The following is a 54558-nucleotide window of genomic DNA, read 5'->3' as shown; positions in this document are numbered from 1 at the left end:
TGGTGATGGTCTGCCGGCCGAACGCCCGGTCGCTTGCGGTGTCGCAGGGCAAGGGCTGCGACCTGGCCGCCGCCACTGCCTCGGGCCTGATGGAGGCGGCCGAGCTTTACCACGCCGAACACATCGACCGCCCGCTGCGGCTGGGATCGCTGGCCGAACTGTCGGGCGCGCTGCCCTTTGCCGACATCGCCCGGCTGCCGCGCATCTCGGACGCCTTCCACCCGCATCTCGTCACCCTGTGGATCGAGGGGCGGGACCTGGTCTCGGGCCAGCCGCGCTGGCTGCCCTTCGAATCGGTGCGCGCGAACTTCACCCTGCCGCCGCCGCCCGGCAGCGGCTGTTTCGATTGCAGCAGCAACGGCCTCGCCTCGGGCAACAGCATGGCCGAGGCGCTCTGCCACGCCATCTGCGAGGTGATCGAGCGCGACGCCATCGCGCTGTGGAACGCGGGGGGCGAGCGGGGCGCGACGGGGCTGGACCTGGCGGGCGTGGACGACCCGGCCTGCCGCGACCTTCTGGCCCGGCTGGAGGGCGCCGATTTCGACGTGGCCGTCTGGGACATCGCCAGCGACATCGGCGTGCCCGCCTTTTGCTGCCTCATCACCGACCGGCGCGACCCGATGCAGCACATGGGCCTGGGCGCGGGCGCCCATCCCGCGCGCGCCATCGCCCTGTCCCGCGCCCTGACCGAGGCGATCCAGGTCCGCACCACCTATATCTCGGGCGCGAGGGACGACCTGACGCATCGCGATTACGGCGCGGCGGAACGGGCGCGCAAGGCGGCCTGGGCCGCGCGGATGCGGGCCGAGCACCGCCCGGCGCGCGATTTCGGCGGAATCGCGCAGCATGTCTCGGACCGTTTCGGACAGGATCTCGGCTGGCTGCTGGACCGGCTCTCCGGCGTCGGCGCGACCGAGGTCGTCGCGGTCGACCTGAGCAAGCCCGACCTGGGCCTCGATGTCGTGCGGGTGGTGATCCCGGGGCTCGAGGGGCCGGACGACCACCCGCGCTATCGCCCCGGCGCAAGGGCCCGGCGGCGCATGGAGCGCGCCCGATGACCGCGGTGATCTTCGCCGGCCCCTCGCTTCGGGCCGAAGACCGGGCGCGGTTTCCCGGCCTGACCTTCCTGCCGCCCGTGGCCCAGGGCGCGCTTTACGCCGCCGCGCGGCGCGGGCCGCGGGCGATCGGCATGATCGACGGCTTCTTCGACGGCCAGCCCGCCGTCTGGCACAAGGAAATCCTGTGGGCCCTGTCGCAGGGCATCGCGGTCTTTGGCGCGGCCAGCATGGGCGCGCTGCGCGCGGCCGAGCTTGCCCCCTTCGGCATGATCGGGGTCGGCGGGATCTTTCGGGACTTCCGCGACGGCACCCTGCGCGACGATGACGAGGTCGCGCTGCTGCACGGCCCGGCCGAAACCGGCTATCTGGGCCTCAGCGAGCCGATGGTGAACATCCGCGCCACCGTCGGACGCGCCCTGGCCGAAGGCATGCTGGACGCGCCGGGGGCGGGGGCGATCCTGGCGGCGGCCAAGGGCCGTTTCTATCCCGACCGCCTCTGGGAAAACCTGCTGCCGGCCCTGCCCGACCCGGCGGCCCGCAGCGCCCTGGCCGCCTGGCTGGCGCAGGGCCGCGTGGACCGCAAGCGCCAGGACGCGCTGGCGCTGCTGGACGCCGTGCAGGACCATCTGGACCGGGACGGCCCGGCCCCCGCGCCCGGTTTCTTCTTCGAGCCGACCGAGGCCTGGGCCAGCGCCCCCTGGCTCGACGCCGACCCCGACCCGGTGGCCGAGGCGATCCTGGACGAGCTGCGGCTGGACCCCGACGCCTATGGCCGGGTTCGCGACGCGGCCCTGCTGCAGGTCCTGGCCGAAGGCGCGCCCGGAACCGACCCTGGGGCGGACCCGGGCGACAAGGACGAAGCCCTGGCCCAGGTCGTCCACGAATTCCGCATGGCGCAAGGCTTGCTGCGGCAGGCCGATCTGCAGGCCTGGATGGCGCGAAACGACCTGGACACGGCCGGCTTCCGGCGCCTGATGCAGGGCCAGGCCGCGCTGCGGGCGGCGGGGCGGCGCCGCGATCCCGCGCTGGGCGCCGCGATCCTGGACCGGCTGCGGCTGCAGGGCGATTACGCCGCACTGCGCGACCGGGCCCGGGCCAAGCGGCAGGCGGCCGCTGCGGAGCCCGGGCTGCCGCTGCCGCTGCTGGTGGCCTGGTATTTCGAAACGCGGCTGAACCGGCCGCTGCCCGACAGCATCCCCGACCATGCGGCGGCGCTTGGTCTGCCCGATGCCGACCGCTTTCACCGCATCCTGGCCGCCGAATACGCCTTCCTGCGGGCGCAGGCCTCGTGACATCCTTGTCAAGGCTGGAAAACCTCGCCATGCTGCGCGGCAGGGCCTGCGGCGGGACGCGCCGCAAGGGCCCCGATCTTGGCCCAGGCGCATGCGGGAAGGCTGTCCCATGACCGAAACATTGCTGAACACCTCGGCCATCCTGCTGTTCGGGCGCGTGGTCGAGGACCTGCGGATCGACCCCAAGGCCTCGGACCCGGCCCACAGCGGCGCGCCGGGCCATCTGGCCCAGCAGCTTGCGGCCAAGGATCCAAGGCTGGCCCGGGTCTATGGCTTCGGCCTGGCCGGGGTGTATCACCTGCTGCCCACGCCCGCGCTGTTCCTGGTTCACGGGCCGGGCGCGCCCGCCGCGACGCTGCTGGCCGGGCTGAACCCCTCCTCCCTGCCCGAGGCCGGGGACAAGGACCGCGCGCCGGTTCCCGCCGGCGCCCTGCTGCCCGAGGATCTGGTCGCCTGGTCCTATGACAAGGCCGATTACACCATCCGCCTGGATGTCCAGACCGGCTCGTTCGAACAGCTCCTGCTGGGCGGCGGCCCCGACGGCCCCCAGACCCGCGGGATGAGCGTGCAGGGCATGAGCGTCCGGGGCATGAGCTTTCGCGGCATGAGCCTGCGCGGTGGCGACAAGGACTGACGACGATGCCGGCCCCCTTCGGCGCCGACCGGCCAGCGGGCCCGAAGGCGCAAGGCAAAGCGAACGATCCTGACGGGCTGGCTGTCCCGGTCGCGCAAGCGGTCCCGCCCGCCCGCGACGGGCCCCGGCCGAATGCGGCGTCGTCTGCGCGGCGAAAGGAAATCCCGCCGCCGCGCAGCGCCTTTCCCGTGCACCGCCCGCGCGGACGCGATGGTCCGTCCCAACGCTTCGCCGGGCGAAGGCCCATGGCGCCGGATCGTGCCGGCAACCCGGCGGCCGGGCCGCAGGACTGGCCCACACGACGCCGGCGGTTTCGGCAAGGGGCGGCCCTGCATGTCAGCCATGCCGCCGCCCCTTTACCAGCAGGCGCGGCACCGTCGTGCCTGCCTGGCCAGGATCCCCAATCCCCGAGAAAGAGATCGTTCGCGCTGGAAATGGTGAACCGAAAACCTGCTACTTGTAATGATGCGCTGACATGATTGGTAAGATCCTGCTCTCTGTCTATGCGCTTTGCCCCGGCGATTCTGTGCGCAAACGCACAAACCGGGGCCGCTTCGCAAAAAAATATCACCTGCGGGCCGGGGGACGGCCATGCTGATCCAGCTTTGTGATCTGGACTGGTTCCAGGGCCTGCCCGCGCCCGAGCTTGACCGCATCCAGGCGGCCTGCCTGCGCCGCAGTTTCGAACAGGGTCAGCGCATCATCGAACGCGGCGAACCGGGCCAGACGGTCCTGTTCGTGCTGTCCGGCCATGTCCTTGCCGTGCAATGGACCGAGGGCGGGCGCGAAATCGTCTACAAGGACATCGGCCCCGGCGCCCCCTTTGGCGAGCTGTCGGTGATCTCGGGTGCGCCCCGGTCGCTGTCGCTTTACGCCCGCACCGACTGCACGGTGCTGGAAATGCCGGGGCCGTTGCTGCTGGAACTGATCGACACCCGGCCCGAGGTTCGCCAGGCGGTCATGCGCGGCCTGGTGCGCTGCGTCTACGACCTGACCGAGCGGGTGCAGGAGCTGACCGTGCTGGGGGTCGAGGATCGGCTCCGCGCCTATCTTCTGCGCACGGCGCTGGAGCAGGGCGAACTGAAGCCGGGGCTGACGCTGGGCAACCTGCCGACCCATGCCGTGATCGCCAATATCGTCGGCGCCAACCGCGAGGCGATCAGCCGCAGCCTGGCCGCGCTGAACCGGCGCGGCGTCATCCAGTCCGGCCGCCGCTTCCTGCGCATCCTGAAACCCGACGCGCTGATGCGGCTGGACGAAGGCTGACGGGCGCTGCGCCGCCGGGCCCGGCGACGCCGCCGGGGGGCGGCAGCACCGCCCATGTCGTCAATCGGCGGTTCGTCACGGCGGCCAAACCCGCTTCCGGGCCAGCCTGCCGCGCCGTTCACGCCCCCCTCGCCAGAGACCGCCGACCGCCGGGACGCTGGACCGGAAAGCAGCTCTGCCGGTCCGGGCGGGCGCGCCTTGCGCCGGTCACGCCGTCACGGGCCGCTCACCTTCGCGACGAAGGCGTTGAGCTGGGCCAGGGTCTCGTCGAAACGGCCCTCGGCTTCGGCAAAGCGCAGGAACCGGACCTGGTCGACCAGGATTTCGCTCGGCGTCGGCTGCTGCCGGAACAGCGCCATCACCTCGTCGGCGAAGGTTTCCAGCGGCAGATAGCCCTGGCGGCTTTCCTGCCCCGGCGTCAGGCCGGTCTGGACCGCCGGCGGGGCCAGTTCGATGACCTCGACCTTTCCCTTCAATGCCTCCCGCATGGCGACGGTATAGGAATGGATCGCCGCCTTGGTGGCGTTGTAGGTCGGCGTCGTGGTCAGCGGCACGAAGGCCAGCCCCGAGGTCACGTTGACGATGGCCGCATCGGGCTGGGCGACAAGGTGGTCGATCAGCGCGTTGGTCAGCCGGATCGGCCCCAGCAGGTTGGTGGCGATGGTTTCCTCGGCATCCGACAGGTCGCGGGCGCCGTCGAGCCTTTCGAACCGCATGATGCCCGCATTGTTGACAAGAACGTTCAGCGCCGGATGGGCGGCCAGCAGGCGGCGCGCGAAATCGGCGACGCCCTCGGCGCTGTCCACGTCCAGGGTCAGCGCATGCATGTCGGCCCGTCCCGCGCAGGCGCGGTCAAGCGCCTCCTGCCGGCGCCCGGCGATGACGACGGTGTTGCCAAGGTCATGAAAGCGGTGCGCCAGCGCCGCGCCGATGCCCGAGCCACCGCCGGTGACAAGAATGGTGTTGCCTGATTGTTTCATGGGGGTCGGCCTTTCAAAAGGGATAGGTGGTCCAAAGCATTCGAAACCGCGCGCCGGCCGCCTGCAAGGGCCGGCGCGCCGGGATCACTTGGTGGTGTAGCCGCCGTTGACCAGGATGGTCTGGCCCGTCATCCACCAGTCGTCCGACACCAGCAGGCGCACCCACGGCACGATATCCTCGATATCGGTCAGGCCGGCCCTGGAAAACTTCGACAGCGCCGCCGCGGTCTTGTGATAGGCGACCGCGTCCGCGTCCTCGGCCGGATAGAAGAAGGGCGTGTCCATCGGCCCCGGTCCGATGGCGTTGACCGAGATGCCGCGCGTGCCGAACTCCTTCGAGGCGGCGCGGGTGAAATGCTCGACCGGCGCCTTCATGCCGGCATAGCTGGCATAATAGGGCGTGTAGGCCCCCAGCAGCGAGGTCACGATGGTCAGCACCTTGCCGTTGTTGTTGACGTTGAGCCCGGCCTCCTTGAGAAAGAAGAAGGCGGCCTTGGCGTTGATCGCGTCCATTTCGTCGTATTCGGCCTCGGAGGTCTCGATCATCGGCTTCTTGAGCACCTTGCCGACGGTGTTGATGGCGATGTCCGGCCGGCCGATCGCCGCGACCGTGTCGGCGAACAGCTTCTCCATCGCGGCGGCCGTGGTCAGGTCGGCCTGAAAGGCGACCCCCTCGGCCCCGGCGGCCTTCAGCGCCGCGACGGTCGCGTCGGCATCGGCCCTGGTGCCTTCGCTGTTGTAGTGGATCGCGATGGCCTTCGCGCCCTGCGCGGCCAGGTCGCGGGCGATCAGCCCGCCCAGGTTCTTGGCGCCGCCGGCGATCAGCGCCGTCTTGCCCTTGATTCTGTGGTCGGTCATGGCGTTCTCCTGTGCGATGAAGGATTGCAAGGCAGCCGTTGATCGGCCCTGCCGTGCCGGCTTGCGGCATCCCGAGGCGCAAGGTATCGTCTGGATTGTTCCAATAAAGACCGGCATTCTGACATGACATGTCAGGAATACCGAACAATCGGCAGGATCGACGCTGGACCGGATCGACCTTTTCCGCATCTTCACCCGCGTCGTCGACGCCGCGAGCTTCACCCGCGCGGCCGATACGCTCGGCCTGCCGCGCTCCTCGGTCTCGGCGGCCGTCGCCGAGCTTGAAGGCCGGGTCGGCGCGCGGCTGCTGAACCGCACCACGCGCAGGGTCGCGCCCACCCAGGACGGGGCCGCCTTCTACGAACGCTGCCTTCGCGTCATCGCCGATGTCGAGGAAACCGAGGGGCTGTTCCGCCAGACTGCCCAGCCCTCCGGCCGGCTGCGGGTCGATGTGCCGGGCCGGATCGGGCGGCTGATCCTGGCGCCCGCGCTGCCCTCGTTCCTGGAGGCCTACCCCGAGATCGACATCGAGCTTGGCGTGACCGACCGCGCCGTCGACCTGGTCGGCGAAGGCGTCGATTGCGTCCTGCGCGTCGGCCCCCTGGGCGATTCCGGCTTGATCGCTCGCACCATCGGCACCCTGCCGCTTATCAATGTCGCGAGCCCGGACTATCTGGCGCGGCACGGATCCCCCGAAACGCCGGCCGATCTTGGCCGCCACTGGGCGGTGAACTACGCCTCGCCCTCGACGGGCCGGGTCGAGCCGTGGGAGTGGGTCGACCAGGGCGCGCTGCGCGCGACGCCCATGCGCGGCCGCGTGACGGTCAACAGCGCCGAAGCCTATATCGCCTGCTGCCTGGCGGGGCTCGGGCTCATCCAGATCCCGGCCTATGACGTGCGCCCGCATCTTGAGGCGGGGGAGCTTGTCGAGGTTTTGCGCGATCACCGGGCCGAGCCGTTGCCCGCGACCCTGCTTTATCCGCACCGCCAGCATCTGTCGCGGCGGGTCCAGGTCTTTGCCGAATGGCTCGAGGCGCTGCTGCGGGACGCGCTGCACGGGACGCCGGGCGCATGACGCCTTCCGCCCAGGCGGCGCAAAAAAGAAAAGCCGCCTCGCGGCGGCCTTCTTTCAGCGTCTGATTTCCCTTCGGAAATCTGGAGCGGGCGATGAGATTCGAACTCACGACCCTAACCTTGGCAAGGTTATGCTCTACCCCTGAGCTACGCCCGCGCTCCGCAACCGTCGGCGCCTTGGCCTTCGGTGAGGGGTCATTTATGGGACCGGGCGGGGGGGTGCAAGAGGAAAAATGCACCCCCGGCGAAAAATCTTGGACCCGCCCCGCACCACCCCCCGGCCGGGCTTGACCCGGCCCGCCGATCGCGAAACCCTGCCCCGATGCAGCAGGGGACAGGCGCGTGAAACCATCCGATCAGCTTGCCGAATTCGTGCGCGCGGCCATGGCGCGGGGCGGCACGCCCGACGCGATCCGGGACGCGCTGCAGGACGCCGGCTGGTCCGCCCCCGAGATCGCCGAGGCGCTGTCGGGCTGGCAGGCGGCGCCCGGCCTGCCGCCGGTGCCGCGCCCGCGCCCCTATGTCTCGGCGCAAGAGGCGCTGATGTACGGCCTGCTGTTCCTGTCGCTGGGGGTGATCGCCTGGCACCTGTGCCAACTGGGGATCGAACTGGTCGACTACCTGATCCCCGATGCCGCCGGCCGCACCCAGCGCCCCGGCGGGGCCGAGCGCTGGTCCATCGCCTCGCTCATCGCCTTCACGCCGCTCTTCTGGGTGCTGAACCGCCGGGTCGCGCGGCTCAGCCAGGGGGACGGCGGGCGCAGGCGGTCGCTGGTGCGCAAGTGGTTCGCCTCGATGACGCTGATGGTCGCCTCGCTCGTGTTCCTGGCGGATGCGATCTATGTGATCTATGCGCTGCTGAACGGCGACCTGACGCTGCGCTTCGCGATCAAGGCCGCGCTGGTCGCGGCGGTGGCGGGGCTCGTCTTCGCCTATTACCGGGACGAACTCGATGCCTAGGGCCCCGATGCGCAAGGGCTGGGCGGCGGCGGCCATCGCGATCCTGTCGGCCCTGACCATCGTGGCAGGCCTCGCGCTGACCGGCGGGCCCGGCACGGCGCGCAAGCAGAACCGCGACCGCGACCGGGAACAGGACCTGATGGCGCTGGCCTCCTTCGTCGATTGCCTGGCGACCGAGGCCAACGCCCTGCCGACATCGCTGGACCCGACGCGGCAATGCGACCGCCGGCTGCGCGTCAGCGATCCGCACAGCGGCACCCCCTATCGCTATCAGGTGCTGGACCCGCGCCGCTATCGGCTGTGCGCCGACTTCGAACTGCCGCCCGACCGGCCGGACGATCCCTGGGGGCGCGACGCGCAGGGCTGCATCATCCGCGATTTCCACCCCGCCCCGGCGCGCAACGCCACCATCCCCTGGCGGCGCTAGGCGGGCTCGGCCGCCAGGGCGCACAGCGCCCCGATGGGCCGGCTGCCCGCGCCGGGCTCCAGCGCGCGGGCCAGAAACGCCGGCAGGCCCCGGGCATGGCGGGCAAAGGCCGCGGCGGGGGTCAGGGCCGGGTCGGCCTCGATGTCCAGGTGCAGGCCGCGCGCCTCGGGATCGGCGCGCAGGGTGATGTTGAACCCGTCGCCCGGACCGTTCGACAGGACGTGCCGCCGCGTGTCGCAGCCCGCGAACCGCGCCTGCTCGAACGGCAGCACGTTGATCAGCGGCGAAAAGAAAAAGCGCTGCTGCGCCCCCAGCCCGTGGTCCGCGCCGATCTGCTCGATCCGGTAGCGGCCGTGCCGGCGCAGCCGCCGCAGCTGCCCCGCCAGCCGCACCAGCGCCGGGCCCAGGGGCTCGGACGGCGCCAGGGTGACGTCGAAGGGCAGGATGTTGACCACCAGCGCCGGCACCCGGATCGCCACGCTGCCCATCCGGCTGAGGTAGGGCAGCCAGACCGGGACCGAGACGCGGCCCGCCCCGTCCCGCCGCCGCGCCGCCGACCCGTCCTCCAGCGTCAGGGCGCACCAGGCCCCGCACAGCACGGTCAGCAGGTCGGGCCAGCCGATCCCGGCCGCCTCGGCCTTGGCCAGCAGCGGGCCGCGCAACGGCGACAGGTCGGTTTCCTGCGCCAGCGGGGCCTCGGCGTAATCCTCCGAGCCCTTGGCCAGGACCCGGGGCGCGGGCAGGGCGGCCAGCATCCCCTGCCAATGGCGCCCGTCCGCCCGGTGGCGCGGGCTGGCCCGATACTCGGCCTCTTCCTGCAGATAGGCGGCCAGCGGCGCCAGCGGCGCGCCCGCGTCCGCCAGTCCCAGCGCGGCCGCGTACAGCCGGGCCGCCCGCGCCTCGATCAGCCCCATCGCATAGCCGTCCAGCGCGATGTGATGGCCCCGGTTGTACCAGACCCAGCGATCTGCCCCCAGCCGCAGCAGCCATTGCGCCGAAATCGGCTGGTCCAGCAGGTCCAGCGGCGCTGTCAGGTCCTGCCGCATCATCGCCATGGCCCGGCCCATCGGATCGGGCTCGTCCGCCAGGTCGATCCGGCGCAGCACCGGGCGGCGGGCCGGGTCCACGGTCTGGCGCGGCGCGCCGTCCGGCCCCACCGACAGGCGCAGCGACAGGACATCGGCCTCGGCCAGCAGGGTCCTTATGGCGCGGGCCAGCGCGTCCCCGTCGACCGGGCCGCAAAGCTCCAGCGCATGGGCCACGGTCGAGACGGCCTCGCCGGGGTGCAGGCGAAACTCCTCCCAGAAATCAAGCTGCGCCAGCGTCAGCGGTTGGGCGGTATTCAGGCTGTGATGATGGGTCATGATCCGTCCTCGGGTGCGAGGCGTGTGAAAGGGGGTGTCTGTGGGAAATGCTGGCCTGGGCGGGTTCGGGGGTGCCCTGCTTGCCTCGGGAAAGAAAGCTGGATAAAAATACTAAACTATTGCAACCCGTCAAGCGCCGCTCGCCCCATGGGCGAAACCCGGCCGGTCCGAAGGATGAAAAGGTGGCCCCATGATCGAGTTCACGCCCTGGCCCGATGACCTGGCGCAGCGCTACCGCGCGCGCGGCTACTGGATCGACCGGCCGCTGACCCGGATCCTGGACGAGGCGGTCGCCGCCCGCCCGGGGGCCACGGCCATCGTCTGCGGCGACCGCCGGCTGAGCTATGCCGATCTCGACCGGCAGTCGCGCAACCTGGCCGGGCGGCTGGCGGCCCGGGGCCTGGGCCACGGCGACACCGCGCTGGTGCAGCTGCCGAACGTCGCCGAATTCTACGTCGCCTTCTTTGCGCTGCTGCGCATCGGCGTGGTGCCGGTCAACGCGCTTTACAGCCATCGGCGGCTGGAACTGTCCGAATACGCCCGCCAGATCGCCCCCGCCGTGGTCATTGCCGCGCGCGGCCACGAGCTGTTCCGGGACGACGCCTTTGTGCACGACCTGTGTACGGGCGGTGTACGCCTTGTGCTGGCTCTGGACGACCCCGATCCGGGCCGGGATCTCGCCCATTGGCTGACCCCGGGCGAACCCCTGCCGCCCGGCGCCGGCCCGACGCCGGCGTCCGAGGTCGCCTTCTTCCAGCTCTCCGGCGGCTCGACCGGAACCCCGAAACTGATCCCGCGCACGCATAACGATTACGACTACAGCATCCGCGCCAGCGCCGAGATCTGCGGCTGTTCCCAGGCCACGCGCTTCCTCTGCGCGATCCCCGCCGCGCATAACTATCCGATGAGCTCGCCGGGCGCGCTGGGCGTCTTTCACGCCGGCGGCACCGTCGTCCTGGCCCCCAGCCCCGAGCCCTTGACCTGCTTCCAGATCATCGCCCGCGAAGGCGTGACCATGGTGCCGCTGGTGCCGCCCGCCGTCGCCCTGTGGCTGCGCGCGGTCGAGGAAGACCCCGCCCGCCGCGCCCTTCTGGATACGGTCGAACTGATGCTGGTCGGCGGCGCAAGCTTTGCCGAGGCGACGGCCCGGCGCGTCCCCGAGGTGCTGGGCTGCGGGCTGATGCAGGTCTTCGGCATGGCCGAGGGGCTGGTGAACTACACCCGCCTCGACGATCCGCCCGAGATCGTGTTCGCGACGCAAGGCCGCCCGATCAGCCCCGACGACGAGATCCGGGTCCTGGACGAGGACACCGGCGAGCCCGTCCCCGACGGCGTGCCGGGCGCGCTCGCAACCCGCGGACCCTATACATTTCAAGGCTATTACCGCAGCCCCGAGCATAATGCGAAGGCCTTCGACGCCGACGGCTTCTATCACTCGGGCGATGTGGTGGTGCGTCAGGACGGCTATCTGCGCGTAGTCGGCCGGATCAAGGACCAGATCAACCGGGGCGGCGAAAAGATCGCCGCCGAGGAAATCGAGAACCTGCTCTTGCGCCACACCGACATCACCCATGCCGCGCTGGTGGCGATGCAGGACGAGGCCCTGGGCGAGAAAAGCTGCGCCTTCCTGGTGCTGCGGGCGGGCGCGGGCAAGCTCAGCCCGCCGGCGCTGCGCCGCCACCTGCTGGACCTCGGCGTGGCCGAATACAAGCTGCCCGACCGCTTCCGTTTCGTCGATGCGCTGCCGCTGACGCCGGTGGGCAAGATCGACAAGCGCCGGCTGCGCGACAGCCTGGCCGCCCCCGCCTGACGACGCCTGAAAGGACCAAGACCCATGACCGTCAAGACCGACCTCAGCCCCGCCTGGCTGGCCGCCCGCGTGCAGAAGATGATCGAGGACGATTGCGACATCGACCCGGCCGAGAACCTGGTGCTCTACGGCCTCGATTCCATCGCGGTGATGACCTTCTCCAGCGAGCTGAAGCAGATGGGCGTCGAGGCCAGCTTCGAGGAACTGGCCCGCGAGCCGACGCTGGACGCCTGGTGGGCGCTGATCCAGCCCCGGCTGTGACGCCTCAGGCGCGCATCGTCGCGCCACCGTCCACATAAAGATCCGCCATGGTCACATGGCCCGCCTGGTCGGACAGCAGGAACATCACGGCGCCCGCGATATCCTCGGGCGTCGCCAGCTTTTTCAAGGGGATGCCGGTGCGATATGCCTCTAGGCTGCCCTCGATCACCGCGCGTTCGCCAGCTCCGCCATCCTCGGCCCACATGCCCGTCTGCATCGGCGTCAGCGTCGATCCCGGCGCGACGATGTTGCAGCGCACCCCCTGCGCGGCCAGTTCCAGGCCCAGGCAGCGCACCAACATCGTGGCCGCCGCCTTCGACGCCGCATAGGCGCCCATGTTCAGCCGCGGGATGCCGGCCGCGTTCGAACTGACCGCGACGATCGCACCGCGCCCCTGGCGCGCCATGGCCCGGCCAAAGGCGCGGGTGACGTTGAAGGTGCCGGTGGCGTTCACGCCCATCACCCGGTCCCATTCCTGCGGCACCATGTCGAGAATCGGGGCGATCCCCAGAACCCCCGCCGCATGGACGCCCAAGGCCAGGGGCCCGTGCGCGGCCTCGACCCCGGCCACCAGCGCCTCGGTGGCCTCGGCGTCGCGGACGTCCAGCGCGCGGTTCTCGGCCCCCGGCACCGGGGCGGCCTGCAGGGCGGCCTCGGTATCGGTGGCGATGACGCGGGCGCCGGCCTCGACCAGCGCTGCGACCACGCTGCGGCCGATGCCGCCGGCGGCACCGGTGACGATGGCGGTGCGGTCCTGAAATCCGGTCAGGCGCATTGCGCGACCTTTCCCGACAGCGCGGCCAGCGCCTGTTCGGTCAGCATCGGCACGCCGCAGGTCGCGGCGATCCAGGACATGGCCATGGCGTGCTTCTCGGCCGAGAAATCGGCCTGGGCATCGGCGACGGCAAAGGCCTCGATGTCGCGCTGGAACGCCTCGGCCATGGTCGCAAGGCAGCCGATATGGGCATAGATGCCGCAGACCATCAGCTGGTCGCGGCCCCGCGCCCGCATCAGATGGTCCAGGTTCGAACGCTGGAACGCGCTGTAGCGGTGCTTGACCAGCACGATGTCGCCCGCCGCCGGAGCAAGCTCGGGCAGGATCTCCTCATGCTCGGGGATGGCCTGCATGCCGGGGCCCCACAGATCCGCCTGAAGCCCGCGGTCGGGGCGGAACTGGTCGCCCTTCTGCGCGGTGTAGAAGACCGGCACGCCCGCCGCCCGCGCGGCCTGGATCAGCCGGGCGATGTTGGCGACGGCCGGCTCCAGCGGCGCGCCCGCGGGGAAGGGGCGGCAGAAATAGCGTTGCATGTCATGGACCAGCAGCGCCAGCCGGTCGCGTTCGGCCCGCCAGGGGCCGCGCGGCTGGGGCAGGTCGGTCGGCAGCGTATAGCCGGGGATACCGGGCAGTCCCATCATTCCACCTCGTTCGGGGCCAGCCCGGCCAGCCCCGCATCCGGGGGCAGGCCAAGCGCGGCCAGGAAGGCGCCGAACTTGGCGCCGGTTTCGGCCGCCTCGGCCATCGGGTCCGAGCCGGGGACGATGCCCGCGCCGGCGTAAAGCCGGGCGGTCGCGCCCGCGATCTCGGCGCAGCGGATCGCCACGTACCAGGCGCCGTCGCCGCGCGCGTCGCACCAGCCCACCGCCCCGGCATAGAAGTCGCGCGGCACGGGTTCAAGGTCGTGGATCAGCGCATTGGCCCGCGCCATCGGCACGCCGCAGACGGCGGGCGTCGGGTGCAGCAGCGCCGCCAGCACCACCGAGGGCATCTCGGGGTCCTTCAGCATGCCCTCGATCCGGGTGCCCAGGTGCCACATGCTGCGCGTCGTGGTCAGCTGCGTGCCCTCGGGGGCGCTCAGGCTGCGGCACCAGGGCGACAGGACGTCCAGGATGCTTTCGACGACCAGCGCATGTTCGCGCTGGTCCTTGTCGGAACGTGCCAGGACCTGGGCCGCGGCGCGGTCGGCCTCGGGGTCGGCCAGGCGGCGGGCCGATCCCGCCAGCGGATGCGAGGCGATCAGGGCCCCGGCCTTGGACAGCAGCAGCTCGGGCGTTGCCCCGCACAACTGGCGGGTCTGGCGCCCGCGCGGTGGCAGCGCCACGCGAAAGGCGGTGACCGAGGCATCCTGCGCCAGCCGCTCCATCAGCGCCTCGACGGCGATCGGGGCCCCGGATTCGGCCCGCAGGCTGCGCGCAAGCACGATCTTTTCCAGCGCGCCGGCACGACCCGCCTCGTCCTGCATGATGGCCAGCGCGCGGGCCACGGCGCGGGCATAGGCGGCGGGCTCGGGTTCGGCGGTCAGCCGCCAGTCGGGGCGCTGGTCGGCGCCGGGCACCGCCGCCGGCCGGGCTGCGGCGGCCGGCTGCGGCGCGGCGCGGTTGCACAGCCACAGGCAATCCGCCTGCGTGCGGTCAAAGGGCAGGGCGCCCCCGATCATCGCCCCCGGCAGCGCCCCGGACAGGGCTTGCCCGACGCGCGCGGCCACCGTATCGGCACCGCCGCGCGGCACCTGCACCGGCGCGCCCCGGCCCTGCACGCGCCCATGCGGGCCCTGAAAGGCGAACAGGACCGGGTCGTCGTCCAGCGGAGCCAGGATTTCGGGTGCCTCTGACATGCGAATATTCATGCGTCTCTCATCGAATGGCTTTGCGCCCCGGCGGCCTGGAAACCAGGCCAGGGTCGACAAACAGCGTGTCACGAAACGGCAAGGATGCGTTTCTGTCGTGAGCGGCAGACATCTCCTGCTGTGACGGCTCATGGGTGGCGCGCCCGTCCGCCAAGGATGCGGAACAAGCGGGAGGGGGTGGTCAATCCGCCGGCTGCCCGCGCGCAACCTGCCAGAGCCCGCCAGCCGGAGCAAGTAAAAAACTCAGGATTGCCGCGCTGCGGAACCGGGCGGGCCTGCGCGGGTTTGCACAGGGGCCAGTGAAACGATTTCCCGGGGGATTCATGGACGATGCCGGCAAGCCTTACGACCTGTCGCAGGCGCGCTGCTGCGTGATCGCGAACACCGGCTCGGGGCGCAAGGCGGGGGCCAGCATCGCCGACCTGCTGCAGGACCGGCTGCGGGACCGCGTCGCCAGCCTCGAGGTGCGGCGCATCGACAAGGGTGCGGACCTGCCCGGAACGGCGCGACAGGCCGTGGCCGAGGGGTTCGATCTGATCGTGGCGGCGGGGGGAGACGGCACCCAGGCGGCGGTCGCCAGCGCCGTCGCGGGCAGCGACAGCACGATGGTGGTGATCCCGGGCGGCACCTTCAACTATTTCGCCCGCGACCTCGGTTCGGGCGAGACGGTCGAGGAGGCGATGAAGATCTTCGACACCCCCGTCCTGCGCCGCATCCATGTCGGCGAAATGAACGGCATGATCTTTCTGAACAACGTCAGCTTCGGCGCCTATCCCGAAATCCTCAAGCGGCGCGAAAGCATCTATCGCCGCTGGGGCCGGTCGCGCGTGGCGGCCTACTGGTCGGCGGCGGCGGCGCTCTGGACCCTGCGCCGGCCGCTGACGCTGACCGTGCGCGCGAACGGAGAGGAACGCCAGTTCACCACCGCCCTGGCCTTCGTCGCCAAAAGCGCCTACCAGCTCGACAGCTTCGGGCTGGAAGGCGCCGACTGCATCCGCGACGGCAAGCTGGCGCTGCTGGTCGCCCGCGCCCGTCATCCCGGCCCCCTGATCCGCTCGGCCCTGCGGCTGGCGATGGGGAAATCGGCGCGTTATCACGATTTCGACCTGATCAGCGCCTCCGAGATGGAGCTCGAAACCGTGCCGCGCCACGAATACGTCGCCCATGACGGCGAGAAGGACTGGATGGATTCGCCCTTTAGGGTCCGTGTGCGGGCCCATGACCTCAAGGTTCTGGTGCCGCAGGGCAGCGAGGGTCGCGACAGGGCATGACGCGACTGGTGCATCTTTCGGACCTGCATTTCGGCTTTGACCGCACGGCGCTGATCGAACCGCTGCTGGACCGGGTGAACCGCGCCGGCGCCGATCTGGTGGTGGTGACGGGCGATCTGACCCACCGCGCGCGTTCGGCGCAGTTCGCGCAGGCCGCGGCCTTCCTGCGCCGGATCGAGGTGCCGCTGATCGCCGTCCCCGGCAACCACGACATCCCGCTCTACAAGCTGGCGGACCGGATGATGAAGCCCTATCGCCGGTATCGCCGCATCATCGCGCAGAACATGGAGCCCGTGGGCCATGTCGGCCAGGTGCGGGTGCAGGGCATCAACAGCGTCGATCCGATGGCCTGGCAGCGCGGCGTCATCAGCGCCGCCCAGATGCGCCGCGTGGTCGAAGGCATCGACCCCGATTGCGTGAACATCGTGGCCCTGCACCATCCGATGCAGCAGCGTCCCGAGGTTGACAAGCAGCTGATGCGCGGCGCGCGCGAGGCGATGGCGCTGTTCGAGCTTCAGGGCGTGCAGGTCGTGCTCAGCGGGCATCTGCACATCTGGTCGGCCGGCGCCTTCCTGCCCCCCGAGGGTCGCAGCGTGCTGCAGATCCAGGGCGGAACGGCGCTCTGCGCGCGGCTGGACGACCGCCAGAACGAATTCGCCGTGCTGGATTTTCAGGGCCCCGACCTGCTGATCGAACGCCATGTCGCGCCGATGGATGAGCCGGGCTTCCGCCCGCCCGAACACCTGCGCTTCACCCGCCGCGACCGCCGCTGGCACCGGACCTGATCGGGCCTTCACCGTTTTCCAAATACCCCGGGGGAGTCCCGCAGGGACGGGGGCAGAGCCCCCATCTTCCTCAATGCTCCAGCCGCAGCCGGGTGCCCCAGGGATCGACGGCCTCGGTCGCGCCCAGGGGCAGGGCAGCCCCGGGATCGGCGGTCAGCACGATCTCGGCCAGTCCTGTCGCGTCGGGGCTGCGCGGGCCCGCGCCGCGGCTGTTCCAGATATTGCCCGCCAGATGGTGGTGATAGCCGCCCCAGGAAAAGAAGCTCGCCCCAGGGTATTGCAGGGTGCGGTCAAGCCCCAGCGCGCCGGTCATGAAATCCCCGGCCGACGCCAGATCGCCCACCTGCAGGTGGACGTGGCCCACGACCGTGTCCTCGGGCGCGCCCTGCCACGGCCGCGCCTGGGCCAGCAGGTCGGGGACGTCCAGCCGCGTGGTATCCATCAGCACCTCGCTATCCCGCCAGGCCCAGGCGCTGCGGGGGCGGTCGGCATAGATCTCGATCCCGTTGCCTTCGGGGTCGCGCAGATAGACGGCCTCGCTGACCCGGTGGTCCGAGGCGCCGTCCAGCGCCAGCCCCCGCGCCGCCGCCATACCCAGCCAGTCCGCCAGGTCGATGCGGCCCGGCAGCAGGAAGGCGGTGTGAAACAGCCCCGCCTCGGCCGGGCGGTGCCGCGCCGCGCGGTCCTCGCGCAATTCCAGCAGCGGGCGGTCGCCCGCCCCCAGCACCATCGTCCCGCCGTCCTGCGACAGCCTGCGCAGGCCGACGACCCTCTGGTAGAAATCCCCGACGGTGGCCAGGTCGTTCACCGTCAGCGCCACCCGGCCGATGCGGATGGGGGCATCGCTGGTCGCCATGATATCCTCCTGTGTTCCAGTTCCCCGCCAATCTAGGCGCGCCACGCCTTCGTTGAAGCGGCGATGAAAACGGAAGATCGTCTCCGATACGTGGACAATTCCGCCGGTTGCCTTTGGGCGCGCCACGCCGCATGATGCGCTGCCCTTTTCGACGGACCCGCGAGATGAAACCCAGACCCAAGCCCGCCGGTCCCCGGCCGCAGCCCGCGACCGATCCGGGCGCGCGTCCCGAAGCCGCGCCCCTGGCCGCCGATCCGCGCCGGATGGAGGTCTTTCTGGTCGCCACCCCCGGCCTCGAGCAGCCCCTGGCCGACGAGGCGCGGGCGCTGGGCTTCGACGCCTTGGTCCAGCCGGGCGGGGTCGTCTTTCACGGCGGCTGGCCCGAGGTCTGGCGCGCCAATCTGATGCTGCGTGGCGCGACGCGGGTGCTGGCCCGGATCGGCGCCTTTCGCGCCATGCACCCGGCGCAACTGGACAAGCGGGCGCGGCGCTTTCCCTGGGCGGACTGGCTGCGCGCCGACGTGCCCTTGCGGATCGAGGCCACCAGCCGCAAGTCGCGCATCTATCACGCCGGCGCCATCATCCAGCGGATCGAGGCGGCGATCCGCGACACCCTGGGCGCCCCCATCGCCGAGGATGCGCCGGTCACGCTGAAGGTGCGGATCGAGGACGATCTGTGCACGCTCAGCCTGGATACCTCGGGCGAAAGCCTGCACAAGCGCGGCCACAAACAGGCGGTCGGCAAGGCGCCGATGCGCGAGACCATGGCCGCGATGTTTCTACGCCAATGCGGGTTCGACGGGAGCGAGCCGGTCCTGGACCCGATGTGCGGATCGGGCACCTTCGTGATCGAGGCGGCCGAGATCGCGGCCGGCCTCGCCCCGGGGCGGCTGCGCGGCTTTGCCTTCCAGCACCTGCCCGGCTTCGACGCTGCCGCCTTCGACGCCTTGCGCCCCGCCGCGGCCCCGGCGCCCGCGCTGCTGTTTCACGGCAGCGACCGCGACCCCGGCGCCATCCGCATGAGCCGCGAGAACGCCGAGCGCGCCGGCGTCGCCGCCTGGACCGATTTCCAAAACCTTGCCTTCGCCGACCTGTCCCGCCCCGAGGGGCCGCCGGGCCTGGTCATCATCAACCCGCCCTACGGGGCGCGGATCGGGAACAAGGGCCCCCTGTTCGGCCTGCATGCCGCGATGGGCGAGGTGCTGCGCGCCCGCTTCCAGGGCTGGCGCGTGGGGCTGGTCACCACCGATGCCGCCCTGGCGCGTGCCACCGGCCTGCCGTTCCGCGAACCCGGCCCCCACATCGCGCATGGCGGGCTGAAGATCCGGCTGTGGCAGACCGGGCCGCTTTGAACGCCAAGGCGGGCGCCCTCGGGGGGACGCCCGCCTTTCGCTTGGCGCATCTCGAACACGCTGGAGGCTGACTTTTGCACCGAGGCTTTGAACGAGGCCATCCACCGCTTTGGCGCGCGCGGGACCATGAACCCCGACAGTCATACGGTTGACACCAGTTCTCGGGTGGCTTCCTGGCCAGCATTCGGCCAAGCCAGCTGCCGTCCGGCACTCTCTTACGGCTTGCATGTTGCACAACGGCCATCGCTCCTGTGATGAGCAGTCGACGTATGTCGCGCTGGCCCATCTTCGATGTCGCTCCCACCTTTACCGGCCATTTCCATCTCTCACGGCGGGCGCGATGCTTCTGGCGACGTGGGGCTTACCGCGAGCCGGGCCCTCAATCCCCCGATGCATAAAGCAGGGCGATGTCCCGGTGGTGGAGCTCGCAGGCCCCCGTCTCAGACCTCACGACCGCGCGCTGCGGCTCCAGGACAACGACGCAGCCACTCTTGAAGCTGTAATGCCTGTCGCCGTTTGGCAGGGTCTTCTGCACAGGAACCTCGTCCATGGGTCGCTCAGGCTCTGCAGGGACAGGCGCCGTCGCAACCGGGGTTTCACATGCGGCAAGAAACATGGCGGCAGCGAGCGGGGCAATCGTCGTTTTCATGGTCGACCTCTGGAATATCCTGAACCTGTCCCATAACGCTTCCCGGTGTGGAAGGGATGCGAGGCGGTTTCGGTGCGTGGACCGGCAGAATGGGCCGCCACTATTCCCGCTACATCTCCGGTCTGTAGCGGCAGTAGCGGGTGCCGTCGATGTTTAGCACCAGGTCGGGCATTAATGCGTTCAAGGCGCGCTTCTGTCTTTCTTCGACCGGCCCTTATCGCAGTTGCGGCAATTTGAGGATGGGCGAAGCGGCTGCACGTCAATGCCGCAAGGGCCTTGGCTCTGTCCGCGATGGGTGAACGCCGCATCGGGCAGGGCAGAATCGCGGAATTGCGTGAATCGCAGCGGTTCGGCTCTCATTTGAGGCCTGCTCTGCGTCGATTGTTAGAAGGGATAAAAGTTGTGAACGGGCAACAATCGAAAGCAGCCGGCACGGCGCCAGCGTCCCGGCGCTCAGGGTCCAGCGACAGATCGCGCGTGTGAGACGGGGTTAGCTCTATCCATCCCGTCGCGTGGCAAATGCGCACCGTTGACAACCGCATATTTGAAGGCGGCATGATCGTGGGTGCCAAGCCATCGTCACGATTTTTCTATAAATATCAATTCTATATGGCGGAGACGAAGGGATTCGAACCCTCGAGACGGTTTCCCGTCTGCACCCTTAGCAGGGGTGTGCCTTCGACCACTCGGCCACGTCTCCGCCGCCCCGTATAGGGGGCGGGGAACGGGGAAACAAGGGGATTTTCGTGGGATCGGCCAAGGTGGGCGCGGGGGGTGAACCGCAATTCCGCGCCAGGAAACAGGGCGTCCCTGCCTGGTCCGAACAGAACGGAACGCTCCCTCGGAACGGGTGCGCGCAAGAGGTTCCTGTCTTTGTCCAGGCAGCCGGTGTCCGAAGGTCCGGGTCTGCCAGGCGGGGGGTCCAGGCCTCTGCTTGGCCTCACCGTCAAAGGGCCTTCCCCCATCTGCCACGACCGGCGGCCGAACGCCCCACGCAATCAGGACACGCGCGCGCCCTCATCCCAAAGTGTGACGCCCGACCGGCTGGATCGGCCGCGAAAATCCTGCCAAGCTGGCGGCGGTTCCGCGCGCCGGGACCGCCGCTCGGGGAGGAGCGAGGTGGAGGACATTCAGACCATCGAGCCGGCCGACGCCCTCGGCCCGGTCGCAGCGCTTGCCGATCAGGTCGCAACCGGGCTGATCGGGCATGAACATCTGGTCGAGCGGCTGGCGATCGCGCTGCTCGCTGGCGGCCATGTGCTGATCGAGGGGCCGCCGGGACTGGCCAAGACGCGGGCTGTCAAGCGGCTGGCCGCGGGGCTGGCGGGCAGCTTCGCCCGCATCCAGTGCACGCCCGACCTGATGCCCTCGGACATGACCGGCACCCAGGTCTTTCGCCCCGACAGCGGGCGGTTCGACTTTCTGCCCGGGCCGCTGTTTCACGAACTGGTGCTGGTCGACGAAATCAACCGCGCCCCGCCCAAGGTCCAGTCCGCGCTGCTCGAGGCGATGGCCGAGGCGCAGGTGACGGCCGGCGGGGTGACGCGGAAGCTGCCCGATCCGTTCATGGTCGTCGCCACCCAGAACTCGATCGAACACGAGGGCACCTTTCCCCTGCCCGAGGCGCAGCTCGACCGCTTTCTGCTGCACCTGAACCTGTCCCTGCCGGGGGCCGAGGCGGAGCGCGCGATCCTGGATCTGGTCGAGCAGGAGGACCGCGCCCCCCCTGTCCCGCCCGCGCACAGGCTGGAGGCAGGGGCGATCCATGCCGCGCGCGCGGCGGTCGCGCGGGTGACGCTGGCCCCGGCGCTGAAGGACTTCATCGTCCGGCTGGTCGTTGCAACGCGCGAAGCGCAGGGGACGCCGCTGGAGGGGCTTGTGGAACATCCGGTCTCGCCCCGGGGGACACTGGCGCTGGCCGCCTCGGTCCGGGCGCGGGCGGCGCTGCGGGGCCGCGACTATGGCCTGCCCGAGGATGTCGAGGCGCTGGCCGCCGACGCGTTGTCCCACCGGATGATCCCCAGCTGGCGCGCCACGTCCGAGGGGCTGGGCGCGCGCGACCTGGTGGCGCGGCTGCTGGACCATGTGCGGCCGTGGTAGGGGCGCGGGCGCCTGATCCCGCGGCCGTCAGCGTGGCGGGGCTGATGGCGCTCGAGCCGCGCGCGGCCCGCGCCGGGCGCGAGGCATCCGCCCTGGCCGAGCGTCCCGGCACGACCGCCACCCGCCGGCGCGGCCAAGGCCATGAGATCCGCGAGATCCGGCCCTTTGCCGAGGGTGACGAGCCGCGCCACATCGACGCCGCCGCGACCGCCCGCAGCGGCAGCCTTCAGGTGCGCAGCTTTCACGAGGACCGCGAGCGCAACCTGCTGCTGATCGCGGATTTCCGCCGGCCGATGCTGTGGGGCACGGCGGGCCGGCTGCGCTCGGTCGCGGCGGCCGAGGTGCTGGCGCTGATGGGCTGGCAGGCGTCGCTGCATGGCGGCGCGGTCGGCGTGGTCGCCTTGACCGACGATGGCCCGGACGGCCAGCCGCCGCGCCCGCGCCACCGGGGCATGGCGATGGTCACGGCGTGCCTGGCGCGCGCCCATGCCGCGGCGCTGGCGGCGGCGGAACGCGCGGCGGCGCATGGCAAGGCGGCGCCGGTCAGGCCGCTGGCTGCCGATCTGGTCCGCGCCGCCCGTCAGGCGCCGCCCGGCGCGGGGATCGTGCTGGCGACCGCGCTGGACGATCCGGGCGAGGGGTTCGACGCGGCGCTGGCCATCCTGGCCGCGCGCGGGCCCCTGCAACTGATCCTGGTCGAGGACCCGTTCGAGGTCGCGCCCCCCGCCCACGCCTTGCCCCATGCCTTGCCCGAGGGCGCGGCATTTGCCCGCTTCGCCGGCCTGCCGGCCGATCGTGCGGCGCGCGCGGCGCGGCTGGCGCGGCCGGGGCTGCGGGTCCGCCGCCTGTCCACCACGGCCGAGCCCGAGGCCGCGGAATGATCCCCGACATCGTCGCAGACCTGCATCCGCCGCGCCTGCCCGCGCCGTTCACCGCACCCGGCTGGGACGATTTCCTGGCAGCCGCCGGGCTGGGCCTGATGCTGGCGGCGCTGCTGGTGGCCATCGCCATGCCGGCGCTGCGCCGCCGCGCCCGTCCGCCACGCCTGTCCCACCGGTTGGCGCTGGCCGCGGGTCTGCCGCCGGCGGACAGGCTGCTGGCGCTGGCCCGCATCCTGGCCGAACAGGGCAGGGCCCTGCCGCCCGACCAGCGCCGGGCGCTGTATCGCGGCGAGCCGGGCGACCCCGACGCGGTCGAGGCGCTGATCCGTTCCGGCACGCGAGAACGGCGGCGGCGGAGGGCGGCGCGGTGATCGAACTGGCCCAGCCGCTGGCCATGCTGCTGCTGCCGCTGCCGCTGCTGGCGCGGCTTTGGCCGGCGCGCGTGGCGACCGCCCAGGCGATGGCGCTGCCGCAGGGCGTCGCGGCGCTGGCGGTCCCCGCGCCCGGGCCCCGGCGCTGGCGCGGGCTTGCCCTGGTCGCGGGCGCCTGGCTGGGGCTGTGCCTGGCCCTGGCACAGCCGCAGCGCATCCAGATGGTGCCCGACCGCAGCGCCTCGGGGCGCAACATCGTCATCGCCCTGGACATGTCCGGCAGCATGGCGACGCCCGATTTCGCGCTGGAGGGGCAGACGGTGACCCGCCTCGACGCCGTCAAGCAGGTGGCCGAGGGTTTCATCCGCGCCCGCACCGGGGACCGGATCGGGCTGGTCCTGTTTGCCGACCGCGCCTATGTGGCCGCGCCGCTCAGCCACGACCTGCGGGCCGTGGCGCTGGCGCTGGCGGATGCACAGATCGGGCTGACAGGGCGCTCCACGAACATCTCGGACGGGCTCGGTCTGGCGATCCGGCGGGTGCTGGCGGAATCCTCGCGCTCGAACGTGATCGTGCTTCTGTCGGACGGGCGCGACACCTCGGCGCTGCTCGACGCGACGCAGGTCGCCCGGCTCGCGGCCGAGCGCGGCGTCCGCATCCATACCGTCGCGCTGGGCCCCGAGGACCTGGAGTCCCGCCCGGCCGCCCGTGACGCGGTGGACCTGGCGACGCTGCGGGCCATCGCCGGGGCGGCGGGCGGGCAGACCTTCCGCGTGCGCAGCATGGACGATCTGCGCGCGATGGCCGAGGAGCTGGACCGGCTCGAGCCGAACCCTTCCGAGCGCCCGCCAGTGGCGCAGGCGCGGGCGCTGTGGATCTGGCCGGCGATCATGGCGCTGGTCCTGGCCCTGGCGCGGGGCATGGGGACGCGGGAATGACGCTGGGCGGCCTGATCCTGCTGCGGCCCTGGTGGCTGGCGGCGCTGCCGCTGATCGCGCTGTCCTGGGCCTGGGTGCGGCAGCGGCGCGCGGCGGGCGAATGGACGGCGGTCCTGGACCCCGCGCTGATGCCTGCGCTGCGCCGCCTGGGTCTTTTGACGGACGGCCGCCACACGCCCGACGTGGCGCTGCCCTTTCTGGCCGCGCTGGCGCTGGTGCTGGCGCTGTCGGGACCGGCGGTGCTGCGCCCCGGCGCGGTCGAATACCGCGCGCTGGACCCGTTGATCCTGGCCATGGACCTGTCGCCCTCGGTCGCCGGCGACCAGCGCGTGCTGGACGAGGCGCGGTCGGCGGCGGCGATGCTGCTGCCCCTGGCGCAGGGCCGCCCGGTCGGGCTGATGCTTTACGCGGGCGACGCCTATCTGGCCTCGGCGCCCACCTCGGACGCGGCGACCCTGTCGGACCTGATCGCGGTCCTGTCGCGCGACACCATGCCCGTCGCGGGCAGCCGTCCCGACATCGCGCTGTCGATGGCGCGCGACCTGTTCGGCGGCCGCGACGGACCGGGCCTGGGCGGCGCCGACCTGGTTCTGGTGACGGACGGCGGCGGCGTGCGTCCCCGCGCCGTCGAGGAGGCCGCGCGTCTGGCCAGCGACGGCGCCCGGGTCTGGGCGCTGGTCCTGCCCGCCGCGGCCGCGGGCGCGCCTCCGCCCGCGCCCGGCCCGGTGGCCGACCTGGCCCGCGCCGGCGGCGGCGAGGCCATGCCCGCCGCCGATCCGCCGGCCCTGATGGCCCGCATCGCCGCCCGCCGCACCGCGCGGCTGGCGCGCGACGACACCGCCGGGCATAGCTTTCTGGACCTTGGCCCGTGGTTGCTGCCCCTGGCGATGCTGGCGATCCTGCCCCTGTTCCGGAGGCGGCGATGAGGCTGGCCGCCGCCCTGTTCGGCGCGGGTCTTGCCGCGCTGGTCCTGGCCGGGGGCGACGCCCGGACCAAGCTGGCGCTTGCGGCGGGCCTGCCAGGCCTCGCCGCGATCATGCTGGACGACCCCGCCGTCCGGGGCGTGGCGCTGTATCAGGCGGGCGATTACGCGGGGGCGGACGATGCGTTCCGCGAAGCCGGGCGCGGATCGACCTACAACCGGGGCCTGTCGCTGGCGGTGACCGGAAACCTGCCGCTGTCGCGCGACTATTTCGACGCCGTGCTGTTTGCCAACCCCGCCGACAGCCAGGCGCGCGAGAACCGCAATGTGGTGAACGCGCTGATCCCGCCCACCATGGGCCAGGGCAATGCGGCCGGGCGCATCGCGGTGACGGTGATTGCCGCCGTCGGCGGCTCTCCGGTCGACGAGATCAAGCGGCTGGGCCGCCCGCTGGACGAGGGCCGCCGGGTCGCCGATGCCGAATGGCTGGAAACCCTGCCCGACAACCCGGGCGAGTTCCTGCGGCTGCGCCTCGAAGCCGAACAGAAGCGCCGCATCGCCATGGGCCTTGCCACCGGAGAGGAGGGCGACCCTTGGTAAGGCTGGTCCTGACCCTGCTGGCCCTGGCGCTGTTCCCCGCCTGCGGCTGGGCCGAGGGCAACCTGCGGCTGACGATCACCGCCCAGGGCAACCCCCATCCCGTCGTTGGCGAGATGGTTCCGGTCGTCATCCGCGCCGTCTACGATCGCAAGATCGCCAACGAAAAGCTGGAAATCGCCCCAAACGACAGTTTCGACTGGATCCAGACCGGCCCGGACGACTGGCACGAGGAGATGATCGACGGGCTGCGCTGGATCGTGATGGAGCGCCATCTGGCGATCTGGCCCAAGCGGGCCGGTCCCCTGCAGTTCGGCCCGGCCCGGCATCGGCTGACCATCATCGACACGCAAAGCCAGCGCCGCGACGTGGTGGTCGAGGCCAAGCCCCTGTCCCTGTCGGTGGGCGAGTTTCCCGCCCAGCGGGGATGGCATTTCACCGGCCGCGCGCTGGAGCTGACCGACAGCCTCTCGGCCGATCCGGCGCGGCTGGCCGACGGCCAGATCCTGACCCGCCGAGTCACGCTGCGCGTGCTGGGCGCCTTGCCCGAGCAGCTGCCGCCCCGTCCGGTGGTGTCCGAGAACTGGCTGATCACCTTTGCCCAGCCGGTCGAGCGCAACCTGATCCTGACCGCCGAGGGGCCCGTGGCCGAAGCCGTCTGGGCCTGGCAGTTCCGCCCCCACACGGGTGAGCCGGGGGTGCTGGAGCCGGTCGACATTCCCTGGTTCAACACCCAGACCCGCCGGATCGAGAACGCCCGCATCCCGGCCCTGACCATCGGCTACGCCAGCTTCTATACCGGCCAGGTGCCGACCGGGCGGCTGGGCGCCTGGCAGGTCGCCGAACTGGCGGGCAGCGTGGTGCTGGGCCTGCTGCTGGGCTTGGGCATTGCTGCTGTCCGGCTGGCGCCCGACGGGGTGGGGGCGGGGTGGCGGCGCATCCGCGACCGCTGGTCGCCCCTGCTGCGGCTGGCCTATCGCCGGGCCCTGGCGCGGGGCGACCTGCTGGCGGCGCGCCGCCTGGCCGGGCGCATCGGCCTGCCGGCGCATCGGCTGGCGGCGCTGGAACGCGCAATCTACGACCCCCGCGCGGCGCGGCCTTCGCCCTGAGGCGGCGGGCAGGGCCGGCCTCATACTTTTGTTCAGGGGCGGGTTCCTGTCGTTGACAAGGCGGATCAACTGAACGTTTTATAAAACATATATAAGAACCGGGCCGATATGGCGGAGGCGATGACGCCCGGTTCCTGCCTCAATCGTTTCTCAGGGGAGGAGAATGACGATGAAGAAGCGGATTTTCGGGCTGCTGGCCGCGTTGTCGGTATCGGTGGCCGTACCCGCAATCGCCAACGATTCGGTCATGGCCGGTCAGAGCGATGCCAAGCAGTGGGTCATGCAGCTGGGCAACTATGCCGGCACCCGCTATTCGGAACTGGATCAGATCAACAAGGACAACGTGGGCGACCTGCAGGTTGCCTGGACCTTCTCGACCGGGGTGCTGCGCGGGCACGAGGGCTCGCCGCTGGTGATCGGCGACGTGATGTATCTGCACACGCCCTTCCCGAACATCGTCTACGCGCTGGACCTGAACAACGACGGCAAGATCCTGTGGCGCTATCACCCGGAACAGAACCCGGACGTGATCGGCGTGATGTGCTGCGACACCGTCTATCGTGGCCTGGCCTATGCCGATGACACCATCTTCCTGCACCAGGCCGACACCACGCTGGTGGCGCTGGATGCCAAGACCGGCAAGGTGAAATGGTCGGTCGTGAACGGCGATCCCGCCAAGGGCGAGACGAACACCGCCACCGTCACCGTGATCCGGGACAAGGTCATCGTCGGCATCTCGGGCGGCGAATACGGCGTCCGCGGCCACCTGACCGCCTACAACATCGCCGACGGCAAGATGGTCTGGCGCGCCTATTCGACCGGCCCGGACGAAGAAATGCTGGTCGATCCCGAAAAGACCACGCATCTGGGCAAGCCCATCGGCAAGGACAGCTCGCTCAAGACCTGGGAAGGCGACCAGTGGAAGATCGGCGGCGGCACCACCTGGGGCTGGACCACCTATGACCCCGAGCTGAACCTGATCTATTACGGCACCGGTAACCCCTCGACCTGGAACCCCAGCCAGCGTCCGGGCGACAACCGCTGGTCGATGACGATCATGGCCCGCGATCCCGACACCGGCATGGCCAAGTGGTTCTACCAGAAGACGCCGCATGACGAATGGGACTTTGACGGCGTGAACGAAAACCTGCTGGTCGACAAGGAAATCGACGGCAAGATGCGCAAGCTGCTGGTCAACTTCGACCGCAACGGCTTCGGCTATACGCTGGACCGCGAGACGGGCGAGCTGCTGGTGGCCGAGAAATACGACCCCGCCGTCAACTGGGCCACGCATGTCGAGATGGACCCGAATTCGGACCAGTACGGCCGGCCGCAGGTGGTCGCCGAATATTCGACCGAACAGAACGGCGAGGACGTGAACACCACCGGCGTCTGCCCGGCGGCGCTGGGGTCCAAGGACCAGCAGCCCTCGACCTACTCGCCCAAGACCGGCCTGTTCTATGTGCCGACGAACCACGTCTGCATGGACTATGAACCGTTCCGCGTCAGCTATGCGGCGGGCCAGCCCTATGTCGGCGCGACCCTGTCCATGTTCCCGGCCCCCGACAGCCACGGCGGCATGGGCAACTTCATTGCCTGGGACGCGGTCGAGGGCAAGATCAAGTGGTCGCTCCCCGAGCAGTTCTCGGTCTGGTCGGGCGCCATGGCGACGGCGGGCGATATCGTGTTCTATGGCACGCTGGAAGGCTATCTGAAGGCGGTGGACGCCGAGACGGGCAAGGAGCTTTACAGGTTCAAGACCCCCTCGGGCATCATCGGCAACGTCTTCACCTATGAACACGGCGGCAAGCAGTATGTGGGCGTGCTGTCCGGGATCGGCGGCTGGGCCGGCATCGGCCTTGCGGCGGGCCTGACCAATGCCAACGACGGCCTGGGCGCCGTGGGCGGCTATGCGGCCCTGTCGGATTATACCGCCCTGGGCGGCCAGCTGACGATGTTCAAGCTGCCCGACTGATCGGCGCAATCCCTGCAAGACGAAAGGCTGCCCCTAGGGGCAGCCTTTTTCATGTCCGGCCTTGGCCGGGGGGTCAGAAACACAGCATCTCGGCCTCGGCCTGGGCGCGGCGCAGGTCGGCCAGGATGGCGCTGGTCGCGGGCGTGCCGCCGCGGAACATGGCGGCGCGCTCGCCCGCGCCCTGGCGCATCCGCAGCACCGTCTCGGCCGAGACATAGCGGTCATAGGGCAGGATCGAGGCGATGGCGTCGATCGAACAGGAACAGCGCCGCAGCGCGTCCTGGGTCTGGCCGTTGGTCGCCATGCAGGCAAAGACGTATTCGGCCCGGGCGTCGGTCGGATAGTCGTTGACCGCCGGCGGCTGGGCGGCGGCGGTCCCGCCGAAGGTCACCAGGGCCAGGGCAAGGGCTTGGGAACGCATCGTCATTTCTCCGCGATCAGGCCGAGGGTCTCGTGATAGCCGCCGGCATCGCCGGTATCGGCGTCCAGCCCGACCAGGGCGCCGGGCCGGGCGGGGTCATAGCGGATCGCCAGCCGCAGCTTGGCGAATTCGCCCATGCGCGGCGCGTTGGGGTCGCCGGCGAAGGGCTGCAGCGCGACCTCGGCCACGCCGTCCCGCGCCGTCCCGGCGGGCAAGGCCACCAGGCTGTCGCGGATCCGGTTGCGGATGTAATAGGGGCTGCCGCCGGTCTGCGTCGCCATGCTGCGCACCACGTTTTCCAGAAAGAACAGCAGGATGGGATTGGGACCCGAGCGCGGGAACTCGGCCACCACATGTGCGGGCGTCTTGTCGTCCGACAGGCTCAGCGCCAGCAGGCTGTCGTCCTGGGACAGGGACAGCACCGCCTGGCCGCGCTCGACCGGCCGCGTGGGCAGGATGCCCCCCGCCGCCTGCGCCGAAGGGTCCGCCTGCCGCGGCGCGGGCAGCCGGCGTTCATGGGCATAGCGCAGGATCGCGCCATCCGCCCCCGCCGGGGCCTGGGTCAGCAGGCCCGGCGCCATCAGAAGGTCGGTCAGCCCGCCCGCCAGGGCGGACAAGGGGAAAGCCAGCCCCAGAAGCAGGGCCAGGACAGGTGCCTTCATTCCGAAATCTCCTGCGTCAGGACAAAGCCGCGCCGGCGCAGGGTGCGCAGCGCCAGCCCATAGGGTGTGAAATTGTCCAGCTTGCGCCGGATATAGCCCAGATAGACGTCGACCACATTGTCGGTCGATCCGCCGTGCTGGGCCCAGAGTGCGTCGAACAGTTCGCCCCGGGTCAGGACCTGGCCCGGGCGCGCCATCAGATAGGCCAGCAGCTCGCCCTCGCGTTCGGTCATGACGACCGCGCGGCCGGTGCCGCCCAGGGCCGAGGCGGCGCGGGTGTCGGGGTCATAGACCAGCCGGCCCAGGGCGATCGGCCCCTGCCGGGGGGCCGCGCGGTGCAGCTGCACCTCAAGCCGGGCCAGCAGTTCGGACAGCTGGAAGGGCTTGACCACATAATCCTGCGCCCCGGCCTCGAGCCCCTCGGCCCGGTCCTCGACGCGGGCCAAGGCCGACAGCATGATCGCGGGCATCCGGTTGCCCTGCGCGCGCAGGTCGGCCAGCAGGCTTGCGCCGCTGTCGTCGCCCAGCATCATGTCGATGATCGCCGCGTCGAAGCTGGCGGCCGCGATGCGGTCGGCGGCCGCCTCGACCGTGTCGGCCCAGTCGACGCGGTGCCCCGCCGCGCCCAGGCCCCGCGACAGCAGCGAGGCGATGTCGGGATCGTCCTCGACCACAAGGATATGCGCCATCACTCCTCCTCCCAAAGGGGCAGCCGCAGGTCCAGCGCAAGGCCCGTGGCCGAGGGCGCCAGCACCAGGCTGCCGCCCAAGGTTTCCACGACCCAGCGCGCCAGGGCAAGGCCCACGCCGAAGCCGCCGCCCTGATCCGCCTGGGCGTCGCGGGTAAAGCGGTCCAGCACCGCCGCGCCCAGGCCCTCGGGCAGGCCGCGTCCGGTGTCGGCGACCCGGACCAGGGCCATCCCCCCGTCGGCCCGGGCCGAGACCGTGACCTCGGCGCCCCGGCCGGCGTATTTCGCGGCGTTCTCGAACAGGCCGGCAAAGACCTGGCGCAGCCAGTCGGGATCGCCCTGCACGGCGAGCGGGGGCAGGTCGACCTGCGCCGAGACGCCCGCCCGCTTCAGCGCCGGGGCAAGGTCGGCCAGCGCCCCCCGAACCGCCGCGCCCAGGTCCACGCGCTCGGCCGCCAGCTCCAGCCGGCCGCTTTCGGACCGGGCGATGCGCAGCATGTCCTCGATCCGGCGGAACAGGCGGGCGGCGCGGGCGCCGATGGTCTGGAAGGCGGCGCGGGCTTCGGGGTCGGGATGGGCCTCGCCCAGTTCCGCCTCGCCAATGATGACGGTCAGGGGGGTGCGCAGCTCGTGGCCGACATCGGCGAAAAAGCGGCGCCGGTTGCGGTCGATCAGCGCCAGCCGGTCGTTCGCGGCGGAAAGCGCCGCGGTGCGCTCCTCGATCGCCGCCTCCAGCCGGGCGCGGCGGCGGTCGATGCGCGCCGCCATCTGGCGCAGGCGGGCGAACATCAGCCCCAGTTCGTCGTGCCCGCCCGCCCCGTGCGGAAGGTCGGCGGCCGAGAGCGTCGCGGCAAAGGCGGTGCCTTGCCGCAGCCGGCGGAACAGCGGGCCCAGCACCAGCAGGTACAGCGCGGCCAATACAAGGGGCGCGGCCAGCGCGACCAGCGCCGCCCCGGTCAGCAGCGGGCGGCGCAAGGATTGCATGGCGACAAGGGCGGCTTCGCGGCGATGCATTTCGTGGTCGATCTGCCGGGCGATGGCGCCGGGCGCCTGGGCGGCGTGAAAGGCCAGCGCCGCCTGTCCGGCGGGCGTGTCGGGCGGGGTGGTGCGAAAGGTGCTTTCCAACTGGTTGAACAGGCCGCGCAGCCGGGCCGGGGTCATGCTTTGCCGGGCGCGGACGGTGGCTTCGGTCGGATCGGGGGCAGCCTTCACATCCTCGGCCAGCAGCCGGTCCAGCCGGTCCAGCGCCTGGACCACGGGCCGGCTGTCGGGACCGGGCATGCCCGGGACCATCCCCGGCGCGCCGACCCAGGCCAGCAGCCATTCGTTCAGCCGGGCCGACAGCGCGCCATAGGCCTCGATCCGGTTCTGCGCGGCCATCGCCTCGATCGCATGGGCCTGGGTGCGGATCAGGCCCCAGGCGGCCAGCCCCGCCGCCGTCACCGCCAGCCCCGCCAGCAGCAGGGCGCCCAGCCACAGCCGGAACCGCAGGCTGGGACGGCAGGTCATGCGGCTCGGCCGGGGCGGAAGGCGGGCGGCCAAGCGGTCAGCGCGGCACCTGGGCCGCGATGATCCGGCCCAGGGCAAAGGCGCGCTGTTCCAGCACCACCGGCGTTTCGCAGACATAGGTCAGCGACTGCTGGCGGTCCTGGAAGATGCGGGTGGACCAGTCGATCTGTTCCTCGATCTTGTCGAGCGCGTCGAAATCCTTGGGCTCGGCCTGATCGAGCCGCGCGAATTCATGGCGCAGGTCCTCGATCCGGACCTCCAGCGCCTCCTGCTTGTGGGCATAGCGGGTGATGCCCTCCATGACGCGGTTGCGCTGGTGCTGGATGTGGTCAAAGGCCGCCAGGAACAGCCCGACCAGCGCCGATGCGTCATGGGCGCCGGCAAAGTCGCGCACCAGGCCCTCGGCCTCGGGCAAGGGGGTGCGGCGCAGCGCGATGACCTGGGCCAGCTGCTGCACGTCCGGATCCTCGATATGCGCCTGCGCGGCGTCGTCGGGCGGCGGGCCGCCCCAGATCTGGCCGACCGACAGCGCGGGCTGGCGGCGCTGGACGCAGGGCCAGTCGGGATCGACCGGGCCCGCCGCATGGCCTGCCGTGACGGCCAAGGCCGACAGGATCACCCCCGACAGAATGCTGCGCATCGTCACACCCCTCCCTTGCGGCCGCGCCACAGGCCCTTGGCCGGATCATACATGAAGACGGTCCCCCCGAAAAAGACCAGGATGCAGCCCAGCGTGACGGCCAGCGACACCGGCTCGACTTGGCCGTAAAGCGCGAAGCGGATCAGTTCGACCGCATGGGTGAACGGGTTCAGCGCGCAGATGTCGTGCAGAAGCGTGCTGGATTCGCGCATCCGCCACAGCGGATAAAGCGCGGTCGAGGCAAAGAACATCGGGAAGATGACGAAGTTCATCACCCCGGCGAAATTCTCAAGCTGCCGGATCGCCGAGGAGATCAGCAAGCCCAGGGACCCCAGCATCACCCCCGCCAGCACCAGCGCCGGCAGCACCGTCAGATAGCCGTGCCACGGCGGGCGGATGCCCCAGAGCCAGGCGATCAGCAGGAAGGCATAGACCTGCATCACCGCCACCATGACCGAGGCGACCAGCTTGGACCCCAGCAGGAACCAGCGCGGATAGGGGCTGACCAGCAGGCTGCGCATGGCCCCCGTCTCACGGTCGTAGACCATCGACAGCGACGACTGCATCCCGGAAAACAGCAGGATCATGCCGCACAGGCCGGGGGTGACATAGACCTCGTAAAGGACATAGGTGCGATAGGGCGGCGTGATCGAGAGCCCCAGGACCGAGCGGAAGCCGGCCGCAAAGATGAACAGCCAGACCAGCGGCCGGACCAGCGCGGCCAGGAACCGTTCCCGCTGGCGGGTAAAGCGCAGGAACTCGCGCCGCACGATGCCGCCGAAGGCAGTGGTCCAGCCCTTCATGCCAGGATCTCCGCATCGGTGCCGGTCAGGCGCAGGAAGGCGGCGGGCAGGGTGTCCCCGTCCATCAGCTCGGCGGCGGGCGCGTCGGCCAGCACCCGGCCGCGATGCAGCAGCACGACATGATCCTGCGGCGTGATCTCGTCGAAGATATGCGTGGCCCAAAGCGCCGAGACGCCCTCCTCGGCGATCAGGCGGCGGGTCAGGGCCAGCACCTCGGCCCGGGCGCGCAGGTCCAGGCCCGCCGTCGCCTCGTCCAGCAGCAAAAGCTGGGGGCGGTGCAGCAGGGCGCGGGCGATCTCGGCCCGGCGCTGCTGGCCGCCCGACAGGGTCGAGGCGCGGGCGCCGGCCTTGTCGGACAGGTCGACCAGCGCCAGCACCTCGGCGATGCGGGGCAGGGCGTCGCGGCGGCGGATGCCGTGCAGCGCCGCGTGATAGGCCAGGTTCTGGCGCAGCGTCAGGTCGCTGTCCAGGGCGCGGGACTGGAACACCACGCCCAGCCGCGACAGCGCCCGGCCGGGCTGGCGCCGAGCGTCGAAGCCCGCCACGGCGATCCGGCCCGAGGTCGAATCGTAAAGCCGCGTGACCAGCGAGAACAGCGTGGTCTTTCCCGCGCCGTTGATCCCCAGCAGCGCGCAGAAGCTGCCCGGCCGGACCGTGAAGCTGACGTCGCGCAGCGCCTCGACGGTGCCAAAGCGGTGGCTCACGCCCTGGATGTCAAGCGCGGGGGGAAGGTCCCCCGCGCCCGTGGGCAGGATCATTCCTTGCGCCGCTCTTTTTCGGTGAAATCGGCGTTCAGCTTGATGTCATATTGCCCATCAGCGCAGATCACGTCGTCCAGATCGAAGCTGCCGTCGTTCTCGACGTCGATATTGTCGGCATCGACCTCGCAGGTCATGGCGGCCAGCGCCTCGTCGATCTTGGCGACCTGGTCGGCGGTCGGATCGGTGTCGGCAAAGGCCGGGGCGCCGAAGGCGATCAGCGTCGAGGCAAGCAGGATGCGTTTCATGGTCTCTCCCTGGGTCAGCGGATGTTGAAGACGGCTTTCTGGCTGTCCCCGTGCGATCCGGGAATGGCCAGTTCGAAGGTGCCGGGCGTGATCGCGATGAAGCTGATCTCGGCCTCGCCGGCGGCGTCGAATTCCAGCGAATGGACGCCCATGGGGCGCACCTCGATGTTGTTGATGACGATCTCGTTGATCCAGACGGCGCGGAAGAAATCGCCGCCCGACAGCGCCAGTTCCGCCGAGCCGTCGGCCACGATCTTCATCTTGTAATAGGCGCCCGATTTCAGGTCATAGGGCTTTTCCGCCACCGGCTTGCCCGAGCCCAGCGTCAGCGGCGCCAGTTCGACCCGGTTCGCCTTGCCCATCAGCCCCGCAAAGCCGTAATCGAACTGCTGCGCCCCCGCCGTGCCTGCGGCCATCAGCGCCGCGGCCAGGATCCATGCCTTCATCTTCGCCTCCCTTCAGTCGGATTTCACCGCAACGACCCCCCAGGGCTGTTCGCCCACCGGGACCGAGACGGTCACCTCGTCGGTCGCCGTGTCGATGACCGAGATGTCGTTGGAATTGCCGTTCGTCGTGTAGAGGAACTTGCCGTCGGGCGAGAAGGCCAGCTGCCAGACCCGCTGCCCCACCAGCAGGTAATCCTTGACCTCGAGGCTGGCCAGATCCAGCACCGCCACCCGGTTCGCCGGCCCAAGCGCCACATAGGCCTTGGTCCCGTCCGCCGTCACCCGCAAGCCCACGGGCTGCAGCGCCTCGGGCAGCACGCCCGGCACCTCGAAGGTGATCTTCTTCGTGACCTCGTTCGTGGCGGTGTCGATCACGCTGACCGTGCCGCCGATCTCGGCCGTGACGAACAGCAATTTGCCGTCCGGCGTGTATTCGGCAAAGCGGGGGCGCGAGTCGACCAGCACGTTCGCCACGATCTCATAGCTCGAGGTGTCGATCATATGGGCCATGTTCGTCGTTTCGGACGTATTGACCACGATCTTGCCGTCCGGGCTGACGCCCATGCCCTCGGGCTCGACCCCCACGGGAACCTCGGCCAGGACCTGGCGGGTGTTCACGTCGACCACGGTGACGATGTTGTCGTCCTCATTCGCGATGAACAGCGGGTTCCCGGACGGGTGCAGCACGAACAGTTCGGGGTCCGGTCCGGACGGCAGCGAGGGCAGTTCCTCATAGGTGGCGGCGTCGTAGACCCTGACCAGGTTGTCGTCCGAGGCGCAGACATAGATGTGCTTGCCATCGGGCGAGGCGGTGATGCCGCGCGGCCGCTGCATGCCTTCGATGGTGTGGATCACCTCAAGGCTGGTGGCATCCAGAACGCTGATCGTGTTGCCTTTTTCGTTCGACACGAAGATCTTGTCGGCCAGGGCCGGACCGGCGCACAGCGCGGCCAGGCAGCCCAGAACGGCAGTTCTCATTCCTTACCTCCCTGTTGACGTCGGCATTCGGATTCGGTCCGGTCGATGCCCAGCGTGTCCAGCTGGCTGACCTGGTGCAGGAATTCGTCCTGCGGGCTGACCGAGGCGACGACCCGATCGGCCGCCAGCAGCACGGGTTGGCGCAGCTGCCCGTCCCAGTCGCGGAAGCTGAGCTTTTGTCCCTTGAACGCGGCCAGGTCGAAGTTCGGTGACAGGATGAAGTCATGCACGGCCTTGTCGTCGCCGCCCTTGGTGCGGGTCGCGGCCTCGCCGATGACGCGCAGCGCCATCCAGACCTGGTAATCCTCGGGCCGGGCGGGGCGGTTCGCCAGTTTCTCGAAACGGCTCTGGAACTGGGTGCCGCCCCAGGCCTCTTGCGCGGGATGCCAGCTTTCCGGGACCAGCCCGGCCGAGCCCGTCACCGGCCGCGCGTCCCAGGTGTGATAGGGCAGCCAGTCGGCAAAGACCCCGGCCCGGTCGGCGGCGACCACGACGTCATGATCGGCGGCGCGCTGGGTAAAGACCGGCATCTGCTTTTGCACCTGGACATGGCCGCTGTCGGTGCGCCGGGCGCCGCCGGTGTCCTCATAGACGCGCTCCTCGACGATCCGGGCGCCGAACTTCTCGGCGGCGCGGCGATAGGCGGCGGCCAGGGCCTGATCCTCGGGGTGGCTGCCTTCGATCAGGAACCAGTCGGTCCATTTCTTCCAGACCAGGTATTGCGCCAGCGCATCCGCCAGCATCGCATCGGACGGGGCCACATGCAGCAGGTTCGCCCGGCAGTCGGCCGCCCGCAGGCTGTCGTCGGTCGCGGTCGCATTGAAGATCAGCGCCCGGTCGCCCGCCAGATCGGCCAGCCGCACGACGGTCGGCGCATCGGCCATGACCACGATATAGGGCACGCCCGCGTCCAGCAGCTTCGTCAACTCGGCCTCGGCCGTGTCGGGCGTGGCGGCGACGGTCTGGGTCGTGAAGCTTTGCCCCATGAAGCTGCCGGTGGTGGCATTGTCGGCGGTGCCGAGTTCGGCCCCCGCAAAGCCCAGGTCGTCGGGCTTGAGGTCCAGCCGCGAGATCGGCAGCGGCCCTGCGGGCGCATCGACGCGCAGCACGGCGGCGCGGTATTCCACCTCGGCCCAGGCGGGCATGGCGGTGGCCGTGCAAAGAAGAAGCCCCGCCAAGGCGGGCCAGCGGATCTGGTGCATTGTCATCTCCTCCCATACCGGATGATGCACGACCCGCCTTGTTCGCAAAGGATTATCCCCTAATAAAAGATAAATAATAAGCTTCCTTTCCAAAGCCATACCTAAGGATGATTGTCCCGGGCCCGCCGGGGGTTTCATCTCGGCCCTGTCAAATGGAACAGGAAGGACTGCACGATGCGACAGCTTGCGATGGCCTTGGCGGTGGGGCTGGCCGCCATGACGGGGGCGGCCGAGGCGCACGGCCCCTCGCGGCTGAAAACCGATCAAAGCGTGACGCTGAACGCATCTCCCGACGAGGTCTGGGCCGTCGTCGGCGATTTCACGGACATGAGCTGGTATCCCGGCGTCGCCAAGGTCGAGGCGACCGGCAACGACAAGGGCGCGACCCGCGTGCGCACCATGGAGGACGGCCAGGTCCTGCACGAGGAGCTGCTGAAGCGCGACGACGAACGCCACGCCATTTCGGTCCGCTTCACCGAGGACAATCTCGAGGCCGTCAAGGCGACCAACTATGCCTCGCACATCACGCTGAAGGACCAGGGCGGCAAGACGCTGCTGGACTGGAAGGGCGCGTTCTATCGGGCCTATCCCAACAACAACCCGCCCGCCGACCAGAACGACGAAGCCTCGGCGGCCTCGGTCGAGGCGGCGCACCAGAAGGGCATCGACGCGCTGGTCGAACGTTTCGGCAAGGCGGAATGAGCGGACTGGCGGCGGGGTGCCGGGCCGCTGCCCTGGCCCTGCTGCTGGGAACGCCCGGCCTGGCCGACATCGCGGCCGTCACCTCGCAGAACGCGGGGATGCTCAGCCTGATCGACACCGACGGGATGCGGCTGATCGGTTCGGTGCCGCTGCCGGGCAAGCCGGCGGCCGTGGCCGTCGACGGGCCGCGCGGGCGGATCATGGCGATCTCGGTCGAGGATGGGCGGCTGCATGTGCTGGACCTGTCCGGCCGCGAACAGGCCGCGCATGGGCTGGGCGGGGCGCCCTTCGGCCTGGCGGTGGACCCGGCCAGCGGGCACGCCCTGGTGACGGATTGGGGCGGCGCCCTGCGCGAGATCGACCCGGCGGACGGCCGCGCGCTGCGCCGCTGGGCGACCGGGGCCACGCCCTCGGGCGTCGCGGCGGGGCGGGGGGTCATCGTCACCGCCGACCGCGACGCGGACAGCGTGACGATCATCCGGCCGGGGGGCGTGGTGCGGGTCGCGGTCGGCCATCACCCCTTCGGCGTCACCCTTCGGGGCGGCCGGGCCTTTGTCACCAATGTCCTGTCCGACAGCGTCAGCGTGATCGACCTGGAAGCCGACCGGGTCGTCGCGACCATCGCCACGGGCGAGCGGCCCTATGCCGTGGCCTTTGCGGCCGGGCGGGGCTTTGTCACGAACCAGTACGACGCCAGCGTCACGGTGTTCGACGAAGCCAGCCTGTCCGTCCTTGGCCGGATCGAGACGGACGAATACCCCGAAGGCATCGCCGCCACGGCGGACGGGAACCGCATTCTGGTCGCCAACTGGTTTTCCGACACGGTGCAGGCGATCGACCCCGCCGGCATGGCGGTGGTCGAGACGCTGGACATGCCCGAGGGGCCGCGCGCCTTCGGCCAGTTCATCGGCCGCCCGTAAGGCCCCGTAAGCCTCAGGGCGCGACGGGTTTCAGCTGCTTGCCGTAATCGTCCACCAGCGGCACGCCGGCATCGCGCAGGATGGCGTCGATTTCACCCTGGTTGCGCCGGATCATGCTGTTCAACTCGCGCTTCCAGACATCCTCGCCAGGCCGGACGCCCATGGTGATGCGAAAGAACAGCCGCGGCGTCGTCGTTTCCCTGAGCAGCGGGATGACCTTGAGCTTGGGGTTGTCCTTGGCCAGAGGCCCCGCGATCGGTCCCCACATCAGCGCGGCGTCGGTCGCCCCGGTCTCGACATCGTGCAGCATGTCGCCGGCGGGGTTTTCCACCCGGCGGTCGGTCATCAGGTCATAGGGCTTGGCATCCTTCATCAGCCCCAGGCGGGCCACATGGGTCGCGGGCGGCGCGCCCGCCACCACGCCGATCTTGCGCCCCTTGAGCGCGGGGTCCGACAGGTGATCGACCCCCGTCAGATCGCCATCCGCCCGCACCACCAGCACATGGGTCGAGGTATAGTAGTGGTTCGTGTTCAGGACCAGCTCGTCGCCCTGGGCAAAGCCGATCACCACGTCGCATTTGCCCGCGCCCAGCGTCTGGCGCACAAAGCCGATGACCTGCGGGAACCAGGTGTATTGCACCGGCACACCCAGCTTGGCCGCAAAAAGGTCAGCGATGCGGTTTTCGAACCCGGTGCCGTCCTGCGACGACAGCGGCAGGTTCGCCGGGTCCGCGCAGACCCGGAAGGCGGTGTGATCGACCAGGTCCGCCACCTGCGCCCGCGCCGCCGGGGCCGCAAGCGGGGCCAGCGCCAGCATCACCACCGCCGCAAGGGCAGGGCGCATCAACTGCCCCCCATGCAGCTTTTCTCGGCCTCGGCATAGGCTTCGGACTTGGCCTCTTTCTTGGCGGGCCGGCCGCGCGGCACGGCGTCGGTGCCGCGGGCGCGCAGATAGGTATAGATGTCGTCCAGATAGCACATGACGTTCGGGTTCGCGCCAAAGGCCGGCATCACCTGGTTTTCGGCCTGGCCCACCTTCTGGCGCCCGTCCGCGACCACCGCATAGAAGTCGTAATAGTCCATGCGCAGGGCCGAGTTCTTCAGCGCGGGGGCATAGCTCGACCCCTCGCCGTCGGGGCCGTGGCAGACGTGGCATTCCGCGTGATAGCGGCGATAGCCCGAAAACGTCGGCCAGTCGATCGTGCCGTCCTCGGCGATCTTGTAGGTGGGCGTCTCGTCCGAGTTGAACCAGCGGACGCCATCGGTATTGACGGCTTCGACGTTCGGCTTGTCCTGGGCCAGGGCGGCTGTGGCAAAGAACGTGGCGAATGCCAGCAAGGGCACGGCTGCTTTCATGGTATTTTTTCCTCCCGTTGGCGGGATACTATGCACATTCCGGCACAACACCAATCAAACTTAAGTCTTGCGGAATGACGGCGGCGCCCGCGGCGAAACTCGCCGGGGCGCCGGGAAAAAAGCCCTGCAGGCGCTGGATCAGGCGTTGAACAGGAAGTGCAGCACGTCGCCGTCCTTGACGACATAGGACTTGCCCTCGACCCGGAACTTGCCGGCCTCGCGCGCGCCGGCCTCGCCCTTGTAGGTAACGTAATCGTCATAGGCGACGGTTTCGGCGCGGATGAAGCCGCGTTCGAAATCGCCGTGGATGACGCCCGCCGCGGCCGGGGCCAGCGTGCCCTTGTGGATGGTCCAGGCGCGGGCCTCCTTGGGGCCGACGGTGAAATAGGTCTCAAGCCCCAGAAGCTTGTAGCCCTCGCGGATCAGGCGATCCAGGCCCGCTTCGTGCAGGCCCATCTCCTCAAGGAACATGGCGGCCTCCTCGGGGGGCAGCTGGCTGATCTCCTCCTCGATCTTGGCGGAAATCACCACATGGCCGGCGCCCTGCGCCTGCGCCATCTCGGCCACGCGGTCGGACTGGGCGTTGCCGGTCGCGGCCTTGTCCTCCTCGACGTTGCAGACGAACAGGACGGGCTTGGCGGTCAAAAGCTGCAGCATGTCCCAGGCGCGGCGCTCGTCCTCGGCCACCGCGACGGTGCGGGCGGGCTTGCCCGATTCCAGCGCCGCCTGCGCGGCCTTCAGCAGTTTTTCCTGCGCCAGCGCGTCCTTGTCGCCGCCCTTCAGCTTGCGGGCGATGTTGGCCAGCCGGCGCTCGACCGACTCCAGGTCGGCGATCATCAATTCGGTCTCGATGGTCTCGGCGTCGGCGATGGGATCGACGCGGCCCTCGACATGGGTGACGTCGCCGTCCTCGAAGCAGCGCAGCACATGGGCGATGGCGTCCACCTCGCGGATGTTGGCCAGGAACTGGTTGCCCAGGCCCTCGCCCTTGCTGGCGCCTTTGACCAGGCCGGCGATGTCCACGAAGGTGATGCGGGTCGGGATGATCTGCTTGGACCCGGCGATCTGGGCCAAGGTGTCCAGGCGCGGGTCGGGCACCGCGACCTCGCCCACGTTGGGTTCGATGGTGCAGAACGGGAAATTCGCGGCCTGGGCGGCGGCGGTTTTCGTCAGCGCGTTGAACAGCGTCGACTTGCCCACGTTCGGCAAGCCGACGATCCCCATGCGAAAGCCCATGATGCACCCCTTTTTGCCCGGATTTGCGCGCCTTTTATGGGCCGGTGACGCGCAAGTCCAGTGCCGGGCGTTGATCTTGCCCCCTGTCCCGCGATAGGGCTTTGGCCGACCATCAGGGGGACGGGGCGCATGAGCAGAATCGACGACACCTTCGCGCGGCTGGCCGAGACCGGCGGCAAGGCCTTTGTCGCCTACATGATGGGCTGCGACCCGGACTATGACACCGCGCTGCAGATCATGCGCGGCCTGCCGGGCGCTGGGGTTGACATCATCGAACTGGGGATGCCCTTCACCGACCCGATGGCGGACGGTGCCACGATCCAGGCCGCCGGCCAGCGCGCGCTGGCGGCGGGCGGCAGCGTCAGCCGCGTGCTGGACATGGTGCGGGCGTTCCGCGCCGAGGACCGGCGCACGCCCATCGTGCTGATGGGCTATTACAACCCGATCTATGCCCGCGACGGCGGGGTGACCCGCTTTCTGGCCGAGGCGTCGGAGGCGGGGATCGACGGGCTGATCGTCGTCGACCTTCCGCCCGAGGAGGACGCCGAGCTGTGCCTTCCCGCGCGCGAGGCCGGCATCAACTTCATCCGGCTGGCGACGCCCACGACCGACGACCGCCGCCTGCCGGCGGTGGTGAAGAACACCAGCGGCTTCGTCTATTACGTCAGCGTCACCGGCATCACCGGCGGCCCGGCGGCCGACGCGGCCGAGGTCGCGCCCGAGGTTGCCCGCATCCGCGCGGCGGCCGGCCTGCCCGTCGTGGTGGGCTTCGGCATCTCGACCCCCGATGCGGCGCAGGCGGTGGCGGGCGTGGCCGATGGCTGCGTCGTCGGCAGCGCCATCGTCAAGCAGATCGGCGAAGGCCGGCCAGTGCCCGAGGTGCTGGATTTCGTCGCCGACCTTGCACGCGGCGCCCACGGCGGCTGAACCGCTCCGCCCTCCATGCGTTCGCCTTGGCCGAACGCCGCGTTCCCGCGCCACGCGCTTGGGAAAACGCGGCGGCCGGCTATGTTGGACGCGTGACGGAGGAAGGATCCCATGCCCAAGCTGATTTACCACACCGGCGCCTGTTCGCTTGCGCCCCATGTCGTGCTGGAATGGATCGGCGCGCCCTATGAGGAACAGGCGGTCGAATTCGGCGACCGCGACCTGCTGGCCGCCAACCCCGCCGGCGCAGTGCCCGTCCTGATCGAGGACGACGGCTGGACCCTGACCCAATGCGGCGCGATCCTGCACTATCTGGCCCGCAAGCACCCGCAGGCCGATCTGGCGGGCGGCGACGATGCGCGGGCCGCGGCCGAACTTGACCGCTGGTCCAGCTTCTTCACCGGCGACCTGCACCCCAGCTTCTACCCGATCTTCATGCCTCAGCGCTATACGACCAGCGCCGACCCCGCCGCCCGCGACGCAGTGCAAGAGGCCGGGCGCAAGCTGGTGCGCAAGCGGCTGAAGCTGCTGGACGCGCAGCTGGACGGGCGCGACTTCATCCTGGGCCGCCGCTCGGTCGTCGATGCCTATGCCTTCCCCATGATCCGCTGGGCCGCGAACCTGCTGCCCGAGGGGATCCAGGCCTGGCCGAACGTCCAGGCCCTGCACGACCGGATCGCGGCGGACCCCGCCGTGCAACGCGTCCTGGCCCGCGAAGAGGGCGAATAAGGAGCAAGCCATGCCCAGCGGCATCCATCACGTCACCGGCATCACCCGCCGGGTCCAGGCCAATGTCGATTTCTACGCCGGCTTCCTGGGCCTTCGCCTGGTCAAGCGCACGGCCGGCTTCGAGGATGCCGAGCAGCTGCACCTGTTCTATGGCGACGCGCTGGGCTCGCCCGGCTCGCTCGTCACCTTCCTGGTCTGGGAGGATGGCGCGCCGGGCCGCGTGGGCCATGGCCAGGTGACCGAGATCGCCCTGGCCGTGCCGCCCGCAAGCATCGGCGACTGGCTGACCCGCGCGATGTCCGCCCATATCCCCGTCGAAGGCCCCAGCCGCGAGATGGGCGAGACGGTCCTGCGCCTGAAGGACCCCGACGGGGTGATCGTCAAGCTGGTGGGCGCGGACCTGCCCGCCGCCGCGCCGCTGGCCGATCCGGTCGCGCCGACCCGACTGCGCGGCGTCACGGTCTGGAGCGAGGACCCCGCCGGGACCGCCGCCTTCCTGGCCCGCTTCGGCTATCGCATCGAAGGGGTGCACGGGGCGATCACGCGGCTGGTTTCGGACAGCGATGCCGTCGATATCCGCGATGCCGGCGGCTTTTTCCCCGGCATTCCGGGCACCGGCGTCCTGGACCATGTGGCGTTCCGCGCCCCGGACGCGGATGCGGTCGATGCCATGCAGTCCGCCCTGGCGGGCAGCGACGTGACCCATGTCCACGACCGCAGGTATTTCCGGTCGCTCTATGTCCGCGAACCGGCCGGCACGCTGCTGGAATATGCGACCGACGGGCCCGGGTTCACCCTGGACGAGGCGCCCGAGGACCTGGGCCGGACGCTGTTCGTCCCGCCCCATGACGCAGCGCGCGCGCGGGATCTGCGCGTGATGCTGCCGCAATTCGCTCTGCCGGGCGAGGAAAGGACCCCGATGCGCGAACTTCACTTCATCCACCGCTTTCACCGGCCCGACGATCCCGACGGCAGCACCATCGTCCTGCTGCACGGGACCGGCGGCAACGAATCGGACCTGATGCCGCTTGCCGCCCGACTGGCGCCCCGCGCCACGGCCCTGGGTGTGCGCGGCCGCTCGACCGAGGAGGGGATCAACCGCTGGTTCCGCCGCTTCGACGCGGTGACCTATGACCAGGCCGACATCCGTGCCGAGGCCGAGGCCTTTGCCGCCTTCATCGACGAGGCGGTGCGGGCCTATGGGCTGGACCGGCAGCGGCTGGTCTTTCTGGGCTATTCCAACGGCGCGAATCTTCTGGGTGCGATCCTGCAACTGCATCCCGGCGTGATCGGACGGGCGATTCTGCTGCGTGCCGTCCAGGCGCTGGAGGCCCCGCCCGAGCTTGCCCCCGACGCGCTTGCGGGCAGCCACGTGCTGATGCTGACGGGCGCGCGCGACATGTTCGGGCGCATGGCCCCGGCGTTGGAAAGCGCGCTACGCCAGGGCGGCGCCGATCTTGCGGTGCAAAGGCTGCCGGCCGGCCACGAACTGTCGCAGGATGACCTTGTACAGGCGCGAAAGTGGCTGTCTGCCGAAACGACGTAACGTCAAAACGCATCAGGGAAGGCGAACTGTCCAAAAGGTCAACTACCGCATTCCGCGAACATGGTGCATACGGTGCATGTGGTTAAGCGGTAGCATGTTTTTTGCCGTAACTAGTTGAGTGTTGACGATATTACAATTCGGGCGAGCGTGTTTTCGCTCGCCCGACAGTCAACCTCCGGATGAGTTATTGTCCGTTTCGTATCCTCCGACGAAATCCGACCCGCCCCGGCCGTCCTGGCCCTGATGGCCGCGATTCCAGGTGTCGACCGCTTCCCAGCGGGGATTTTCGTCGCCCAGGTGGCGCTGCAGACCCCAGTAACCGAAGGGGCTGGGCCGGTCGCATTCCACGAATTGGTTGAATTGACTGCCCCCTGCGGCGGCCCATTCGTCCAGCGCGGCGGTATAGACCTGCCCCATCTCGGCCGAATAGTTGAAACGCTGGTAGAATTCGGCCAGCGCCGGATCGGCCAGCGCCGGGGCCGGGGGCGTGATATGACTGCCGCCCTCGTACATGACCAGGGCAAGGCCGCGGCGGCGGGCGATCTCGGCGTGGTAATCCCAGGTCTGGCGCAGGCTGGCGATGGTCCGCCCGCTTTCGGGCCAGCCGCCGTGCAGCATCTGGTCGCGCAGCGCCGTGCGGGCGGCGGCTTCGCCCTGTTCCAGCAACGCGCGGATCGCGGGCACGTTCTCTGCGCGGTCGATGCCGCCGTCGAAATAGCCCGAGACGGCATAGGCGTCGAAATGCCGGTAGGGCGGGGGCTTCAGCGGATGGTCGGCGCGCCAGTCCGGGGCGTCCAGCGCCGCCCCCTCAAGCCCCAGCCAATGGGTGTGGGTCGAGATCACCTTGACGCAGCGTCCCGGATCGGCGGCGTGGATGCGGTCCAGTTCCTCGGCCATGGCGACGGACCGCGCGGCATAAAGCTGCATGAACCCGTCGCCCTGCGCGGGCCACAGCCCGCGCGCCTGTTCGATGGCCCATTGCGTCTGGCCGAACTGCATGTTCCACATCTCGTTCGAATATTCGTACCAGGCGCGCAGCCCCGGGCTCAGCCCGTCGCGCACCACCGTCGCAAAGCGCCGCAGCCAGTCGGCCGAGGCCAGGTGCGGGACGCAGAACCAGCCGTCCGCCCCGACCTCGTTCAGCGCCGCGACCATGACCTCGACCGGGGCGCCGCGCCAGGTATAGAAGGCATCCTCGGGGCGCGGCCGGTCGGCCCATTCCGCCTGGACCGAGTTGTTGGTGAACATCCAGTCCATGAAGCGCAGCAGGCGATAGTTGCGCACCCGGTCCAGCCATTCGCGGCGAAACAGCTGCCCGTCGCGATGGCGGGACAGGTTGTCCAGCTGCACCACGCGGATGTCGCGGATCGGCCCGCGCGTGATCCGGGTGATGTCCAGCCCCAGCGCGCGCTGGGGGTCGGGCCGGAAATCGAAGGCGATGCCGCCGTCCTGCGGCGCCTGCGCGGTGGCGCCCTTCAGCGCGATCTCGCCCTCGCCCCGCCAGGTCAGCAGGTAGCGCCCGGCCAGGTCCTGAGCGCCCGCGTGCAGTTCCGTCAGAAGCACCGTCGAGACCGCCTCGACCCCCTCGGGCACGGCCAGCGGCCAGCCCTGCGGGTCGATGACCCCCTGCGCGCGCAGATCGTCGAAGGACAGCGCGCCGAACCGGCCGCCCACGGTCCCGGTCCAGGGTCGTGCCAGCTTGAAATGGTCCAGCAGGGGCTGGGCCGTGCTCCAGTCCAGAAGCCCGGCCAGTCCCACGGCCAGCGGCGGGTTGGTCAGCGTGCCGGGAAGGGTCATGGGCGCCTCGTGCAGGAAAGACCGTGCGTTCAAGGCTGCCCCAGCCGATGCGGGCCCCGCAAGGCCGGGAATGACCGTTTCCGCCGCAGCGCAGGAATGTGAGGGGCGAAAACGCGCGAAAAGGGTTGAAACCGGGGCGCGCATGACCTTCCCTTTGGGGGCGGGGCCCTGCTGCCCCGGACGACCCGATCCAGGACGAATTCGACGATGACGCGCCCAGCAGACCACGGACCCGGCCGGCGGCGGATGACGCTGACACCCGAACTGGTCGCCCTGACCCTGCGCCCGGAACCGGACCTTGGCCACGAACCCGGCTGGACCGAGATGACCGAGGCCGAGCTGGACGCCCTGGCGCAGGACTACGACCGCCAGTGCGGCGCGGACCCGCTGTGGGTCTTTGCCTATGGCTCGCTGATCTGGAAGCCCGATTTCGACGCCGAGGATCATTGCCGCGCCAGCGCCTATGGCTGGCACCGTTCGTTCTGCCTCAAGATGCACCGCTGGCGCGGCTCGCCCCAGCACATGGGGCTGATGATGGCGCTGGAACGCGGCGGACGCTGCGACGGGGTGATCTATCGCGTGCGGGCCGAGGACCGGCTGGACCAGATCCGCCGCATGCTGCGGCGCGAGATCCGCTTCCGCGAAAACCGCGACATGGTGCGCTGGATCCGGGTCCGCACGGCCGAGGGGCCACGCCGGGTCATGGTGTTCTGGGCCGGACCGCACGGGCCGCGCATCCTCAGCCGGCTGCCGCTGGAGCAGGTGGCGGGCATCCTGGCCCCGGCCTGCGGGCCGGTGGGGTCCTGCGCGGAATACCTGTTCAACACCGTCCGCCATCTCGAGGAGTTCGGCATCCACGACCGCAACCTGTGGCACCTGCAAAAGCTGGTCGCGGCAGAGATCGAACGGCTGCACCGGACCTGCCAGGCCGCGGAATAGGGCCGCCGGTCGGTCCGGCGGCCCTGCGTTCGTTCAGTCCAGCGGCTTCAGCCCGGCCTCGATCTGGTCGCGCCGGCCTTCCAGGAAGGGGGGCAGCGACAGGCGTTCGCCCAGGGCGTCCAGCGGTTCGTCCACGGCAAATCCCGGATCGTCGGTCGCGATCTCGAACAGGTTGCCGCCGGGTTCGCGGAAGTAAAGCGAGCGGAAATAGTAGCGCTCGACCTCGCCCGAACTCGGCACCCGCATCTGCTTGAGCCGCTCGGCCCATTGGTGGATCGTCGGATGATCGGGCACCCGGAAGGCGACGTGGTGTACGCCGCCCGCACCCTGGCGGGCCACCGGCAGGTCGGGCTGGACCGCCACATGCAGTTCCGCCGCCGGGCCGCCCGCGCCCATCTCAAAGACATGGACGGTGCCCTGCCCGTCGGGGCTGGCATAGTCGCGGGCCCTGCGCATGGCCATGACCTGGGTCAGCACCGCTTCGGTCGGGGCAAGGTCGGGAACCGAGATGGTGATCGGCCCCAGTCCGTGGATCTGGTGATCCGCCGGCACGGGCGATTTCGCCCAGGGGTTCGCCGCAGTGCTGTCGTCCTCGGTCAGGCGGAAACGCTGGCCCTCGGGATCCTCGAAATCCAGGCTGGTGCGGCCATCGAGCTGACCCACGGTTCCGACCGTCAGCCCCGCGTCGTTCAGCCGGCCGGCCCAGAAGTCGAAGCTGTCCTTGCCGATCCGCAGCCCGGTGCGGCTGATCGAGCGGGTGCCGCGCCGTTCGCGCGCCGCTGGCCAGTCAAAGAAGGTCAGGTCGGTGCCGGGCGAGGCGAGCCCGTCGGCATAGAACAGGTGATAGGCGCTGGTATCGTCCTGGTTCACGGTCTTCTTGACCAGGCGCAGGCCCAGCGTGTCGGTATAAAACCGCTTGTTCTGGGACGCCTTGGCGGTGATCGCCGTCAGATGGTGTATTCCGGTGAGCTGCATGATGGCTCCTCCTTTCGTTGCGACCAATCTGGGCACCCGGGCCGTTTCCGCCAGCGCGGCGGATGCGAACCTCGCGTTCGGTCCAGCCGAACATCAGGGGCTTCCGGCGGGTTCCCGGGCGCCCTATCTTGGGGCCATGCGCTACGATCTCGACGACCTCGAAACCTTCCTGACGGTGATGGAACTGGGCACCGTGACCGCCGCCGCGGCGCGGCTGAACCTGTCGAAATCTGTGGTCAGCAAGCGCATAGCCGATCTGGAAACCACGCTGGGCGCTGCCCTGTTCCGCCGCAACGCGGGCCGCATCACGCCCACCGAGGCGGCGCAGCGCCTGGCCGAACGGCTGCGCCCCGCGCTGACCGAACTGGTCGCCGCGGCCGAGGCGACGGCCTGGGACATGGATGGCCTGACGCCCCTGCGCGGCAGCCTGTCCATCGCCGCGCCGATGAGCTTCGGCGTGTTGCACCTGGGCCCGATCATCGCCCGCTTTGCCGAGGCCAACCCCGATCTGGAAATCACCGTCGATTACGACGACCGCACCCGCGACCTGGCGCGCGAGGGCTTCGACGTCGGCATCCGCATCGGCAAGATGCGCGACAAGGCCCTGATGCAAAGGAAGCTGTGCGAGGACGAAAGCCTGGCGGTCGCCAGCCCCGCCTATCTGGACCGCCACGGCCGCCCGCGGACCTTGGCCGACCTGCGCGACCATCCGGTGATCGGCTACAGCCATATGCCGAACAGCCAGCTCTGGCAGTTCCAGGACCGCGACCGTTTCGTCTCGCCCCTGGTCACCGGCCGGATGTCGCTGAACAATGGCGAGGCGATCCGTTGCATGGCGATCCAGGGCCTGGGGCTGGCGATGCTGCCCGGCTTCATCGCCGCCCCCGCGCTGGCCCAGGGCACGCTGGAACGCGTGCTGCCCGGCTATCCGGCCCGCCGGATGCCCATCGTCGCCGTCTGGCCCCCCGTATCCCCCATGCCCGCCAAGCTGCGCCGGTTCATCGACCACCTGGCGGCCGAACTGAAGACGCCGCCCTGGCAGGGCGCGCCCGAGGAAAGCTCATGAAGAAAATCGGTTTCCTGTCCTTTGGCCACTGGTCGCCCGACCGTGGCTCGGCCACCCGCAGCGCCCAGGACACGCTGCTGCAATCCATCGACCTGGCCATCGCTGCCGAGGAACTGGGCGCGGACGGCGCCTATTTCCGGGTGCATCACTTTGCCCGCCAGCTCGGCTCGCCCTTTCCGCTGCTGGCGGCGGTCGGCACGCGCACCAGGACCATTGAGATCGGCACCGCCGTCATCGACATGCGCTATGAAAACCCGCTGTACATGGCCGAGGACGCCGGCAGCGCCGACCTGATCTCTGGCGGGCGGCTGCAGCTTGGAATCTCGCGCGGCTCGCCCGAGCAGGTGATCGACGGCTGGCGGCATTTCGGCTATCAGCCGGCCGAGGGCGAAAGCGACGCCGACATGGCGCGGCGCCACGCCGAGGTGTTCCTGAACGTCATCCAGGGCCACGGCTTTGCCGAGCCGAACCCGCGCCCGATGTTTCCGAACCCGCCCGGGATGCTGCGGCTGGAGCCTTACAGCCCGGGCCTGCGCGACCGCATCTGGTGGGGCGCGGGGTCGAACGCCACCGCCCGCTGGGCGGCGCAGATGGGCATGAACCTGCAAAGCTCGACGCTGAAGGACGACGAGAACGGCAAGCCCTTCCACGTCCAGCAGGCCGAGCAGATCCGCGCCTATCGCGAGGCCTGGGCCGAGGTCGGCCACGAACGCCAGCCCCGCGTCTCGGTCAGCCGCTCGATCTTTCCGCTGATGAACGACATGGACCGGATGTATTTCGGCCGCGGCGGCAAGGAACAGGACCAGGTCGGCTTCATCGAGCAGACCCGCTCGATCTTTGGCCGGGGCTATGCGGCCGAGCCGGACAAGCTGATCGAGGAACTGCGCACCGACGAAGGCATCGCCGAGGCCGACACCCTGCTGCTGACCGTGCCGAACCAGCTGGGCGTCGACTACAACGCCCATGTGCTGGAAAGCATCCTGAAACACGTCGCCCCGGCGCTTGGCTGGCGCTAGGGCTGGGCCCAGCGATAGCCGACACCCGGCTCGGTCAGGATCAGTTCCGGCCGGGCCGGGTCGCGTTCCAGCTTCTGGCGCAGCTGGCCGATGAAGACCCGCAGATAGGGCACATCGTCCACATGCGCCGGCCCCCAGACCTGGCCCAGCAGCTTGCGGTGCGTCATCACCCGGCCGGCGTTCAGCGCCAGCGCGACCATCAGGTCGAATTCCTTGGGGGTCAGGCGCAGCACCTCGCCGTCGCGGCTGACCTGGTGGGCGTCCAGGTCGATGACCAGCCCGTCCTGGCGGATCGCCTCGGGCCGGGCGGCGCGGCGCGGGCGCAGGCTGACCCGCAGCCGGGCCAGCAACTCGCCGATGCCGAAGGGCTTGGGGACGAAGTCGTCGGCGCCCAGGTCCAGCGCCATGATCTTTTCCATCTCCTGGTCATGGGCCGACAGGACGATCACCGGCATGTCGGACCGCAGCCGCAGCCGCTCGATCACCTCCTTGCCATTCATGTCGGGCAGGCCCAGGTCCAGGATCATCAGGTCGGGGTCCTGGCTGTCGGCCAGCGCCAGGGCCTCGTGCCCGTTCGCGGCCGACAGCGTGTCATAGCCGGCGGCCGTCAGCGCGTGGCCCAGGAACCGCTGGATCTGGGGCTCGTCGTCGACGATCAGGACCGTCTGCCGGGTCATGCGCCGCGCGCCGGCGGCACCGGCAACAGGATCTCGATCACCGCCCCGGCACCGCCGGGACCGCGCCGGGCGACAAGCCGGCCCCCCAGCGCGGCGGCGATGCCCTTGCTGATCGGCAGGCCCAGCCCCGCGCCCTGCGGCGGCCGCGCCATCGCGTCCGAGGCCAGCCATTCCGCCACCGGCCCGGGCAGGCCCGGCCCCTGGTCCGCGACCGACAGGGCCAGCCAGCCATCCGGCTGCACCCCGGCCGACACCCGGATCGGGCCGGGCGCGTATTTCACCGCGTTCTCGATCAGGTTGAAGATCGCCTGTTCCAGCAGCCCGGCCTCGGCCCGCAGCATCGGCAGGGGCGGGACCTCGGCCTCGATCCGGGCCTGGGGCCAGGACCGGCGGGCGCGCGCGACGGCGGCCTGGGCCGCGTCGCCGGCATCCACCCAGGCCATGTTGACCTCCATCCCCGATTGCAGCCGCGTCAGCTGCAACAGCTTCTCGACATAGCGGGCCAGCCGCTCGGCCTCCTCCTCGATGGCGGCCAGCAGGTCGGTCCGGGCCGAAGGCGACAGCGTTCCGCCCAGTTCGCGCAGCGTGGTCACCGATCCCAGGATCGTCGCCAGGGGCGTGCGCAGGTCGTGGGACAGCGAGGCCAGCAGGGCAGCGCGCATTTCCTCGCTGGTGGCGCGGCGGCGCTCGGCCTCGGCCTCCTCGGTCAGGGCCAGGCGCTGCAGGGCCTGGCCGGTCTGGCGCAGGATCACCTCGATGGCCTGTTCGCGCCAGCCGTGGTCGCGCTGGTCCTGCGGGATGCGGGCATGGCCCAGCACCGGGCCATGCCCCGGCCCACCCGTCCCCACCGGATAGAAGGTCAGCCGCGACCCGCTCCAGCCCTGGGCCGAGGCGAATTCGGGCCGGCCGCGCCGGAAGGCCACGTCCGCGGCCTCAAGCTCGCTCGCCTCGGGCAGATAGTCCTGCGGCTCGGCCGCGATCAGGCGCAGCTGGCCCCCGACCGGGGCCAGGGCCACGGCGGGCCCGTGCGCCAGGGCGTTCAGGTGGCGCACGGCGACCCTGGCCACCTCGGCCTGCGATCCGGCCAGCGCCAGGTCGGTCGAGACGCGCGACAGCACCTCCAGCGCGGCGGCCCGGCCCTGCGCCGCGTCCACCTGCTCGCGCAGCCGCCCCGAGATCAGCCCCGTGATCGCCGCCGCCAGCAGGAAGATGCCCAGCTTGATGATGTCCTGGGGCCGGGCGATGTGCAGCGTGAAATGCGGCTCGACATACATGAAGTTGAAGCCGGCCAGCGCCCCCACCGCGCTGATGATCCCGACCCAGAAGCCGAAGCCCGCGGCCGAGATCAGCACCGCCGTCAGGAACAGCAGGATCGCGACCGATTCGGGCAGCACATGGCGGGCCGAACCGACGATCACCGCCGCCGCCATCAGGATGGCCGCCGCCCCCGCGAACCCTCCCAGGGTGGGCGCGGTCATCCGGTAGCGATCCTCCGGCAGGCGGGGCGGCTCCATGCGGTCCATGCCCGCGATCTGGCGGCAAGCCGGGCCGCTTGTCCACCGTCTTTACGAATTCCTTACGCGGCGGGGCGAAATCCCCCTCGAACCTTTACGCCGCCTCGCGGCATCCTGCGCCCTTGCCGGGGAAGGACCCGGTTCCAAGGATGGATCACATGGCCAGTCTGGACACCCATGCCGAGGACACGACCGCGCATCGCCCGGGGCTGTTGCCGCTGTCGCTGGCCGCCATCGGCGTGGTCTATGGCGACATCGGCACCTCGCCGCTTTACGCCTTCCGCGAGGCGATGCTGGCCGCAGGCGCCCGCCACGGCCAGGTCCTGCGCGAGGACGTGCTGGGCGTCCTGTCGCTGATCGTCTGGGCGCTGATCCTGATCGTGACGGTGAAATACGTCCTGATCCTTCTGCGCGCCGACAACGAGGGCGAGGGCGGCACCCTGTCGCTGCTGGCCCTGGCGCAGCGCGCCATGGGCCGACCGAACCGCGCCATCCTGATCCTGGGCATGGTGGGCGCCGCGCTGTTTTACGGCGACGCCGCGATCACGCCCGCGATCTCGGTCCTCTCGGCGGTCGAGGGGCTCAAGCTGGTCACACCCGAGGTCGAGCCCTTCATCGAGCCCATCGCCATCGCCATCATCGTGGTGCTGTTCCTGGTCCAGAACCGGGGCACCGAGGCCGTGGCCCGGTTCTTCGGCCCGATCACCCTGGTCTGGTTCCTGGTCATGGCGGCAGCGGGGACGCATTGGATGATGCAGGACCCCGAGGTGCTGTCGGCGATCAACCCGGTCCACGCCCTGCGCTTCGTCCTGGAAAACGGCAAGCTGGGGCTGATCGTGCTGGGCGCGGTGTTCCTTGCCGTCACCGGGGCCGAGGCGCTTTATGCCGACATGGGCCATTTCGGCAAAAGGCCGATCCAGCTCGCCTGGCTGTTCGTGGCCTTCCCCGCGCTGCTGCTGACCTATTTCGGCCAGGGCGCGCTGGTCCTGTCGCGCCCCGAGGCGATCGAGAACCCCTTCTTCCTGCTGTTCCCGGCCTGGGCGCTGCTGCCGGTGGTGGTGCTGGCGACGCTGGCCACCATCATCGCCAGCCAGGCCGTCATCACCGGCGCCTTTTCCCTGACCCAGCAGGCGGTGCAGCTGCACATGCTGCCGCGCATGAAGATCCGCCACACCTCGGACCAGCACCAGGGCCAGATCTATCTGCCGGGTGTCAACCAGTGGCTGATGTTCGCCGTGCTGGCGCTGGTCGTGGGCTTCGGCTCCTCCTCCAGCCTTGCCTCGGCCTACGGGATCAGCGTCACGGGCACCATGGTCATCACGGCCACCCTGGCGATGATCGTGGCGCGCAAGCACTGGAAGCTGCCGCTGTGGCTGTCGGTGGGCATGATGCTGCCCTTTCTGGCGCTGGACCTGACCTTCCTGGGCGCGAACCTGATCAAGGTGGCCGAGGGCGGCTTCGTCCCCCTGGGCATCGCCGGCATCATGCTGATCGTCATGGCCAGCTGGATCCGCGGCAGCGCCATCATCGCCCGCAAGGACCGCGAGGCCGAGCTGCCGCTGGACACGCTGCTGGGCCAGATCGAGAAATCGGCCTCGATCGGCACCGTGCCGGGGACGGCCGTGTTCCTGACCTCGAACCCGGACCTGACGCCGGCAGCCATGCTGCACAGCCTCAAGCACTTCAAGGCGCTGCACGAACAGAACGTCATCCTGACGATCCAGACGGCCGAGGTGCCGCGCGTGCCCATCCGCGACCGCGTGCGGATCGAGGACATCAACGACCGCTTCCGCCGCGTCACCCTGCTTTACGGCTATGCCGAGGACCCCGACGTGCCTCAGGCTCTGCTGCAATGCCGCAAGCAGGGGTGGAAATTCGACATCATGGCGACCTCGTTCATCCTGTCGCGCCGCCGCATCCGCATCTCGACCCGCTCGCGCGTGCCGGGCTGGCAGGGCAAGCTGTTCATCGCGCTGGCCCGCAACGCGGCCGGGGCCTCGGATTATTTCCGCATCCCGGCCGGCCGCGTGGTGGAAATCGGCACCCAGATGAACATCTAGATTCAGGGCTCACAACCCATAGATGACGGTTGCGGCGAGAGCGCAGGCTGAGAGGAACAGGATCGGGCAGCGGTCGTATCGGATTGCGATCCGCCGCCAATCCTTGAGGTGTGCGAACATGTTCTCGATCCGGTGACGCAGGCGATAGATGCTGGCGTCGTGCGGGATCGGGGCCTTGCGGCCGGTGCGGGAGGGGATGCACGGCGAAATGCCCCTCTCGATCAGCGCGTTGCGGAACCAGTCGGCGTCATGGCCCCGGTCTGCAAGCAACGCCCCGGCCGAGGGGATCGAGGACAGCAGCGCCCGCGCGCCGATGCAGTCGGAGGTCT

At 70.1% G+C, this 54558-nt stretch carries 55 protein-coding genes, 2 tRNA genes and 1 pseudogene (1 of these 58 only partly in view); 29 read left to right on the top strand and 29 right to left on the bottom strand.

The features are described 5' to 3' along the window. From BU28_RS0114055 to BU28_RS0114040, 4 genes are all read left to right on the top strand, one after another. Positions 1-1058 carry the 3' portion of a YcaO-like family protein gene (locus BU28_RS0114055; protein WP_233144954.1) on the top strand. It extends 184 nt beyond the left edge of the window, so the window shows 1058 of its 1242 coding nt (coding positions 185-1242); its start codon lies off the left edge, out of view; it ends in the stop codon at positions 1056-1058. Further along, positions 1055-2350, top strand: a complete 1296-nt coding sequence (locus tag BU28_RS0114050; RefSeq protein ID WP_028720051.1) for a TfuA-like protein — start codon at positions 1055-1057, stop codon at positions 2348-2350. The genes BU28_RS0114055 and BU28_RS0114050 overlap by 4 nt, the downstream gene beginning before the upstream one ends. A gap of 109 nt (positions 2351-2459) precedes the next feature. Next, positions 2460-2984 carry a hypothetical protein gene (locus BU28_RS0114045; RefSeq protein ID WP_028720050.1) on the top strand — a complete coding sequence of 175 codons (525 nt, stop codon included), beginning with the start codon at positions 2460-2462 and terminating at the stop codon, positions 2982-2984. A 591-nt stretch (positions 2985-3575) separates the two neighbouring features. Further along, positions 3576-4250, top strand: coding sequence for a Crp/Fnr family transcriptional regulator (locus tag BU28_RS0114040; protein WP_036762956.1), 675 nt, complete (start codon positions 3576-3578; stop codon positions 4248-4250). Positions 4251-4465: 215 nt separating this feature from the next. Here the strand turns inward: BU28_RS0114040 and BU28_RS0114035 are convergent, their stop codons facing one another. Next, a complete protein-coding gene (locus tag BU28_RS0114035) occupies positions 4466-5230 on the bottom strand; it encodes an SDR family oxidoreductase (protein ID WP_028720048.1) in 765 nt (254 codons plus the stop codon). 84 nt (positions 5231-5314) lie between these two features. After that, complete coding sequence (locus BU28_RS0114030; protein WP_028720047.1) at positions 5315-6088, bottom strand: SDR family oxidoreductase; 774 nt, start codon at positions 6086-6088, stop codon at positions 5315-5317. 163 nt (positions 6089-6251) lie between these two features. On the opposite strand from BU28_RS0114030, the gene BU28_RS0114025 reads away from it, so the two are divergent. Beyond that, positions 6252-7163, top strand: coding sequence for a LysR family transcriptional regulator (locus BU28_RS0114025; RefSeq protein ID WP_028720046.1), 912 nt, complete (start codon positions 6252-6254; stop codon positions 7161-7163). 81 nt (positions 7164-7244) lie between these two features. On the opposite strand, the gene BU28_RS0114020 is transcribed toward BU28_RS0114025, so the two are convergent. Further along, positions 7245-7319 (bottom strand) — tRNA-Gly (locus tag BU28_RS0114020). A 185-nt stretch (positions 7320-7504) separates the two neighbouring features. Between BU28_RS0114020 and BU28_RS0114015 the strand changes: the two genes are divergently transcribed. Together BU28_RS0114015 and BU28_RS0114010 are read left to right on the top strand one after the other, a co-directional pair. Continuing rightward, positions 7505-8122: a DUF5671 domain-containing protein gene (locus tag BU28_RS0114015; protein ID WP_028720045.1), complete on the top strand. Its 618-nt coding sequence runs from the start codon at positions 7505-7507 to the stop codon at positions 8120-8122. Further along, the gene (locus tag BU28_RS0114010) at positions 8115-8549 is read left to right on the top strand and encodes a hypothetical protein (protein ID WP_233144956.1); all 435 of its coding nucleotides are present in this window, start codon (positions 8115-8117) and stop codon (positions 8547-8549) included. Before BU28_RS0114015 ends, BU28_RS0114010 begins: the two co-directional genes overlap by 8 nt. Here the strand turns inward: BU28_RS0114010 and BU28_RS0114005 are convergent. Continuing rightward, complete coding sequence (locus tag BU28_RS0114005) at positions 8546-9913, bottom strand: condensation domain-containing protein (RefSeq protein WP_028720043.1); 1368 nt, start codon at positions 9911-9913, stop codon at positions 8546-8548. The genes BU28_RS0114010 and BU28_RS0114005 overlap by 4 nt on opposite strands. A 190-nt stretch (positions 9914-10103) precedes the next feature. Between BU28_RS0114005 and BU28_RS0114000 the strand changes: the two genes are divergently transcribed. Both BU28_RS0114000 and BU28_RS0113995 read left to right on the top strand, forming a co-directional pair. After that, on the top strand, positions 10104-11723 hold the full coding sequence (locus BU28_RS0114000; RefSeq protein ID WP_028720042.1) for a (2,3-dihydroxybenzoyl)adenylate synthase: 1620 nt from the start codon (positions 10104-10106) through the stop codon (positions 11721-11723). A 24-nt stretch (positions 11724-11747) separates the two neighbouring features. Further along, on the top strand, positions 11748-11984 hold the full coding sequence (locus BU28_RS0113995) for a phosphopantetheine-binding protein (RefSeq protein ID WP_028720041.1): 237 nt from the start codon (positions 11748-11750) through the stop codon (positions 11982-11984). Between the two features lie 4 nt (positions 11985-11988). Here BU28_RS0113995 and BU28_RS0113990 read toward each other — a convergent pair whose 3' ends face one another. The 3 genes from BU28_RS0113990 to BU28_RS0113980 are packed head-to-tail and all read right to left on the bottom strand — an operon-like array spanning position 11989 to position 14596. Beyond that, positions 11989-12759: a 2,3-dihydro-2,3-dihydroxybenzoate dehydrogenase gene (locus tag BU28_RS0113990; RefSeq protein ID WP_028720040.1), complete on the bottom strand. Its 771-nt coding sequence runs from the start codon at positions 12757-12759 to the stop codon at positions 11989-11991. After that, the gene (locus BU28_RS0113985) at positions 12750-13400 is read right to left on the bottom strand and encodes an isochorismatase family protein (protein WP_233144957.1); all 651 of its coding nucleotides are present in this window, start codon (positions 13398-13400) and stop codon (positions 12750-12752) included. Before BU28_RS0113985 ends, BU28_RS0113990 begins: the two co-directional genes overlap by 10 nt. Beyond that, positions 13397-14596 carry an isochorismate synthase gene (locus BU28_RS0113980; protein ID WP_248616133.1) on the bottom strand — a complete coding sequence of 400 codons (1200 nt, stop codon included), beginning with the start codon at positions 14594-14596 and terminating at the stop codon, positions 13397-13399. The genes BU28_RS0113985 and BU28_RS0113980 overlap by 4 nt, the downstream gene beginning before the upstream one ends. 335 nt (positions 14597-14931) lie before the next feature. On the opposite strand from BU28_RS0113980, the gene BU28_RS0113975 reads away from it, so the two are divergent. Further along, a complete protein-coding gene (locus BU28_RS0113975) occupies positions 14932-15879 on the top strand; it encodes a diacylglycerol/lipid kinase family protein (RefSeq protein ID WP_028720037.1) in 948 nt (315 codons plus the stop codon). Beyond that, positions 15876-16664, top strand: a complete 789-nt coding sequence (locus BU28_RS0113970) for a metallophosphoesterase family protein (protein ID WP_028720036.1) — start codon at positions 15876-15878, stop codon at positions 16662-16664. The genes BU28_RS0113975 and BU28_RS0113970 overlap by 4 nt, the downstream gene beginning before the upstream one ends. Positions 16665-16734: 70 nt before the next feature. Here BU28_RS0113970 and BU28_RS0113965 read toward each other — a convergent pair whose 3' ends face one another. After that, the gene (locus tag BU28_RS0113965; protein ID WP_036762955.1) at positions 16735-17520 is read right to left on the bottom strand and encodes a VOC family protein; all 786 of its coding nucleotides are present in this window, start codon (positions 17518-17520) and stop codon (positions 16735-16737) included. A gap of 164 nt (positions 17521-17684) precedes the next feature. Between BU28_RS0113965 and BU28_RS0113960 the strand changes: the two genes are divergently transcribed. Next, positions 17685-18872, top strand: coding sequence for a THUMP domain-containing class I SAM-dependent RNA methyltransferase (locus BU28_RS0113960; RefSeq protein ID WP_088239296.1), 1188 nt, complete (start codon positions 17685-17687; stop codon positions 18870-18872). Between the two features lie 166 nt (positions 18873-19038). Here BU28_RS0113960 and BU28_RS25505 read toward each other — a convergent pair. Beyond that, a pseudogene (locus BU28_RS25505) lies at positions 19039-19176 on the bottom strand (IS110 family transposase); the annotation flags it as partial. Positions 19177-20131: 955 nt separating this feature from the next. Beyond that, positions 20132-20221: transfer RNA gene (locus tag BU28_RS0113950), tRNA-Ser, on the bottom strand. A 437-nt stretch (positions 20222-20658) separates the two neighbouring features. Here BU28_RS0113950 and BU28_RS0113945 point away from each other — a divergent pair. From BU28_RS0113945 to BU28_RS0113910, 8 genes are all read left to right on the top strand, one after another. Further along, positions 20659-21621, top strand: coding sequence for an AAA family ATPase (locus BU28_RS0113945; RefSeq protein ID WP_028720033.1), 963 nt, complete (start codon positions 20659-20661; stop codon positions 21619-21621). Then, positions 21615-22502, top strand: a complete 888-nt coding sequence (locus BU28_RS0113940; RefSeq protein ID WP_036762953.1) for a DUF58 domain-containing protein — start codon at positions 21615-21617, stop codon at positions 22500-22502. The genes BU28_RS0113945 and BU28_RS0113940 overlap by 7 nt, the downstream gene beginning before the upstream one ends. Next, positions 22499-22873: a hypothetical protein gene (locus BU28_RS24230; RefSeq protein WP_051578202.1), complete on the top strand. Its 375-nt coding sequence runs from the start codon at positions 22499-22501 to the stop codon at positions 22871-22873. The genes BU28_RS0113940 and BU28_RS24230 overlap by 4 nt, the downstream gene beginning before the upstream one ends. Continuing rightward, complete coding sequence (locus tag BU28_RS0113930) at positions 22870-23811, top strand: VWA domain-containing protein (RefSeq protein ID WP_028720031.1); 942 nt, start codon at positions 22870-22872, stop codon at positions 23809-23811. Before BU28_RS24230 ends, BU28_RS0113930 begins: the two co-directional genes overlap by 4 nt. Further along, a complete protein-coding gene (locus BU28_RS0113925; RefSeq protein ID WP_028720030.1) occupies positions 23808-24737 on the top strand; it encodes a VWA domain-containing protein in 930 nt (309 codons plus the stop codon). The genes BU28_RS0113930 and BU28_RS0113925 overlap by 4 nt, the downstream gene beginning before the upstream one ends. Continuing rightward, positions 24734-25333: a hypothetical protein gene (locus BU28_RS0113920; protein ID WP_028720029.1), complete on the top strand. Its 600-nt coding sequence runs from the start codon at positions 24734-24736 to the stop codon at positions 25331-25333. Before BU28_RS0113925 ends, BU28_RS0113920 begins: the two co-directional genes overlap by 4 nt. Next, the gene (locus BU28_RS23065; RefSeq protein WP_051578201.1) at positions 25327-26439 is read left to right on the top strand and encodes a BatD family protein; all 1113 of its coding nucleotides are present in this window, start codon (positions 25327-25329) and stop codon (positions 26437-26439) included. Before BU28_RS0113920 ends, BU28_RS23065 begins: the two co-directional genes overlap by 7 nt. A 169-nt stretch (positions 26440-26608) precedes the next feature. Further along, positions 26609-28414 (top strand): methanol/ethanol family PQQ-dependent dehydrogenase, encoded by a 1806-nt coding sequence (locus BU28_RS0113910; protein WP_028720028.1) that lies wholly within the window; start codon positions 26609-26611, stop codon positions 28412-28414. A 73-nt stretch (positions 28415-28487) separates the two neighbouring features. Here BU28_RS0113910 and BU28_RS0113905 read toward each other — a convergent pair whose 3' ends face one another. The 11 genes from BU28_RS0113905 to BU28_RS0113855 are packed head-to-tail and all read right to left on the bottom strand — an operon-like array spanning position 28488 to position 36769. Continuing rightward, positions 28488-28835: a hypothetical protein gene (locus BU28_RS0113905; RefSeq protein WP_198944997.1), complete on the bottom strand. Its 348-nt coding sequence runs from the start codon at positions 28833-28835 to the stop codon at positions 28488-28490. Between the two features lie 2 nt (positions 28836-28837). Beyond that, positions 28838-29497: a hypothetical protein gene (locus tag BU28_RS0113900; protein ID WP_028720026.1), complete on the bottom strand. Its 660-nt coding sequence runs from the start codon at positions 29495-29497 to the stop codon at positions 28838-28840. Further along, complete coding sequence (locus BU28_RS0113895; RefSeq protein ID WP_036762952.1) at positions 29494-30186, bottom strand: response regulator transcription factor; 693 nt, start codon at positions 30184-30186, stop codon at positions 29494-29496. Before BU28_RS0113895 ends, BU28_RS0113900 begins: the two co-directional genes overlap by 4 nt. Further along, positions 30186-31694, bottom strand: a complete 1509-nt coding sequence (locus BU28_RS24225) for a sensor histidine kinase (protein ID WP_051578200.1) — start codon at positions 31692-31694, stop codon at positions 30186-30188. Before BU28_RS24225 ends, BU28_RS0113895 begins: the two co-directional genes overlap by 1 nt. A gap of 37 nt (positions 31695-31731) precedes the next feature. Beyond that, positions 31732-32334, bottom strand: a complete 603-nt coding sequence (locus tag BU28_RS0113885) for a hypothetical protein (RefSeq protein WP_028720024.1) — start codon at positions 32332-32334, stop codon at positions 31732-31734. Between the two features lie 2 nt (positions 32335-32336). Then, on the bottom strand, positions 32337-33137 hold the full coding sequence (locus BU28_RS0113880) for an ABC transporter permease (protein ID WP_028720023.1): 801 nt from the start codon (positions 33135-33137) through the stop codon (positions 32337-32339). Next, positions 33134-33895, bottom strand: a complete 762-nt coding sequence (locus BU28_RS0113875; RefSeq protein ID WP_036762950.1) for an ATP-binding cassette domain-containing protein — start codon at positions 33893-33895, stop codon at positions 33134-33136. Before BU28_RS0113875 ends, BU28_RS0113880 begins: the two co-directional genes overlap by 4 nt. Beyond that, positions 33892-34143, bottom strand: a complete 252-nt coding sequence (locus BU28_RS0113870) for a hypothetical protein (RefSeq protein ID WP_028720021.1) — start codon at positions 34141-34143, stop codon at positions 33892-33894. Before BU28_RS0113870 ends, BU28_RS0113875 begins: the two co-directional genes overlap by 4 nt. A 14-nt stretch (positions 34144-34157) precedes the next feature. Then, positions 34158-34589 (bottom strand): cupredoxin domain-containing protein, encoded by a 432-nt coding sequence (locus BU28_RS0113865; RefSeq protein WP_028720020.1) that lies wholly within the window; start codon positions 34587-34589, stop codon positions 34158-34160. Positions 34590-34601: 12 nt separating this feature from the next. Next, the gene (locus tag BU28_RS0113860; RefSeq protein WP_028720019.1) at positions 34602-35567 is read right to left on the bottom strand and encodes a YVTN family beta-propeller repeat protein; all 966 of its coding nucleotides are present in this window, start codon (positions 35565-35567) and stop codon (positions 34602-34604) included. After that, complete coding sequence (locus tag BU28_RS0113855; RefSeq protein WP_081791386.1) at positions 35564-36769, bottom strand: ABC transporter substrate-binding protein; 1206 nt, start codon at positions 36767-36769, stop codon at positions 35564-35566. The genes BU28_RS0113860 and BU28_RS0113855 overlap by 4 nt, the downstream gene beginning before the upstream one ends. Positions 36770-36943: 174 nt before the next feature. Between BU28_RS0113855 and BU28_RS0113850 the strand changes: the two genes are divergently transcribed. Both BU28_RS0113850 and BU28_RS0113845 read left to right on the top strand, forming a co-directional pair. Then, positions 36944-37471, top strand: a complete 528-nt coding sequence (locus BU28_RS0113850) for an SRPBCC family protein (RefSeq protein WP_028720017.1) — start codon at positions 36944-36946, stop codon at positions 37469-37471. Further along, positions 37468-38391, top strand: coding sequence for a YncE family protein (locus tag BU28_RS0113845; RefSeq protein WP_028720016.1), 924 nt, complete (start codon positions 37468-37470; stop codon positions 38389-38391). The genes BU28_RS0113850 and BU28_RS0113845 overlap by 4 nt, the downstream gene beginning before the upstream one ends. 13 nt (positions 38392-38404) lie before the next feature. Here the strand turns inward: BU28_RS0113845 and BU28_RS0113840 are convergent, their stop codons facing one another. The 3 genes from BU28_RS0113840 to ychF form a co-directional block, all read right to left on the bottom strand. After that, the gene (locus tag BU28_RS0113840; protein ID WP_036762947.1) at positions 38405-39235 is read right to left on the bottom strand and encodes a substrate-binding domain-containing protein; all 831 of its coding nucleotides are present in this window, start codon (positions 39233-39235) and stop codon (positions 38405-38407) included. Beyond that, positions 39235-39747, bottom strand: coding sequence for a c-type cytochrome, methanol metabolism-related (locus tag BU28_RS0113835; protein WP_028720014.1), 513 nt, complete (start codon positions 39745-39747; stop codon positions 39235-39237). The genes BU28_RS0113840 and BU28_RS0113835 overlap by 1 nt, the downstream gene beginning before the upstream one ends. 138 nt (positions 39748-39885) lie before the next feature. Continuing rightward, positions 39886-40983, bottom strand: a complete 1098-nt coding sequence (gene ychF / locus BU28_RS0113830) for a redox-regulated ATPase YchF (protein ID WP_028720013.1) — start codon at positions 40981-40983, stop codon at positions 39886-39888. Positions 40984-41112: 129 nt separating this feature from the next. On the opposite strand from ychF, the gene trpA reads away from it, so the two are divergent. From trpA to BU28_RS0113815, 3 genes are all read left to right on the top strand, one after another. Further along, on the top strand, positions 41113-41910 hold the full coding sequence (gene trpA, locus BU28_RS0113825; protein ID WP_028720012.1) for a tryptophan synthase subunit alpha: 798 nt from the start codon (positions 41113-41115) through the stop codon (positions 41908-41910). Between the two features lie 111 nt (positions 41911-42021). Beyond that, positions 42022-42639, top strand: a complete 618-nt coding sequence (locus BU28_RS0113820; protein WP_028720011.1) for a glutathione S-transferase family protein — start codon at positions 42022-42024, stop codon at positions 42637-42639. A 10-nt stretch (positions 42640-42649) separates the two neighbouring features. Further along, entirely contained in the window at positions 42650-44185 is a 1536-nt protein-coding gene (locus tag BU28_RS0113815; protein WP_028720010.1) for a VOC family protein, read from the top strand. Between the two features lie 168 nt (positions 44186-44353). On the opposite strand, the gene BU28_RS23055 is transcribed toward BU28_RS0113815, so the two are convergent. Next, the gene (locus BU28_RS23055; RefSeq protein ID WP_051578199.1) at positions 44354-45982 is read right to left on the bottom strand and encodes a hypothetical protein; all 1629 of its coding nucleotides are present in this window, start codon (positions 45980-45982) and stop codon (positions 44354-44356) included. A 207-nt stretch (positions 45983-46189) separates the two neighbouring features. Here BU28_RS23055 and BU28_RS0113805 point away from each other — a divergent pair, with 207 nt between their 5' ends. Next, a complete protein-coding gene (locus BU28_RS0113805; RefSeq protein WP_198944998.1) occupies positions 46190-46921 on the top strand; it encodes a gamma-glutamylcyclotransferase in 732 nt (243 codons plus the stop codon). A 33-nt stretch (positions 46922-46954) separates the two neighbouring features. Here the strand turns inward: BU28_RS0113805 and BU28_RS0113800 are convergent, their stop codons facing one another. Continuing rightward, positions 46955-47896: a ring-cleaving dioxygenase gene (locus BU28_RS0113800; protein WP_028720008.1), complete on the bottom strand. Its 942-nt coding sequence runs from the start codon at positions 47894-47896 to the stop codon at positions 46955-46957. Between the two features lie 136 nt (positions 47897-48032). Here BU28_RS0113800 and BU28_RS0113795 point away from each other — a divergent pair, with 136 nt between their 5' ends. Continuing rightward, on the top strand, positions 48033-48962 hold the full coding sequence (locus BU28_RS0113795) for a LysR family transcriptional regulator (protein WP_028720007.1): 930 nt from the start codon (positions 48033-48035) through the stop codon (positions 48960-48962). After that, entirely contained in the window at positions 48959-49978 is a 1020-nt protein-coding gene (locus tag BU28_RS0113790) for an LLM class flavin-dependent oxidoreductase (protein WP_028720006.1), read from the top strand. The genes BU28_RS0113795 and BU28_RS0113790 overlap by 4 nt, the downstream gene beginning before the upstream one ends. Here BU28_RS0113790 and BU28_RS0113785 read toward each other — a convergent pair. Together BU28_RS0113785 and BU28_RS0113780 are read right to left on the bottom strand one after the other, a co-directional pair. Continuing rightward, positions 49975-50655: a response regulator gene (locus BU28_RS0113785; protein WP_028720005.1), complete on the bottom strand. Its 681-nt coding sequence runs from the start codon at positions 50653-50655 to the stop codon at positions 49975-49977. The genes BU28_RS0113790 and BU28_RS0113785 overlap by 4 nt on opposite strands. After that, positions 50652-52133 (bottom strand): DUF4118 domain-containing protein, encoded by a 1482-nt coding sequence (locus BU28_RS0113780; protein ID WP_233145055.1) that lies wholly within the window; start codon positions 52131-52133, stop codon positions 50652-50654. The genes BU28_RS0113785 and BU28_RS0113780 overlap by 4 nt, the downstream gene beginning before the upstream one ends. Positions 52134-52327: 194 nt before the next feature. Here BU28_RS0113780 and BU28_RS0113775 point away from each other — a divergent pair, with 194 nt between their 5' ends. Then, the gene (locus BU28_RS0113775) at positions 52328-54229 is read left to right on the top strand and encodes a potassium transporter Kup (RefSeq protein WP_028720003.1); all 1902 of its coding nucleotides are present in this window, start codon (positions 52328-52330) and stop codon (positions 54227-54229) included. Between the two features lie 9 nt (positions 54230-54238). On the opposite strand, the gene BU28_RS0113770 is transcribed toward BU28_RS0113775, so the two are convergent. Next, positions 54239-54558, bottom strand: a 320-nt coding sequence (locus tag BU28_RS0113770) for an IS5/IS1182 family transposase (protein ID WP_028720002.1), incomplete at its 5' end; no start/stop codon positions are given.

This window comes from Paracoccus yeei ATCC BAA-599, assembly GCF_000622145.1.
Taxonomy (GTDB): domain Bacteria; phylum Pseudomonadota; class Alphaproteobacteria; order Rhodobacterales; family Rhodobacteraceae; genus Paracoccus; species Paracoccus yeei.
This window is presented reverse-complemented; position numbering and strand designations above follow the sequence as displayed.

What these genes read in the sequence shown, in the direction of transcription:
- BU28_RS0114050 (WP_028720051.1), top strand. Translation starts at nt 1,055, where the DNA reads ATGACCGCGGTGATCTTCGCCGGCCCCTCGCTTCGGGCCGAAGACCGG.
- BU28_RS0114045 (WP_028720050.1), top strand. Translation starts at nt 2,460, where the DNA reads ATGACCGAAACATTGCTGAACACCTCGGCCATCCTGCTGTTCGGGCGC.
- BU28_RS0114040 (WP_036762956.1), top strand. Translation starts at nt 3,576, where the DNA reads ATGCTGATCCAGCTTTGTGATCTGGACTGGTTCCAGGGCCTGCCCGCG.
- BU28_RS0114035 (WP_028720048.1), bottom strand. Translation starts at nt 5,230, where the DNA reads ATGAAACAATCAGGCAACACCATTCTTGTCACCGGCGGTGGCTCGGGC.
- BU28_RS0114030 (WP_028720047.1), bottom strand. Translation starts at nt 6,088, where the DNA reads ATGACCGACCACAGAATCAAGGGCAAGACGGCGCTGATCGCCGGCGGC.
- BU28_RS0114010 (WP_233144956.1), top strand. Translation starts at nt 8,115, where the DNA reads ATGCCTAGGGCCCCGATGCGCAAGGGCTGGGCGGCGGCGGCCATCGCG.
- BU28_RS0114005 (WP_028720043.1), bottom strand. Translation starts at nt 9,913, where the DNA reads ATGACCCATCATCACAGCCTGAATACCGCCCAACCGCTGACGCTGGCG.
- BU28_RS0114000 (WP_028720042.1), top strand. Translation starts at nt 10,104, where the DNA reads ATGATCGAGTTCACGCCCTGGCCCGATGACCTGGCGCAGCGCTACCGC.
- BU28_RS0113995 (WP_028720041.1), top strand. Translation starts at nt 11,748, where the DNA reads ATGACCGTCAAGACCGACCTCAGCCCCGCCTGGCTGGCCGCCCGCGTG.
- BU28_RS0113990 (WP_028720040.1), bottom strand. Translation starts at nt 12,759, where the DNA reads ATGCGCCTGACCGGATTTCAGGACCGCACCGCCATCGTCACCGGTGCC.
- BU28_RS0113985 (WP_233144957.1), bottom strand. Translation starts at nt 13,400, where the DNA reads ATGATGGGACTGCCCGGTATCCCCGGCTATACGCTGCCGACCGACCTG.
- BU28_RS0113980 (WP_248616133.1), bottom strand. Translation starts at nt 14,596, where the DNA reads ATGTCAGAGGCACCCGAAATCCTGGCTCCGCTGGACGACGACCCGGTC.
- BU28_RS0113975 (WP_028720037.1), top strand. Translation starts at nt 14,932, where the DNA reads ATGGACGATGCCGGCAAGCCTTACGACCTGTCGCAGGCGCGCTGCTGC.
- BU28_RS0113970 (WP_028720036.1), top strand. Translation starts at nt 15,876, where the DNA reads ATGACGCGACTGGTGCATCTTTCGGACCTGCATTTCGGCTTTGACCGC.
- BU28_RS0113965 (WP_036762955.1), bottom strand. Translation starts at nt 17,520, where the DNA reads ATGGCGACCAGCGATGCCCCCATCCGCATCGGCCGGGTGGCGCTGACG.
- BU28_RS0113960 (WP_088239296.1), top strand. Translation starts at nt 17,685, where the DNA reads ATGAAACCCAGACCCAAGCCCGCCGGTCCCCGGCCGCAGCCCGCGACC.
- BU28_RS24230 (WP_051578202.1), top strand. Translation starts at nt 22,499, where the DNA reads ATGATCCCCGACATCGTCGCAGACCTGCATCCGCCGCGCCTGCCCGCG.
- BU28_RS0113925 (WP_028720030.1), top strand. Translation starts at nt 23,808, where the DNA reads ATGACGCTGGGCGGCCTGATCCTGCTGCGGCCCTGGTGGCTGGCGGCG.
- BU28_RS0113920 (WP_028720029.1), top strand. Translation starts at nt 24,734, where the DNA reads ATGAGGCTGGCCGCCGCCCTGTTCGGCGCGGGTCTTGCCGCGCTGGTC.
- BU28_RS0113910 (WP_028720028.1), top strand. Translation starts at nt 26,609, where the DNA reads ATGAAGAAGCGGATTTTCGGGCTGCTGGCCGCGTTGTCGGTATCGGTG.
- BU28_RS0113905 (WP_198944997.1), bottom strand. Translation starts at nt 28,835, where the DNA reads ATGCGTTCCCAAGCCCTTGCCCTGGCCCTGGTGACCTTCGGCGGGACC.
- BU28_RS0113900 (WP_028720026.1), bottom strand. Translation starts at nt 29,497, where the DNA reads ATGAAGGCACCTGTCCTGGCCCTGCTTCTGGGGCTGGCTTTCCCCTTG.
- BU28_RS0113895 (WP_036762952.1), bottom strand. Translation starts at nt 30,186, where the DNA reads ATGGCGCATATCCTTGTGGTCGAGGACGATCCCGACATCGCCTCGCTG.
- BU28_RS24225 (WP_051578200.1), bottom strand. Translation starts at nt 31,694, where the DNA reads ATGACCTGCCGTCCCAGCCTGCGGTTCCGGCTGTGGCTGGGCGCCCTG.
- BU28_RS0113885 (WP_028720024.1), bottom strand. Translation starts at nt 32,334, where the DNA reads ATGCGCAGCATTCTGTCGGGGGTGATCCTGTCGGCCTTGGCCGTCACG.
- BU28_RS0113880 (WP_028720023.1), bottom strand. Translation starts at nt 33,137, where the DNA reads ATGAAGGGCTGGACCACTGCCTTCGGCGGCATCGTGCGGCGCGAGTTC.
- BU28_RS0113875 (WP_036762950.1), bottom strand. Translation starts at nt 33,895, where the DNA reads ATGATCCTGCCCACGGGCGCGGGGGACCTTCCCCCCGCGCTTGACATC.
- BU28_RS0113870 (WP_028720021.1), bottom strand. Translation starts at nt 34,143, where the DNA reads ATGAAACGCATCCTGCTTGCCTCGACGCTGATCGCCTTCGGCGCCCCG.
- BU28_RS0113865 (WP_028720020.1), bottom strand. Translation starts at nt 34,589, where the DNA reads ATGAAGGCATGGATCCTGGCCGCGGCGCTGATGGCCGCAGGCACGGCG.
- BU28_RS0113860 (WP_028720019.1), bottom strand. Translation starts at nt 35,567, where the DNA reads ATGAGAACTGCCGTTCTGGGCTGCCTGGCCGCGCTGTGCGCCGGTCCG.
- BU28_RS0113855 (WP_081791386.1), bottom strand. Translation starts at nt 36,769, where the DNA reads ATGCACCAGATCCGCTGGCCCGCCTTGGCGGGGCTTCTTCTTTGCACG.
- BU28_RS0113850 (WP_028720017.1), top strand. Translation starts at nt 36,944, where the DNA reads ATGCGACAGCTTGCGATGGCCTTGGCGGTGGGGCTGGCCGCCATGACG.
- BU28_RS0113845 (WP_028720016.1), top strand. Translation starts at nt 37,468, where the DNA reads ATGAGCGGACTGGCGGCGGGGTGCCGGGCCGCTGCCCTGGCCCTGCTG.
- BU28_RS0113840 (WP_036762947.1), bottom strand. Translation starts at nt 39,235, where the DNA reads ATGCGCCCTGCCCTTGCGGCGGTGGTGATGCTGGCGCTGGCCCCGCTT.
- BU28_RS0113835 (WP_028720014.1), bottom strand. Translation starts at nt 39,747, where the DNA reads ATGAAAGCAGCCGTGCCCTTGCTGGCATTCGCCACGTTCTTTGCCACA.
- ychF (WP_028720013.1), bottom strand. Translation starts at nt 40,983, where the DNA reads ATGGGCTTTCGCATGGGGATCGTCGGCTTGCCGAACGTGGGCAAGTCG.
- trpA (WP_028720012.1), top strand. Translation starts at nt 41,113, where the DNA reads ATGAGCAGAATCGACGACACCTTCGCGCGGCTGGCCGAGACCGGCGGC.
- BU28_RS0113820 (WP_028720011.1), top strand. Translation starts at nt 42,022, where the DNA reads ATGCCCAAGCTGATTTACCACACCGGCGCCTGTTCGCTTGCGCCCCAT.
- BU28_RS0113815 (WP_028720010.1), top strand. Translation starts at nt 42,650, where the DNA reads ATGCCCAGCGGCATCCATCACGTCACCGGCATCACCCGCCGGGTCCAG.
- BU28_RS23055 (WP_051578199.1), bottom strand. Translation starts at nt 45,982, where the DNA reads ATGACCCTTCCCGGCACGCTGACCAACCCGCCGCTGGCCGTGGGACTG.
- BU28_RS0113805 (WP_198944998.1), top strand. Translation starts at nt 46,190, where the DNA reads ATGACGCGCCCAGCAGACCACGGACCCGGCCGGCGGCGGATGACGCTG.
- BU28_RS0113800 (WP_028720008.1), bottom strand. Translation starts at nt 47,896, where the DNA reads ATGCAGCTCACCGGAATACACCATCTGACGGCGATCACCGCCAAGGCG.
- BU28_RS0113795 (WP_028720007.1), top strand. Translation starts at nt 48,033, where the DNA reads ATGCGCTACGATCTCGACGACCTCGAAACCTTCCTGACGGTGATGGAA.
- BU28_RS0113790 (WP_028720006.1), top strand. Translation starts at nt 48,959, where the DNA reads ATGAAGAAAATCGGTTTCCTGTCCTTTGGCCACTGGTCGCCCGACCGT.
- BU28_RS0113785 (WP_028720005.1), bottom strand. Translation starts at nt 50,655, where the DNA reads ATGACCCGGCAGACGGTCCTGATCGTCGACGACGAGCCCCAGATCCAG.
- BU28_RS0113780 (WP_233145055.1), bottom strand. Translation starts at nt 52,133, where the DNA reads ATGACCGCGCCCACCCTGGGAGGGTTCGCGGGGGCGGCGGCCATCCTG.
- BU28_RS0113775 (WP_028720003.1), top strand. Translation starts at nt 52,328, where the DNA reads ATGGCCAGTCTGGACACCCATGCCGAGGACACGACCGCGCATCGCCCG.